43 protein-coding genes, 10 tRNA genes, 3 rRNA genes, 1 pseudogene and 1 riboswitch are annotated in these 57,671 nt (G+C 45.8%); of the genes and pseudogenes, 28 read left to right on the top strand and 29 right to left on the bottom strand.

Going from position 1 to position 57,671, the window contains the following annotated elements; translation table 11 throughout:
* Positions 1–761: 761 nt before the first annotated feature.
* The 5 genes from LDO37_RS00285 to LDO37_RS00265 form a co-directional block, all read right to left on the bottom strand.
* Positions 762–838, bottom strand: a tRNA-Pro gene (locus tag LDO37_RS00285).
* A gap of 52 nt (positions 839–890) precedes the next feature.
* Positions 891–966, bottom strand: a tRNA-His gene (locus LDO37_RS00280).
* Positions 967–1,010: 44 nt separating this feature from the next.
* Positions 1,011–1,087 (bottom strand) — tRNA-Pro (locus tag LDO37_RS00275).
* A gap of 83 nt (positions 1,088–1,170) precedes the next feature.
* A tRNA-His gene (locus tag LDO37_RS00270) sits at positions 1,171–1,246 on the bottom strand.
* Positions 1,247–1,287: 41 nt separating this feature from the next.
* Positions 1,288–1,364 (bottom strand) — tRNA-Arg (locus tag LDO37_RS00265).
* A 365-nt stretch (positions 1,365–1,729) separates the two neighbouring features.
* Between LDO37_RS00265 and LDO37_RS00260 the strand changes: the two genes are divergently transcribed.
* Positions 1,730–2,143, top strand: a complete 414-nt coding sequence (locus LDO37_RS00260) for a c-type cytochrome (protein WP_101114936.1) — start codon at positions 1,730–1,732, stop codon at positions 2,141–2,143.
* Positions 2,144–2,259: 116 nt separating this feature from the next.
* Here the strand turns inward: LDO37_RS00260 and rep are convergent, their stop codons facing one another.
* A complete protein-coding gene (gene rep, locus LDO37_RS00255; RefSeq protein WP_101114938.1) occupies positions 2,260–4,275 on the bottom strand; it encodes a DNA helicase Rep in 2,016 nt (671 codons plus the stop codon).
* 143 nt (positions 4,276–4,418) lie between these two features.
* Between rep and LDO37_RS00250 the strand changes: the two genes are divergently transcribed.
* The 4 genes from LDO37_RS00250 (at position 4,419) to ubiK (ending at position 9,670) form a co-directional block, all read left to right on the top strand.
* Positions 4,419–5,039, top strand: coding sequence for a TetR/AcrR family transcriptional regulator (locus tag LDO37_RS00250; protein WP_126606950.1), 621 nt, complete (start codon positions 4,419–4,421; stop codon positions 5,037–5,039).
* An 18-nt stretch (positions 5,040–5,057) separates the two neighbouring features.
* A complete protein-coding gene (locus tag LDO37_RS00245; RefSeq protein ID WP_126606948.1) occupies positions 5,058–6,164 on the top strand; it encodes an efflux RND transporter periplasmic adaptor subunit in 1,107 nt (368 codons plus the stop codon).
* Between the two features lie 11 nt (positions 6,165–6,175).
* On the top strand, positions 6,176–9,301 hold the full coding sequence (locus LDO37_RS00240) for a multidrug efflux RND transporter permease subunit (RefSeq protein ID WP_101114941.1): 3,126 nt from the start codon (positions 6,176–6,178) through the stop codon (positions 9,299–9,301).
* Between the two features lie 117 nt (positions 9,302–9,418).
* Positions 9,419–9,670 (top strand): ubiquinone biosynthesis accessory factor UbiK, encoded by a 252-nt coding sequence (ubiK, locus tag LDO37_RS00235; RefSeq protein ID WP_126606947.1) that lies wholly within the window; start codon positions 9,419–9,421, stop codon positions 9,668–9,670.
* Positions 9,671–9,898: 228 nt separating this feature from the next.
* Here ubiK and ilvC read toward each other — a convergent pair whose 3' ends face one another.
* Positions 9,899–11,383, bottom strand: a complete 1,485-nt coding sequence (gene ilvC, locus LDO37_RS00230) for a ketol-acid reductoisomerase (RefSeq protein ID WP_101114943.1) — start codon at positions 11,381–11,383, stop codon at positions 9,899–9,901.
* Between the two features lie 161 nt (positions 11,384–11,544).
* On the opposite strand from ilvC, the gene ilvY reads away from it, so the two are divergent.
* Both ilvY and LDO37_RS00220 read left to right on the top strand, forming a co-directional pair.
* Positions 11,545–12,435 carry an HTH-type transcriptional activator IlvY gene (ilvY, locus tag LDO37_RS00225; protein WP_126606945.1) on the top strand — a complete coding sequence of 297 codons (891 nt, stop codon included), beginning with the start codon at positions 11,545–11,547 and terminating at the stop codon, positions 12,433–12,435.
* A gap of 359 nt (positions 12,436–12,794) precedes the next feature.
* Positions 12,795–14,327 carry a phospholipase D family protein gene (locus LDO37_RS00220; RefSeq protein WP_126606944.1) on the top strand — a complete coding sequence of 511 codons (1,533 nt, stop codon included), beginning with the start codon at positions 12,795–12,797 and terminating at the stop codon, positions 14,325–14,327.
* Positions 14,328–14,397: 70 nt separating this feature from the next.
* On the opposite strand, the gene LDO37_RS00215 is transcribed toward LDO37_RS00220, so the two are convergent.
* The 11 genes from LDO37_RS00215 to LDO37_RS00165 all read right to left on the bottom strand — a co-directional run bounded on the left by LDO37_RS00215 (position 14,398) and on the right by LDO37_RS00165 (position 23,270).
* Positions 14,398–14,474, bottom strand: a tRNA-Trp gene (locus tag LDO37_RS00215).
* Positions 14,475–14,542: 68 nt separating this feature from the next.
* Positions 14,543–14,619, bottom strand: a tRNA-Asp gene (locus LDO37_RS00210).
* 94 nt (positions 14,620–14,713) lie between these two features.
* A 5S ribosomal RNA gene (gene rrf, locus LDO37_RS00205) occupies positions 14,714–14,829 on the bottom strand.
* 107 nt (positions 14,830–14,936) lie between these two features.
* Positions 14,937–17,828: ribosomal RNA gene (locus tag LDO37_RS00200) — 23S ribosomal RNA — on the bottom strand.
* A 387-nt stretch (positions 17,829–18,215) separates the two neighbouring features.
* Positions 18,216–18,291 (bottom strand) — tRNA-Val (locus LDO37_RS00195).
* 30 nt (positions 18,292–18,321) lie between these two features.
* Positions 18,322–18,397 (bottom strand) — tRNA-Lys (locus LDO37_RS00190).
* Positions 18,398–18,399: 2 nt separating this feature from the next.
* Positions 18,400–18,475: transfer RNA gene (locus tag LDO37_RS00185), tRNA-Glu, on the bottom strand.
* Between the two features lie 88 nt (positions 18,476–18,563).
* A 16S ribosomal RNA gene (locus tag LDO37_RS00180) occupies positions 18,564–20,104 on the bottom strand.
* Together the 16S, 23S and 5S rRNA genes with 5 tRNA genes alongside form the textbook arrangement of a ribosomal RNA operon.
* Positions 20,105–20,599: 495 nt before the next feature.
* Positions 20,600–21,133, bottom strand: a complete 534-nt coding sequence (gene hemG, locus LDO37_RS00175) for a menaquinone-dependent protoporphyrinogen IX dehydrogenase (protein ID WP_126607708.1) — start codon at positions 21,131–21,133, stop codon at positions 20,600–20,602.
* Positions 21,134–21,155: 22 nt separating this feature from the next.
* Positions 21,156–22,613: a TrkH family potassium uptake protein gene (locus LDO37_RS00170; protein ID WP_104401126.1), complete on the bottom strand. Its 1,458-nt coding sequence runs from the start codon at positions 22,611–22,613 to the stop codon at positions 21,156–21,158.
* 39 nt (positions 22,614–22,652) lie between these two features.
* Positions 22,653–23,270: a YigZ family protein gene (locus tag LDO37_RS00165; RefSeq protein ID WP_101115410.1), complete on the bottom strand. Its 618-nt coding sequence runs from the start codon at positions 23,268–23,270 to the stop codon at positions 22,653–22,655.
* A gap of 218 nt (positions 23,271–23,488) precedes the next feature.
* Here LDO37_RS00165 and fadB point away from each other — a divergent pair, with 218 nt between their 5' ends.
* The 17 genes and pseudogenes from fadB to acuI all read left to right on the top strand — a co-directional run bounded on the left by fadB (position 23,489) and on the right by acuI (position 41,581).
* Entirely contained in the window at positions 23,489–25,660 is a 2,172-nt protein-coding gene (gene fadB, locus LDO37_RS00160; protein WP_126607707.1) for a fatty acid oxidation complex subunit alpha FadB, read from the top strand.
* Positions 25,661–25,685: 25 nt separating this feature from the next.
* On the top strand, positions 25,686–26,855 hold the full coding sequence (fadA, locus tag LDO37_RS00155) for an acetyl-CoA C-acyltransferase FadA (RefSeq protein ID WP_126607706.1): 1,170 nt from the start codon (positions 25,686–25,688) through the stop codon (positions 26,853–26,855).
* Between the two features lie 382 nt (positions 26,856–27,237).
* Positions 27,238–29,769 (top strand): leucine-rich repeat domain-containing protein, encoded by a 2,532-nt coding sequence (locus LDO37_RS00150; RefSeq protein ID WP_126607705.1) that lies wholly within the window; start codon positions 27,238–27,240, stop codon positions 29,767–29,769.
* A 263-nt stretch (positions 29,770–30,032) separates the two neighbouring features.
* Positions 30,033–30,784, top strand: a pseudogene (locus LDO37_RS00145) (phosphonate ABC transporter ATP-binding protein).
* A gap of 15 nt (positions 30,785–30,799) precedes the next feature.
* On the top strand, positions 30,800–31,795 hold the full coding sequence (phnD, locus tag LDO37_RS00140; RefSeq protein WP_126607703.1) for a phosphonate ABC transporter substrate-binding protein: 996 nt from the start codon (positions 30,800–30,802) through the stop codon (positions 31,793–31,795).
* A 64-nt stretch (positions 31,796–31,859) separates the two neighbouring features.
* Entirely contained in the window at positions 31,860–32,660 is an 801-nt protein-coding gene (gene phnE, locus LDO37_RS00135; RefSeq protein ID WP_126607702.1) for a phosphonate ABC transporter, permease protein PhnE, read from the top strand.
* Positions 32,661–32,704: 44 nt separating this feature from the next.
* Positions 32,705–33,400 (top strand): phosphonate metabolism transcriptional regulator PhnF, encoded by a 696-nt coding sequence (gene phnF, locus LDO37_RS00130; protein ID WP_101115417.1) that lies wholly within the window; start codon positions 32,705–32,707, stop codon positions 33,398–33,400.
* A 2-nt stretch (positions 33,401–33,402) separates the two neighbouring features.
* Positions 33,403–33,858 carry a phosphonate C-P lyase system protein PhnG gene (phnG, locus tag LDO37_RS00125; protein ID WP_126607701.1) on the top strand — a complete coding sequence of 152 codons (456 nt, stop codon included), beginning with the start codon at positions 33,403–33,405 and terminating at the stop codon, positions 33,856–33,858.
* The gene (phnH, locus tag LDO37_RS00120) at positions 33,855–34,472 is read left to right on the top strand and encodes a phosphonate C-P lyase system protein PhnH (RefSeq protein WP_126607700.1); all 618 of its coding nucleotides are present in this window, start codon (positions 33,855–33,857) and stop codon (positions 34,470–34,472) included. The genes phnG and phnH overlap by 4 nt, the downstream gene beginning before the upstream one ends.
* Positions 34,457–35,575, top strand: coding sequence for a carbon-phosphorus lyase complex subunit PhnI (locus LDO37_RS00115; protein WP_126607699.1), 1,119 nt, complete (start codon positions 34,457–34,459; stop codon positions 35,573–35,575). Before phnH ends, LDO37_RS00115 begins: the two co-directional genes overlap by 16 nt.
* On the top strand, positions 35,559–36,440 hold the full coding sequence (locus LDO37_RS00110) for an alpha-D-ribose 1-methylphosphonate 5-phosphate C-P-lyase PhnJ (protein ID WP_126607698.1): 882 nt from the start codon (positions 35,559–35,561) through the stop codon (positions 36,438–36,440). The genes LDO37_RS00115 and LDO37_RS00110 overlap by 17 nt, the downstream gene beginning before the upstream one ends.
* On the top strand, positions 36,434–37,258 hold the full coding sequence (gene phnK, locus LDO37_RS00105) for a phosphonate C-P lyase system protein PhnK (protein ID WP_126607697.1): 825 nt from the start codon (positions 36,434–36,436) through the stop codon (positions 37,256–37,258). Before LDO37_RS00110 ends, phnK begins: the two co-directional genes overlap by 7 nt.
* Positions 37,259–37,262: 4 nt before the next feature.
* Positions 37,263–37,979, top strand: a complete 717-nt coding sequence (gene phnL, locus LDO37_RS00100) for a phosphonate C-P lyase system protein PhnL (RefSeq protein WP_126607696.1) — start codon at positions 37,263–37,265, stop codon at positions 37,977–37,979.
* Positions 37,980–37,992: 13 nt separating this feature from the next.
* The gene (gene phnM, locus LDO37_RS00095; RefSeq protein WP_233448321.1) at positions 37,993–39,129 is read left to right on the top strand and encodes an alpha-D-ribose 1-methylphosphonate 5-triphosphate diphosphatase; all 1,137 of its coding nucleotides are present in this window, start codon (positions 37,993–37,995) and stop codon (positions 39,127–39,129) included.
* Positions 39,130–39,166: 37 nt separating this feature from the next.
* Positions 39,167–39,724: a ribose 1,5-bisphosphokinase gene (phnN, locus tag LDO37_RS00090; RefSeq protein ID WP_126607694.1), complete on the top strand. Its 558-nt coding sequence runs from the start codon at positions 39,167–39,169 to the stop codon at positions 39,722–39,724.
* A complete protein-coding gene (gene phnP, locus LDO37_RS00085) occupies positions 39,715–40,470 on the top strand; it encodes a phosphonate metabolism protein PhnP (RefSeq protein ID WP_126607693.1) in 756 nt (251 codons plus the stop codon). Before phnN ends, phnP begins: the two co-directional genes overlap by 10 nt.
* 130 nt (positions 40,471–40,600) lie before the next feature.
* Entirely contained in the window at positions 40,601–41,581 is a 981-nt protein-coding gene (acuI, locus tag LDO37_RS00080; protein WP_126607692.1) for an acrylyl-CoA reductase (NADPH), read from the top strand.
* A 118-nt stretch (positions 41,582–41,699) separates the two neighbouring features.
* On the opposite strand, the gene LDO37_RS00075 is transcribed toward acuI, so the two are convergent.
* Both LDO37_RS00075 and LDO37_RS00070 read right to left on the bottom strand, forming a co-directional pair.
* Positions 41,700–42,644 (bottom strand): LysR family transcriptional regulator, encoded by a 945-nt coding sequence (locus LDO37_RS00075; RefSeq protein WP_126607691.1) that lies wholly within the window; start codon positions 42,642–42,644, stop codon positions 41,700–41,702.
* A gap of 184 nt (positions 42,645–42,828) precedes the next feature.
* A complete protein-coding gene (locus LDO37_RS00070; RefSeq protein ID WP_101115429.1) occupies positions 42,829–43,011 on the bottom strand; it encodes a hypothetical protein in 183 nt (60 codons plus the stop codon).
* Between the two features lie 136 nt (positions 43,012–43,147).
* Here LDO37_RS00070 and tusA point away from each other — a divergent pair, with 136 nt between their 5' ends.
* Positions 43,148–43,396, top strand: a complete 249-nt coding sequence (tusA, locus tag LDO37_RS00065) for a sulfurtransferase TusA (protein WP_101115430.1) — start codon at positions 43,148–43,150, stop codon at positions 43,394–43,396.
* A gap of 372 nt (positions 43,397–43,768) precedes the next feature.
* Here the strand turns inward: tusA and LDO37_RS00060 are convergent, their stop codons facing one another.
* Both LDO37_RS00060 and LDO37_RS00055 read right to left on the bottom strand, forming a co-directional pair.
* Positions 43,769–44,026, bottom strand: coding sequence for a hypothetical protein (locus LDO37_RS00060; protein WP_101115434.1), 258 nt, complete (start codon positions 44,024–44,026; stop codon positions 43,769–43,771).
* An 88-nt stretch (positions 44,027–44,114) separates the two neighbouring features.
* Positions 44,115–44,681: a TMEM165/GDT1 family protein gene (locus LDO37_RS00055; RefSeq protein WP_126609548.1), complete on the bottom strand. Its 567-nt coding sequence runs from the start codon at positions 44,679–44,681 to the stop codon at positions 44,115–44,117.
* Between the two features lie 91 nt (positions 44,682–44,772).
* Positions 44,773–44,904, bottom strand: a riboswitch (yybP-ykoY riboswitch).
* A gap of 220 nt (positions 44,905–45,124) precedes the next feature.
* On the opposite strand from LDO37_RS00055, the gene glyQ reads away from it, so the two are divergent.
* Both glyQ and glyS read left to right on the top strand, forming a co-directional pair.
* On the top strand, positions 45,125–46,042 hold the full coding sequence (glyQ, locus tag LDO37_RS00050; RefSeq protein WP_101115431.1) for a glycine--tRNA ligase subunit alpha: 918 nt from the start codon (positions 45,125–45,127) through the stop codon (positions 46,040–46,042).
* A 2-nt stretch (positions 46,043–46,044) separates the two neighbouring features.
* Positions 46,045–48,111: a glycine--tRNA ligase subunit beta gene (gene glyS / locus LDO37_RS00045; RefSeq protein ID WP_126609530.1), complete on the top strand. Its 2,067-nt coding sequence runs from the start codon at positions 46,045–46,047 to the stop codon at positions 48,109–48,111.
* Positions 48,112–48,175: 64 nt separating this feature from the next.
* Here glyS and LDO37_RS00040 read toward each other — a convergent pair whose 3' ends face one another.
* Positions 48,176–48,541, bottom strand: coding sequence for a hypothetical protein (locus LDO37_RS00040; protein ID WP_126609531.1), 366 nt, complete (start codon positions 48,539–48,541; stop codon positions 48,176–48,178).
* Between the two features lie 121 nt (positions 48,542–48,662).
* Positions 48,663–49,040 carry a hypothetical protein gene (locus LDO37_RS00035; protein ID WP_126609532.1) on the bottom strand — a complete coding sequence of 126 codons (378 nt, stop codon included), beginning with the start codon at positions 49,038–49,040 and terminating at the stop codon, positions 48,663–48,665.
* A 382-nt stretch (positions 49,041–49,422) separates the two neighbouring features.
* Between LDO37_RS00035 and LDO37_RS00030 the strand changes: the two genes are divergently transcribed.
* On the top strand, positions 49,423–50,673 hold the full coding sequence (locus tag LDO37_RS00030; protein WP_126609533.1) for a valine--pyruvate transaminase: 1,251 nt from the start codon (positions 49,423–49,425) through the stop codon (positions 50,671–50,673).
* Positions 50,674–50,745: 72 nt separating this feature from the next.
* Here the strand turns inward: LDO37_RS00030 and LDO37_RS00025 are convergent, their stop codons facing one another.
* The 5 genes from LDO37_RS00025 to dnaA form a co-directional block, all read right to left on the bottom strand.
* A complete protein-coding gene (locus LDO37_RS00025; RefSeq protein WP_101114901.1) occupies positions 50,746–51,180 on the bottom strand; it encodes an Hsp20 family protein in 435 nt (144 codons plus the stop codon).
* A 450-nt stretch (positions 51,181–51,630) separates the two neighbouring features.
* Complete coding sequence (gene gyrB, locus LDO37_RS00020; RefSeq protein ID WP_126609534.1) at positions 51,631–54,048, bottom strand: DNA topoisomerase (ATP-hydrolyzing) subunit B; 2,418 nt, start codon at positions 54,046–54,048, stop codon at positions 51,631–51,633.
* Positions 54,049–54,062: 14 nt separating this feature from the next.
* Entirely contained in the window at positions 54,063–55,142 is a 1,080-nt protein-coding gene (recF, locus tag LDO37_RS00015) for a DNA replication/repair protein RecF (protein WP_101114897.1), read from the bottom strand.
* Between the two features lie 12 nt (positions 55,143–55,154).
* A complete protein-coding gene (gene dnaN, locus LDO37_RS00010) occupies positions 55,155–56,255 on the bottom strand; it encodes a DNA polymerase III subunit beta (RefSeq protein ID WP_126609535.1) in 1,101 nt (366 codons plus the stop codon).
* Between the two features lie 15 nt (positions 56,256–56,270).
* Entirely contained in the window at positions 56,271–57,671 is a 1,401-nt protein-coding gene (gene dnaA / locus LDO37_RS00005) for a chromosomal replication initiator protein DnaA (RefSeq protein ID WP_126609536.1), read from the bottom strand.

Below are 57,671 nucleotides of genomic sequence, written 5' to 3'. Positions count from 1 at the left end.
CTTATTTTCAGCAAATAAAACTAGTTAGAAAGCATTTAAACTCATAATTTAAGTCTGAGAACTCATTTTTCAGTAAGAATCTAGGCTCACTTCGGTAGTGCTTTGATGTTTAATGAAAAATAAGTATGGTCTATTTTATGATGAAGATGACCTCTGCGCCTCATAATGACTGATTAAGACGCTCTGAGGTAAATACAGGTTCTCACAGGTTTACCACCAACCCACTCCCCCATACACCTAAATTTGATTTCGCTGAAATGCAAAAAAGCCCCGTCATTTCTGACGAGGCTTCTTAATAGTGTCGGTGAAGAGGGATTCGATTGGACTGGCATTCCAGCCCACGACCCTATGCTATGAACACCAACCATCAAAATGCAAAAAAGCCTCGTCATTTCTGACGAGGCTTCTTAATAGTGGCCGGTGAAGAGGGATTCGATTGGACTGGCATTCCAGCCCACGACCCTATGCTATGAACACCAACCATCAAAATGCAAAAAAGCCCCGTCATTTCTGACGAGGCTTCTTAATAGTGGTCGGTGAAGAGGGATTCGATTGGACTGGCATTCCAGCCCACGACCCTATGCTATGAACACCAACCATCAAAATGCAAAAAAGCCTCGTCATTTCTGACGAGGCTTCTTAATAGTGGCCGGTGAAGAGGGATTCGATTGGGCTGGCATTCCAGCCCACGACCGTATGCTATGAACACCAACCATCAAAATGCAAAAAGCCTCGTCATTACTGACGAGGCTTCTTAATAGTGGTCGGTGAAGAGGGATTCGAACCCCCGACCCTCTGGTCCCAAACCAGATGCGCTACCAAGCTGCGCTATTCACCGACAAATTTTGTTTTGATTTCAAAACTGGAAACCTTATAGGCTACCAAATCAATGGGGTGGCTAACGAGATTCGAACTCGCGACCACCGGAATCACAATCCAGGGCTCTACCAACTGAGCTATAGCCACCACTAATTTTTTTACATAGCTGTTAACAACAACTATTGAAATAGTGGTCGGTGAAGAGGGATTCGAACCCCCGACCCTCTGGTCCCAAACCAGATGCGCTACCAAGCTGCGCTATTCACCGACGATACTCCAAAGGAGTGTTTTGTTTCGAACTTAATCAAAACTGGAAACCCTATCTATTACTAACTTTGGTTACCGAAATAATGGGGTGGCTAACGAGATTCGAACTCGCGACCACCGGAATCACAATCCAGGGCTCTACCAACTGAGCTATAGCCACCACTATTTTGCCAATATTACCTATTCACATAAGCATCCGGATGGCGCGCCCGAAAGGATTCGAACCTTCGACCTTTGGCTCCGGAGGCCAACGCTCTATCCAGCTGAGCTACGGGCGCATGCCCTATCGGCGGAGTGGAATAATACGTATATCACAAAGTGTCGTCTAGTGTTTTTTGCAGTTTTTTTATTGATTGTTGCCTTTTTCGGCAATTGAGATGTGATTAAACCCATGTCGCGAACAAGTTGTTGTTTATTGCAACAACTTGAGTCGCTATAATCACCTATTATTTATAATGATTTAACAGGTGTTTCACACCTAGATAATCAAAATACTTAAGTTTCGACAGGGAAAGGCATTGTTTACGGTATTTTTTGATGAACCGTGTGTCTGTGAATATTCTCTGACAATAGCTTAGGTGAATAACAAACCAAATAAAGATAAACATCGTATTTATCAATGCCTGGAAATGTATAGCGAGTAATGGATATGTCACGTCGAATTATTGGCCTATTGGCTGCTACAATCACCTTCTCAAGTTTCTCTTTTGCAGCCAAAGTCAGCCAAGAAGAATACGATGCGATTTCAGATCGTATTAAACCTGTTGGTCAGGTATACCTTGCTGGAAGCGAGCCTGTTTCAGCAGAACCTAAAGGTCCTCGAGATGGCGCTTCAGTTTACAATGTATTCTGTACAGCCTGTCACGGTACTGGTGTCAGTGGTGCACCAATTAAAGGAGATGCAGGGCAATGGGCCTCGCGTATCGCCCAAGGTATGGATGTGATGACCGATCATGCCATCAATGGTTTCAACGCAATGCCTGCAAAAGGTGCGTGTATGGATTGCTCCGATGAAGAAATCGTCGCTGCCATTAACCATATGATCGAAGGTTTGTAACGTACCGACAAAACCTCAGTAAAAAGAGCAACGCGCGAAAGGCGGTTGCTCTTTTTTGTTCGGGCTCAATCTTGGTGTACACCCAAGTGACCTCAGGTGTGGAATTCTTAATAGATCTACTTTTTAAACATCGCTTTCAAATTGGCAATATGCGCCTGACCTTTTTCCATTCTTTCTTCTTGTGAGACTTTCTTTTTAGCTTGTTCCCACTCTACATCATCAAAAGGCAGTTCATCGAGAAAGCGGCTGTGTTGAGGTTTGATCAATTCCCCATATTGTCGGCGTTCACGGCACATGGTAAACGTGAGCTCCTTCTGTGCACGCGTTATCCCTACGTACATTAGCCGCCTTTCTTCTTCTACATTCTCTTCATCAATACTGGTTTGGTGCGGCAAAATGCCTTCTTCTGCACCAAGTAAGTAAACATAAGGAAACTCCAACCCTTTAGATGCATGTAACGTCATCAATTGAACTTGGTCGGCATCATCGTCGTCTTCACCTCGCTCCATCATGTCTCGAAGCGTAAGCCGCTGAACCACTTCTTTTAACGTTTTTTCTTCATTGTCGTAGTTGTCTCCTTCGAGATCCGCCACTATCCAGCTGTATAAGTCCGACACATTTTTCATTCGCATTTCAGCGGCTTTCGGGCTTGGTGACGTTTCGTATAACCAGTCTTCATAATGGATATCTCTCACCAGTGAACGCACTGCCTCAACCGTATTGCCTCGCTCTGCATTGTCGGATATCGCGACCACCCATTGCACAAACTTACGCAGGTTTTCCAAACCACGACCAGTGAGGTGCTGCTCCAGCCCAAGTTCAAAGCTGGCTTCAAACAGGCTTTTTCCTCGCATGTTGGCGTAGCTACCCAATTTCTCTAATGTGACCGGACCAATTTCTCGTCTTGGGGTGTTTACGATTCGCAAAAAAGCATTATCGTCATCTGGATTCACGAGAACACGAAGGTAAGCCATGATGTCTTTGATTTCTGAACGAGCAAAAAAGGAAGTACCACCAGAAATCTTATAAGGCACTCGGTTTTGCATCAGCGATTTTTCAATCAACCTAGATTGATGATTGCCGCGGTACAAAATCGCGTAGTCTTTGTAATCGGTTCTGTTCAGGAATTTATGCGCAATCAGTTCACCCGTGATCTTTTCCGCTTCATGCTCTTCATTCTTTGCGGTCAGTACCTTGAGCATTTCGCCATCTGGTATTTCAGAGAACAGCTTTTTTTCATAAACGTGCGGATTATTGGCAATCAAGATGTTCGCACTACGCAGAATTCTGCTGGTTGAACGATAGTTTTGCTCTAGTTTGATTAGGCGAAGGTTGGGGTAATCTTCCCCCAATAACACGAGGTTCTGAGGTTTTGCCCCGCGCCATGAATAGATAGACTGATCATCGTCGCCTACCACGGTCAATCGACCACGCTCACCGACAATTAAACGAACCAGTTCATACTGACTGGTGTTGGTGTCTTGGTATTCATCGACCAGCAAATAGCGAATACGACTTTGCCAGCGTTGACGGACGTCTTCGTTCGATTTCAGCAAAAAAACTGGCAGCGCAATAAGATCGTCAAAGTCCAATGCGTTGTAGGCTTTCATTTGCTTCTGATACATATCAAAGCAGTGCCCAAACAATTGCTCTTGCTCCCCTCTAGCTCGTTCAATAGCTTGAGCAGGTGAAAGCATGTCGTTCTTCCAGTTAGAAATATGGCTCAGCAAGGAACGGAGTAAATCTTTATCGCCATCGATCTGTTTTTCAGTGAGCTCTTTTAATAACGCTAACTGGTCTTGATCGTCAAACAGAGAAAAGCCCGCTTTTAATCCCAACGCTTTGTATTCTCGACGAATGATGTTTAAACCCAGCGTGTGGAACGTTGAAACCATTAACCCTTTTGACTCATGCTTACCCAAAGTTTGACCAACACGCTCTTTCATTTCACGAGCGGCTTTATTGGTAAAGGTTACCGCCGCAATATTCCGCGCCTTGTAGTCACACTGCTGAACCAAGTAAGCAATTTTGTTGGTAATAACTCGAGTTTTACCAGAGCCAGCGCCTGCCAGTACCAAGCAGGGACCTGATACGTATTTCACGGCTTCATCTTGTCTGGGGTTCAGCTTCATTGCGGGGTCTCTTTCGAATTCGATCTCGGGAGCATAGTGTAATTCTCTCCTCATATTTATACCAATAAGAAATTACTCGGCAAAATATTCGTAGGATTACAAATTATTTGTTGCACACATCCGTAGGGTTGGAATTATAATGAATGAACGTTCATTCACATTTGAGTAATGCATATATGCCCGGTGAAAAGCAGATTGGTAACGATAAGCGATTGAAGATATTGCGAGCTGCAGAAAACTTGCTCGCAGAGGAAGGCTTTCATGGCATATCAATGCAAAAGATTGCACAATTAGCAGGTGTTGCCGCTGGAACCATTTATCGCCATTTCGATGATAAAGACCATTTATTGATTGAATTAAGGCTCATGGTTTCTCAGCGTATCGCTGATGTTGTGCAAGCCAACGTAGATAATGACATGCCTCTGAAACAACGTTTTCGCATTATGTGGCTCAACATCTGGCATTTGGCCTGCACGGAAGGGAGCACGCTTTGCAATCGGACTCAATACGAATCTCTTCCTACGCCTGCTCATGTGAATATTAGGGAACTTGAACGAAAAATGTTTGCCAAAGTGGAGCAAATGTTCACGGAAGGTAAACAACAAGGGGTGCTCAAGCCTTTGGATAACCCCATTTTATCTGGTCTTAGTTTGGAAGTAGGCGTCACGCTTGCTCGCAAACATGCCTTAGGGATCTTTCAACTCAATGATGATGCATTAGAAGCGGCGATTGAAGCCAGCTGGGATGCCATTGTTCAACACTAACTTGGAGTTCTGAATAGAATGAAAAAGTGGACTTTCTTTATGTTACTTATCTCAATCCTGCTTTTCGGCAGTGTGATAGGTTTCAATATGTATAAGCAAGACATGATCGCTGAGTATCTGGCAAACAGACCAGAACCAGAGTTCCCTGTTACCGTCACTGAAGTTACGGCTGTTGATTGGGTTCCGACCATTGAAGCAATCGGCTTCATTGAACCAAACCAAGGCGTGACACTTACAACAGAAACCAATGGTGTAATCAATAAGATTCAATTTGAATCTGGCACTACAGTTAAAGATAACCAAGTTCTTCTTACTTTGGATTCTGAAGTTGAGCAAGCCAACCTAAAAAGTGCGAAAGCAAAATTACCTGCAGCTCAAGCAAAATATAAACGTTATGCTGGTTTGTATAAGAAAGGCTCTGTATCGAAAGAAGCTTATGATGATGCACAAGCTGCGTATTTATCTCTTTCTGCAGATATTGAGAGCTTAAAAGCGTCTATCGATCGCCGTGAAATCAAAGCACCGTTTGCAGGTGTTGTCGGCATCCGAAATGTTTACTTAGGTCAATACCTACAACCGGGAACGGATATTGTACGTCTTGAAGACACCAGTGTTATGCGCCTTCGCTTTACCGTTCCACAAACGGATATTTCACGTATTCACATAGGTCAAACTGTTGATATTAAAGTTGACGCCTACCCAGAAAATTCCTTCCAAGGCTCCATCAGTGCTATAGAGCCTGCCGTCAGCGTACAAAGTGGCTTGGTACAAGTTCAGGCGGACATTCCAAATAACGATGGTCAACTTCGTAGTGGTATGTTTGCTCGTGCCGACATCATTTTGCCAAAACTCACCGATCAGGTTTCCTTGCCTCAAACCGCAATCACTTTCACCTTATACGGTGACAATGTGTACATCCTGTCTGACGAAGATGGTGTACAGCGAGTGAAGCAACACGTTGTAAAAGTGGGTGAACGTACCGAGCACATCGCTCATATATTAGAAGGGGTAAAACCTGGAGATGTAGTGGTGACTTCTGGTCAGGTTCGTTTAAGCAACGGCGCTAAAGTTCGTATCGTGGAAAGCGATGCAACGAATCCGCCTGCTGAAACACCAATGCTGTAACTGGAGGAAGCATGCGCTTTACTGATGTTTTTATTAAACGTCCTGTTTTAGCGGTATCCATCAGCTTTTTGATTGCTTTGCTTGGTTTACAAGCCATCTTCAAAATGCAGGTGCGTGAATACCCTGAAATGACGAATACCGTTGTTACAGTATCAACGGGCTATTACGGTGCCAGTGCCGATTTGATTCAGGGCTTTATTACTCAGCCGCTGGAACAAGCTGTCGCACAAGCCGACAATATCGACTTTATGACGTCTCAATCGGTGTTAGGTAAGTCCACCATTACGGTGACAATGAAACTGAATACCGATCCTAATGCGGCATTGGCGGATATTCTCGCCAAAACCAACTCGGTGAGATCTCAACTGCCAAAAGAAGCAGAAGATCCAACGGTAACCATGTCGACAGGCTCAACCACTGCGGTTCTCTACATTGGTTTCACCAGTGACGAGTTGGTGTCGAGCCAGTTAACAGACTATCTTGAGCGAGTGATCAACCCTCAGCTATTTACAGTTAACGGTGTGTCTAAGATCGACCTTTACGGCGGTTTGAAATACGCACTTCGTGTTTGGTTAGACCCAACGAAAATGGGCGCACTTAACCTAACAGCAACCGATGTAATGACGGTTCTGAATGCCAACAACTACCAGTCGGCAACCGGTCAAGCCATTGGCGAATTTGTTCTGTATAACGGCAGTGCCGATACACAAATTTCAAGCGTTGAAGAACTCAGTCGTTTGGTGGTGAAAAATGGTGAAGGGCTCGTCATCCGCTTAGGTGACATCGCCAAAGTATCACTAGAGAAAAGCCACGATGTTTACCGTGCAAGTGCGAATGGGCAAGAAGCGGTTGTTGCTGCAATCAATGCCGCGCCAAGTGCTAACCCAATCAACATTGCGGCAGACGTTCTAGAGTTATTACCAACACTTGAAAAGAACCTTCCAAGTAACATCAAGATGGAAGTCATGTACGACTCCACAATTGCAATCAATGAGTCCATCCAAGAGGTCATCAAGACCATTTTGGAAGCGGCACTGATTGTATTAGTGGTTATCACCATCTTCCTAGGTTCGTTCCGAGCGGTCTTGATCCCTATCGTTACTATTCCATTGTCACTAATTGGTGTGGCTATGGTGATGCAAGCAATGGGTTTCTCTTGGAACCTAATGACACTGCTGGCTATGGTTCTGGCTATCGGCTTGGTGGTTGATGATGCCATTGTTGTTTTGGAAAACGTCGACCGTCATATCAAACTGGGGGAATCGCCATTCCGCGCAGCTATCATTGGTACACGTGAAATTGCGGTGCCTGTTATTGCCATGACGCTGACCTTAGGGGCGGTATACGCACCAATCGCAATGATGGGCGGTATCACCGGTTCTCTGTTTAAGGAGTTCGCCCTTACTCTTGCTGGGGCAGTATTTGTTTCAGGTATCGTGGCGTTAACACTTTCTCCGATGATGTGTTCGAAAATGCTGAAAGCCAACGAACAACCAAGCAAATTCGAGAAAACCGTTCATCAATTCCTAGACAGAATGTCGGATCGCTACGAAGGTATGTTAGTCGCTGTAATGCAGCATCGCCCTGTCATTATTGCTTTCGCTATCATCGTGTTTGCCAGCCTTCCAATGTTGTTCAAGTTCATACCGAGTGAGCTTGCGCCATCTGAGGATAAAGGTGTCGTGATGTTGATGGGTACAGCGCCATCAAACGCGAACCTCGACTACATGCAAAACACCATGAATGATGTGAACAAAATCCTGTCAGACCAGCCAGAAGTGGCGTTTGCTCAGGTGTTCACTGGAGTGCCTAACTCAAACCAAGCTTTCGGTATTGCATCCATGGTGCCGTGGAGCGAGCGTGAAGCAAGCCAAGCGGAAGTCAAAGATCGCGTAAGTAAGTTGGTGCAAGATGTTCCAGGCATGTCGGTAACGGCGTTTGAAATGCCTGAACTACCGGGCGCGGGCTCTGGTCTTCCTATTCAGTTTGTTATGACAACACCGAATAGTTTTGAGAGCTTGTTCCAAGTCGCGACGGACGTATTAACGGAAGTCAATACGAGCCCACTGTTTGTCTACTCTGATCTCGATCTGAACTACGATTCAGCCACCATGAAGATCAATATAGACAAAGATAAAGCCGGTGTTTATGGCGTGACCATGCAAGACATTGGCATCACGCTCAGCACAATGATGGCTGATGGCTATGTGAACCGTATTGACCTAAATGGTCGTTCTTACGAAGTGATTCCTCAAGTAGAGCGTAAGTATCGCTTAAACCCAGAATCCATGAACAACTATTACGTTCGAGCGGCAGATGGTAATTCCATACCACTAGGAAGCCTGATTTCTATTGATGTGGTTGCGGAGCCTCGCTCACTACCACACTTCAATCAGTTAAATTCGGCAACTGTAGGTGCAGTACCAACACCAGGTATTGCTATGGGTGAAGCGATAAACTGGTTTGAAAATATAGCGGAAACCAAACTGCCTGCGGGATACAACCATGATTACATGGGAGCATCACGTCAGTTCGTAACAGAAGGCAGCGCACTGTACGCAACATTTGGCTTAGCTTTGGCCATCATCTTCCTTGTATTGGCTATTCAATTCGAGTCGGTGAAAGATCCACTGGTCATTATGGTTTCTGTGCCGCTCGCCATATGTGGAGCGTTAATCGCGCTGGCGTGGGGCGCCGCATCCATGAATATCTACTCGCAAGTCGGGTTGATTACGCTCGTCGGTCTCATAACCAAGCACGGCATTTTGATTTGTGAAGTTGCCAAAGAAGAACAACTTCATAATAAAAAGAACAAGATGCAGGCAGTAATGGAAGCGGCGAAGGTGCGTCTTCGCCCTATCCTGATGACAACAGCAGCCATGATCGCAGGTTTGATACCTCTGATGTATGCAACTGGTGCAGGTGCTGCTCAACGTTTCAGTATTGGTATTGTTATCGTTGCTGGATTGGCGATAGGGACGCTTTTCACCTTGTTCGTTCTTCCAGTAATTTACAGCTACTTAGCAGAGGATCACAAACCGCTGCCAGTATTTGTTGAAGATAAAGATCTAGAAAAGCTTGCGAGAGTTGATGAGGCAAAAGCCGCTCAACGAGATATTCGAGAAGAGTCCGTGTAATCGCAACAGATACACAAAACGTAAAAAGGCTACTTCGGTAGCCTTTTTTCTTGCTAAAGACTAACGACAACGACCAGCGAATTACATAAAATGAGGTTAAATTGAAAGGAGTTACCCATGTTTGATCCCAAGAAACTCGAACAAATTGCCAAACAAATTCATGAGTCAATGCCTCAGCCTGTCAAAGAGCTCAGTACTGATGTAGAACAAAAGGTTCGCCAAGTTATCCAAGGCCAACTCAATAAGTTGGATGTTGTCAGCAGAGAAGAGTTTGATGTGCAAACTCAAGTATTGTTGCGCACTCGCCAAAAGCTGACGGAGATGGAGCAAAAGCTGGCAGATCTAGAAGAAAAGCTGAGCGAAAAATAGAAGCCACTTTTCCTTCAAGCAAAAAGAAAGGCTTGCTCTAACGACAGAGCAAGCCTTTTATTTATGTGTTGTGTTTACTTTTTGTATTATCGACCCCAGTCTGCTGGAGTTCTTTTGCAATATAAGCGTAGTCGATAACGCAGAAATAACTTCGTCATTTTAGGTGAAGGCGTACTGTTTCAAACATATACCGACCTTCACACTAACTTAGAAGTCTATTTCACGTCATTAACCACCAACGGCGATACGCTTCATGTCAGTCATGTAGCCGCGTAGCTCTTCACCGATGTATTCAACAGGGTGGTTACGAATCGCTTCATTTACTTCAATCAAACGAGCGTTATCAACTTGGTTAGAAGTTTCACCCAAACCTTTACCGATAACATCTGTGTTTACAGAAGGCATGAATTTCTCGCGTAAAAGTGGAGTCGCTACGTTAGCAAATAGGTAGTTACCGTATTCTGCTGTATCTGAAATTACGACGTTCATTTCGTACAGGCGCTTACGTGCGATTGTGTTCGCGATCAATGGAAGCTCGTGAAGTGATTCATAGTAAGCAGATTCATCAATGATGCCAGACGCGGTCATCGCTTCAAATGCTAGCTCAACACCCGCACGCACCATGGCAATCATTAGAATACCGTTGTCAAAGTACTCTTGCTCAGAGATTTCAACGTCAGATTCTGGGTAGTTTTCAAAGGCAGTTTCACCTGTCTCTTCACGCCAGCCAAGAAGGTTCGCATCATCATTTGCCCAGTCAGCCATCATAGTGCTAGAGAAGTGACCTGTGATGATGTCATCCATGTGCTTGTTGTAAAGCGGACGCATCAGATCTTTCAATTCTTCAGACAACTCAAACGCTTTCACTTTCGCAGGGTTAGATAGGCGATCCATCATATGAGTGATGCCACCAAACTTAAGTGCTTCGGTCACCGTTTCCCAACCGTACTGTAGAAGCTTACCTGCGTAACCTGCATCTACACCGTCCGCAATCATCTTCTCATAACATACGATAGAACCAGCTTGCAGCATGCCACATAGAATAGTCTGCTCGCCCATTAGATCGGATTTCACTTCAGCGACGAATGAAGACTCAAGACAACCAGCTCGGTGACCACCTGTTGCTGCAGCCCAAGCTTTAGCGATATCCCAGCCTTCGCCCTTCGGATCGTTTTCAGGGTGAACTGCAATCAGAGTCGGTACACCAAAGCCACGCTTGTATTCTTCACGAACTTCCGTACCAGGACACTTAGGTGCAACCATCACAACGGTCAAATCTTTACGTACCTGCATACCCTCTTCAACAACGTTGAAACCATGAGAGTAACCCAGTGCAGCACCTTCTTTCATTAGAGGCATTACTGTCTCAACAACATTGCTGTGTTGCTTATCTGGAGTCAGGTTAACAACTAAATCTGCCTGTGGGATAAGTGTTTCGTAGCTGCCAACTTCAAAACCATTGTCTTTTGCATTTTTAAACGATTGGCGCTGCTCATCAATTGCTGCTTGGCGAAGCGCATAAGATACGTCCAAACCAGAGTCGCGCATGTTCAGACCTTGGTTAAGGCCTTGTGCGCCACAACCAACGATGACCACTTTTTTACCTTTTAGGTAATCCGCTTCTGTTGCAAATTCGCTGCGATCCATAAAACGGCAACGACCCAACTGGTCTAGCTGCTCACGCAAGTTTAAAGTGTTGAAGTAGTTAGCCATTTTCTGGAACTCCTGTTTAATTTATCCATAAGGTCGACGGTATAGCGTCGAATAACCTTATACTAATTCAGACATTAAGTTGCTCAAAGTGATATATTCACAACCAGTAATTGCAATAAACGCAATAGTGGCTATTTTATATTGCTCAAAGTGACACCATTATGAATATCAAAAGTCTTCAAGCCTTTATTCACCTATGTGAGAGTAAAAGTTTCAGTAAAACAGCAACTGCTATGCATGTGAGTGCATCAGCATTAAGCCGGCAGATCCAAAAGCTCGAACAAGACACGCAGCAAAACCTGTTTCTTCGAGACAATCGTTCAGTAGAACTGACACCTGCTGGTAAGAAGTTGCTGCCCATTGCCGTTAATATCGTCAGTGAATGGCATCAGTTTCAGTCCGATACTCAGCATGGAGAGAACGAACTAAGAGGGAAATTACGTTTGTTCTGCTCAGTGACGGCTAGCTACAGCCACCTACCTGAGTTACTTGCTGAATTTAGGCTGCTATACCCTTATATTGAATTTGAGCTCTCTACGGGTGACCCCGCACAAGCAATCAATAAGGTCATGAACGATGAAACTGATATTGCGATCTCTGCACTGCCCGAGTTATTGCCAGCTAGGCTTGAGTTTGAATCGATCAGCGATATACCGCTCTCCGTCATTGCACCTGCTGGGGTAAGCAGTTTCGGATCGGAATTGATGGAAAGCACACCCGATTGGAACAAAATTCCTTTTATCGTTCCTGAAGCGGGAACAGCACGAGAGAGAGCAAATGCCTGGTTTAAAAAAATGCGCATAAAACCTAACATTTATGCCCAAGTATCGGGGCACGAAGCCATTGTCAGCATGGTCGCTCTCGGATGTGGTGTGGGTATCGCCCCAGAAGTCGTTATCGTAAATAGCCCTGTAAGAGATAAGATTCAGCGTCTCAAGCTGGAATCCATTAAACCCTTTAAATTAGGCGTCGTATGTAAACGCTCAAATTTAGACAATCCTCTACTTTCTGCTTTCTGGAAAGTTGCTGAAAAGGTCTATATCCAACCATAGTGGTAACCTTGAATACTGACATTGTTAAAAGTCTTGATTAGGGTCTGTTGACCTTTCGTGGTTAAATTTTGTTCGAGTTCTATGCCTTTTAATCGCGACGCAAGGTGTGTAGCCTAGTCATTCTAAGTAAATGCCTTGCAACAAAGAGTAAAAGGTATAGAAACGAACCCTTCGGGCAGCATTTGTGGCTTATTTCTACTGTGTTATCGCTCATTGATGTAGAGCGACTACACCGAATGAGCGCTGCCTAGTATAAAGAACCCACAAATTGCTGCAAAAATCATCTCGAAAGGTCAACAGACCCTAGTATATTTGGCAATGTCTCCCCTTGGTTCAATAGAGAAAAAGGCGCTTACCCAATGTCCATATTTAGAAACATCACTTTTGCTTTGCTCTCCGCACCATTGCTTGGCTGTAGTCCAGCACCAGATAGCGTCCCAGTCTCTGAAAAAAATCATTGTCGCTCTCTTGCAGAAAAAACGCCTTTGCCAATCTCACACTTTATAGAACCGTATCGTGCTCAGATGGAAACTAAAACTGGGGTATATGTGCTCGAACAAGGCACTGAAGCCATGATGTCGAGAGCATGGCTAACAGAACGAGCAGAAAAGACGATCGACGTTCAGTACTTTATATTCTCTGTTGATAACGTAGGTTTGATAGCAACGGATTATCTAGTGAGAGCCGCAGAGCGTGGGGTAAAAGTAAGAGTCTTAGTCGATGACATTATGTTGGATGCAAGAGGCGATGAACTATTAATTCTTGCTGCGCATGAAAACTTTGAAATCAAGATTTATAACCCTAATGCCAACATCGGCAAAAACATCGCTCAGAAAATCTCAACCGCCGTCACCGATTTCCACGGTATTAATCAGCGTATGCACAACAAAGTCTTTTTAGTTGATAGCCAGATAGCTATTACTGGTGGGCGGAACATCGCAGATGAGTACTTTGGGTTTGACCACGAATACAACTTCCGCGACAGAGATGTATTTTTAGCGGGTCAAGCAGTCAAACACATTGATGTATCGTTTGAAGAATACTGGAACAACAAGCTCAGCGTACCTGTTGAAGATTTGTTCAGCACACCTTCTCACGATGCCAATCCTGATTTCTCGAGGCTTCACTCATACGCATGTAACCCAGAGCACTTCCATCCTCAAATACGGTCAGATATTGAAAAAGTGCCGACTACATTTCAACGGTTGGCCAAAGAAGGCAAATTTAAGTTCGTTGATAATGTCGAATACATCTCAGACCAGCCAGGAAAAAATGATAGGCACTCTTTTCTTGGCGGTGGGAGTGTAACCCAAGATAGATTAGTTCAACTGGCCGAAAGTGCTCAAAAGTCGATTCTGATTCAGACGCCTTATCTTGTCACGACGAAAAAGGATCGGGCTTTTTTACGTGAATTAGTTGATAAAGGTATAACCATCAAAATCTTAACGAATAGCCTTGCATCTAATGATAATCTTGCAGCATTTAGCGGTTACCAGCGCAACCGCAAGCAACTGCTTGATACAGGGGTAGAGATTTACGAGTTCAAGCCTGACGCCAAGATAAGGCAGCGAGTGATGACCGAACATATGTACAAAAAACTCTCTTCCACCCCGATTTTTGGTCTTCACGCAAAAACCATGGTAGTAGATGAAAGCATCACAGCCATCGGTACTTATAACTTCGACCCACGAAGTGCCAATTTAAACACGGAGAGTTTTGCCATTATTCATTCTCCTGAAATCACTCAACACGTTTCGAAATCAATGCATGTAGAAATGGAACCAGAAAACGCGTGGAGGATTACACCTGACTTTAACCCTGATAGTGAAGTCAGTATTTCCAAACAAATCGGTGTCAAACTGCGTCGATTCATTCCCAAAGATGTACTTTAGAATTCAGGCACTTGCTTTGCAAAAGCAATAGATACAAAAAAGCCTCGTCTTTCGACGAGGCTTTCAAATATGGCAGGGGTGGAGAGATTCGAACTCCCAACACGCGGATTTGGAATCCGCTGCTCTGCCAATTGGAGCTACACCCCTAAATTGTATTGAACCTTTAGCTATCAGATTCAAAAAAACCTCGCGTAAGGCGAGGCTTCTCAAATAAATGGCGGAGTGGACGGGACTCGAACCCGCGACCCCCGGCGTGACAGGCCGGTATTCTAACCAACTGAACTACCACTCCGCAGTGGTATCTCTTACTAAATAAAGTCTTATGGTTAGATTGCTTTATTTAGTTTTGCCTTCAGATTTTTCAAAATCTGAAAACAAGGAAACAAGCCTGGCGATGTCCTACTCTCACATGGGGAAACCCCACACTACCATCGGCGCTATTGCGTTTCACTTCTGAGTTCGGCATGGAGTCAGGTGGGTCCACAACGCTATGGTCGCCAAGCAAATTCTTAATTCGGAAAGCTGCTATCTCTTAAATAAAGAGCAAGTTCTAATTCTACACATTCAATCTGTTCTTGTCTGAGTCCATCAAAACCCCTTGGGTGTTGTATGGTTAAGCCTCACGGGCAATTAGTACAGGTTAGCTCAACGCCTCACAACGCTTACACACCCTGCCTATCAACGTTCTGGTCTCGAACAACCCTTTAGGACACTTAAAGTGTCAGGGAAGACTCATCTCAGGGCTCGCTTCCCGCTTAGATGCTTTCAGCGGTTATCGATTCCGAACTTAGCTACCGGGCAATGCCATTGGCATGACAACCCGAACACCAGAGGTTCGTCCACTCCGGTCCTCTCGTACTAGGAGCAGCCCCCTTCAATCTTCCAACGCCCACGGCAGATAGGGACCGAACTGTCTCACGACGTTCTAAACCCAGCTCGCGTACCACTTTAAATGGCGAACAGCCATACCCTTGGGACCGACTTCAGCCCCAGGATGTGATGAGCCGACATCGAGGTGCCAAACACCGCCGTCGATATGAACTCTTGGGCGGTATCAGCCTGTTATCCCCGGAGTACCTTTTATCCGTTGAGCGATGGCTACCTTCCATTCAGAACCACCGGATCACTATGACCTGCTTTCGCACCTGCTCGAATTGTCATTCTCGCAGTCAAGCGGGCTTATGCCATTGCACTAACCACACGATGTCCAACCGTGTTTAGCCCACCTTCGTGCTCCTCCGTTACTCTTTGGGAGGAGACCGCCCCAGTCAAACTACCCACCAGGCACTGTCCTCACCCCAGATAATGGGTAATAAGTTAGAACATCAAAGCTACAAGGGTGGTATTTCAAGGACGGCTCCACCATATCTAGCGACATGGTTTCAAAGCCTCCCACCTATCCTACACATGTAGGTTCAATGTTCAGTGCCAAGCTGTAGTAAAGGTTCACGGGGTCTTTCCGTCTAGCCGCGGGTACACTGCATCTTCACAGCGATTTCAATTTCACTGAGTCTCGGGTGGAGACAGCGTGGTATCATTACGCCATTCGTGCAGGTCGGAACTTACCCGACAAGGAATTTCGCTACCTTAGGACCGTTATAGTTACGGTACCGCCGTTTACCAGGGCTTCGATCAAGAGCTTCGTCCGAAGACTAACCCCATCAATTAACCTTCCGGCACCGGGCAGGCGTCACACCGTATACGTCATCTTACGATTTTGCACAGTGCTGTGTTTTTAATAAACAGTTGCAGCCACCTGGTATCTGCGACTCCTAATAGCTCCATCCGCGAGGGACTTCACCGTCAAGAGCGTACCTTCTCCCGAAGTTACGGTACCATTTTGCCTAGTTCCTTCACCCGAGTTCTCTCAAGCGCCTTGGTATTCTCTACCCGACCACCTGTGTCGGTTTGGGGTACGATTCCTTACAATCTGAAGCTTAGAGGCTTTTCCTGGAAGCATGGCATCAATGACTTCACTGCCGTAGCAGCTCGACGTCGTGTCTCAGCCTTAATGACGGTCCGGATTTACCTAAACCATCAGCCTACGCACTTGAACCTGGACAACCATCGCCGGTACTTAGCCTTCTCCGTCCCCCCATCGCAATTGTAAGAAGTACGGGAATATTAACCCGTTTCCCATCGACTACGCTTTTCAGCCTCGCCTTAGGGGTCGACTTACCCTGCCCCGATTAACGTTGGACAGGAACCCTTGGTCTTCCGGCGAGGGAGTTTTTCACTCCCTTTATCGTTACTCATGTCAGCATTCGCACTTCTGATACCTCCAGCAGCCCTTACAGACCACCTTCAACGGCTTACAGAACGCTCCCCTACCCCGCAATCAAAAGATTGCAGCCGCAGCTTCGGTTTACTACTTAGCCCCGTTACATCTTCCGCGCAGGCGACTCGACCAGTGAGCTATTACGCTTTCTTTAAATGATGGCTGCTTCTAAGCCAACATCCTGGCTGTCTGAGCCTTCCCACATCGTTTCCCACTTAGTAGTAATTTGGGACCTTAGCTGGCGGTCTGGGTTGTTTCCCTCTCCACGACGGACGTTAGCACCCGCCGTGTGTCTCCCGGATAGTACTTACTGGTATTCGGAGTTTGCAAAGGGTTGGTAAGTCGGGATGACCCCCTAGCCTTAACAGTGCTCTACCCCCAGTAGTATTCGTCCGAGGCGCTACCTAAATAGCTTTCGGGGAGAACCAGCTATCTCCAGGTTTGATTGGTACTTTCACCCCTAGCCACAAGTCATCCGCTAATTTTTCAACATTAGTCGGTTCGGTCCTCCAGTTGATGTTACTCAACCTTCAACCTGCCCATGGCTAGATCACCTGGTTTCGGGTCTATATCCAGAGACTGAACGCCCAGTTAAGACTCGGTTTCCCTACGGCTCCCCTAAACGGTTAACCTTGCCACTGAATATAAGTCGCTGACCCATTATACAAAAGGTACGCAGTCACACCACAAAGGTGCTCCTACTGCTTGTACGTACACGGTTTCAGGTTCTATTTCACTCCCCTCACAGGGGTTCTTTTCGCCTTTCCCTCACGGTACTGGTTCACTATCGGTCAGTCAGTAGTATTTAGCCTTGGAGGATGGTCCCCCCATATTCAGACAGGATATCACGTGTCCCGCCTTACTCGATTTCACTCAATGTGCGTTGTCGGTTACGGGGCTATCACCCTGTATCGCGTCCCTTTCCAGAGACTTCACCTGACGCACAAAAAGCTTAAGGGCTAACCCAATTTCGCTCGCCGCTACTTTCGGGATCTCGGTTGATTTCTCTTCCTCGGGGTACTTAGATGTTTCAGTTCCCCCGGTTTGCCTCCTGCTGCTATGTATTCACAACAGGATACTTACTTATGTAAGTGGGTTTCCCCATTCGGAAATCGTAGACTCAAGTGGCTTTTACTGCCTAATCTACGCTTATCGCAAGTTAATACGTCCTTCGTCGCCTCTGACTGCCAAGGCATCCACCGTGTACGCTTAGTCACTTAACCATACAACCCCAAAAGGTTTCTGTATGGCAAACAACCAAGGTTTATCGTTGTCTCTTTATTATGAGCGAGACAACACTTCGATTTTGCCGGACTCAAATATGTTTTCACTTTCGTGAAAACCCAAGAACACTTGAATGTGTGTTGGTACCTAAATGAACAAGTCATCTAGGATTTGAGAACTTTTAATTTGAATAACAACGCTTATCCGTAGATAAGGGGATTGTTGTTATTCGTCAGCTTTCCAAATTGTTAAAGAGCGATGCCACTTTCTATCGAAAGATATGCATTTTCTAAAGATTTTCAGTGCGCAAATTAGGCGACAAAAATCCGAACCAGCAGCAAGAGTTTGATGTGGTTTGGATTAAAATTCCAAAAATATTTAGAGAATGGTGGGCGATACCGGGCTCGAACCAGTGACCCCCTGCTTGTAAGGCAGGTGCTCTCCCAACTGAGCTAATCGCCCACATATATTTTGATTTCCTGTGGCAGGAAATGGTGGGTCGTGCAGGATTCGAACCTGCGACCAATTGATTAAAAGTCAACTGCTCTACCAACTGAGCTAACGACCCAATGGTATCCCGTAGGGGAGTCGAACCCCTGTTACCGCCGTGAAAGGGCGGTGTCCTAGGCCTCTAGACGAACGGGACACTAGTATGAACGTATGGGAACGTTCATTTCTCTTTTCTACATAAACCGTATCAATCTGTGTGGGTACTCATCGCGACAATCATCGTATAAGGAGGTGATCCAGCCCCAGGTTCCCCTAGGGCTACCTTGTTACGACTTCACCCCAGTCATGAACCACAAAGTGGTAAGCGTCCCCCCGAAGGTTAAACTACCTACTTCTTTTGCAGCCCACTCCCATGGTGTGACGGGCGGTGTGTACAAGGCCCGGGAACGTATTCACCGTGGCATTCTGATCCACGATTACTAGCGATTCCGACTTCATGGAGTCGAGTTGCAGACTCCAATCCGGACTACGACGCACTTTTTGGGATTCGCTCACCATCGCTGGTTGGCCGCCCTCTGTATGCGCCATTGTAGCACGTGTGTAGCCCTACTCGTAAGGGCCATGATGACTTGACGTCGTCCCCACCTTCCTCCGGTTTATCACCGGCAGTCTCCCTGGAGTTCCCACCATTACGTGCTGGCAAACAAGGATAAGGGTTGCGCTCGTTGCGGGACTTAACCCAACATTTCACAACACGAGCTGACGACAGCCATGCAGCACCTGTCTCATAGTTCCCGAAGGCACCAAAGCATCTCTGCTAAGTTCTATGGATGTCAAGAGTAGGTAAGGTTCTTCGCGTTGCATCGAATTAAACCACATGCTCCACCGCTTGTGCGGGCCCCCGTCAATTCATTTGAGTTTTAATCTTGCGACCGTACTCCCCAGGCGGTCTACTTAACGCGTTAGCTCCGAAAGCCACGGCTCAAGGCCACAACCTCCAAGTAGACATCGTTTACGGCGTGGACTACCAGGGTATCTAATCCTGTTTGCTCCCCACGCTTTCGCATCTGAGTGTCAGTATCTGTCCAGGGGGCCGCCTTCGCCACTGGTATTCCTTCAGATCTCTACGCATTTCACCGCTACACCTGAAATTCTACCCCCCTCTACAGTACTCTAGCCTGCCAGTTTCAAATGCGGTTCCGAGGTTGAGCCCCGGGCTTTCACATCTGACTTAACAAACCACCTGCATGCGCTTTACGCCCAGTAATTCCGATTAACGCTCGCACCCTCCGTATTACCGCGGCTGCTGGCACGGAGTTAGCCGGTGCTTCTTCTGCAGCTAACGTCAAGATATGAAGCTATTAACTTCACACCCTTCCTCACTGCTGAAAGTACTTTACAACCCGAAGGCCTTCTTCATACACGCGGCATGGCTGCATCAGGCTTGCGCCCATTGTGCAATATTCCCCACTGCTGCCTCCCGTAGGAGTCTGGACCGTGTCTCAGTTCCAGTGTGGCTGATCATCCTCTCAGACCAGCTAGGGATCGTCGCCTTGGTGAGCCTTTACCTCACCAACTAGCTAATCCCACCTGGGCATATCCTGACGCGAGAGGCCCGAAGGTCCCCCTCTTTGGCCCGAAGGCATTATGCGGTATTAGCCATCGTTTCCAATGGTTATCCCCCACATCAGGGCAATTTCCCAGGCATTACTCACCCGTCCGCCGCTCGACGCCGAATAGCAAGCTATTCTCGTTTCCGCTCGACTTGCATGTGTTAGTACTGCCGCCAGCGTTCAATCTGAGCCATGATCAAACTCTTCAATTTAAGATTTTGTTCGGCTCAATGAATACTGACTTCAAACTACGTATGTAATTTAAAGCTATTATCGTTCCAACAGAACGATAATGAATTGACTGTGCCAAATAACTCGTTTCTATAAAGAAAGTCATTATTCGTATTGGTCACTCAGTTCATTGAAACCTAAATTGATACCGAAGTATCTATTTGGATTATCATCAACGAGTGCCCACACAGATTGATAGGTCTATATTGTTAAAGAGCGTGATTTGAGTCTCACTCAAATCGGACGGCTATTTTAGCGAGATAAACGTTAGTGTCAAACACTTTTTTCAGTTTATTTCGTTAGCTTTTCAGCTACCTAATCTAACCTCTGACTCGATTCGTTTCTTTCGAAGCGTTCCCGTGTCAGCGAGGGGGCATTATAGAGATCGGAGTCTCTTTGACAACCCCTTTTTTCATTTTTTTTAGACTTTTTATCCGTTCGGGCAAAAAGCGCTCAGATACGGTGATTTATGGCGGTTATTTATTCAAATTCTTTATTGAATCTACAAAAAGAGACACCTTTTCCCAGTTGGTATATTCCACTTCTTTCGTTGTATCCGTTTCTCCGCCTGTCATCGACATAATAAAACGGATCATTACTCTGTCGAACCAACGATATCGTGGGTAATACAGCGCGCCAGCAAAAACACCTATTAATTGCGGCTGCCAAGGCGATTTTATAAGAAACTTCCTTATATAAGCGCTGCCTTCAGGTGTATCTTTACCTTCCGCCTCTTTTCTTGCTGTTAAGTTCACACAGAAGAACACTGCATTAGCTTTATTAAGCTGATCTAGGTGCGCTTCGATAAACCGATACAATTTCTTATTAAGGTGGCCGTAACGAATTGACGCACCAATGATGACTTTATCGTAACCAGACAAATCCAGCGCATCGATTAAGTGTACGTCTTTTGTTTCACACTCAACGTTTCCAAGCTTCTCTTCTATATAGTGGAGAATTTTAACGGTTTGCCCTTCTCGGCTGGAGTGAAGTAGAAGTACTTTTTCCATCGAGCTTCCTTAATTAGTGAATTTAGCTGCGCCAGAATGTTGGGGTCAGCAGAATAAGTAGTGTGAATATTTCTAAACGACCAAATAGCATCGATACAACCAATACCCATTTGGCGGTATCGTTAATATCACCAAAATGCAATGCGACATCGCCCAGACCTGGGCCTAAATTATTGAGCGTAGCGGCTACAGCAGAAAACGCGCTCAATTCATCCATCCCTGTCGCGATCAATGCCAGCATACAAACCACAAAAACCAGAGCGTACGCTGAGAAGAACCCCCAAACCGCATCCACCACTCTCTGGGACAACGCTGTGCCCCCAACTTTGATGGTGTATACAGCCCTTGGGTGAACCAAGCGTTTTAATTCACGAGCCCCTTGCAAGGTCAGCAACAAAATACGGATGACTTTCATACCACCACCCGTTGACCCTGCACATCCCCCTATAAAAGAGGAGAAAAGTAACAGCACTGGTAAGAAGAGAGGCCATTCCGAAAAGCCAGTTGTCGTAAAACCAGCAGTCGTCGAAATAGAAACGGTTTGAAAGAGGGCCTGATCAAAAGCATCAAACACTGAGGTATAAGAGTGATGCTTAAGTAATAGCAAGAAGCAGATCAGGAATAAGATACCTTGTATAAAGAAGAAGGCTCGAAATTCAGGATCTTTCCAATAATATTTAGGGTGAACACCGCCAGAAGCAAAAGCAGCAAAGTGCAATGAATAGTTGCACGCAGAAATAAGAAGAAATACCACCGTAATCATATTAATGGCAGAACTGTCGAAGTACCCCATACTGGCATCGTGCGTTGAAAACCCACCAATGGCGATCGTCGAGAAACTGTGGCTGATGGCATCAAACAAACTCATCCCCGCTAACCAAAATGCACTCGCACATGCAATGGTTAGGCTGAGGTAGATGTACCAGAGCGCTTTAGCGGTTTCGGCAATACGTGGGGTCATCTTGCTGTCTTTTACAGGACCTGGAATTTCAGCTCGGTATAACTGCATTCCCCCGATACCTAACACCGGAAGAATGGCGACCGCTAATACAATGATCCCCATACCACCAAACCATTGCAGAAGCTGTCGATAAAACAGTATCGCTTTGGGCAAGTCATCAAGCCCGACGATGACGGTTGCACCTGTGGTGGTCAAGGCTGAGAAAGATTCAAAAAACGCGTCCGTAACCGATATATCAGGGGTATCTGAAATTAGGAAGGGGAGAGCCCCCGCACTGCCGATTACGGTCCAAAATAGAACCACAATCAAAAACCCATCACGAGCTTTTAATTCATGTCGATGATGGCGGTTAGGAAACCAGAAAAAACCGCCAGCGATAAGCAGTACGAAAAATGTGGTGACAAATGGCACACCGGCACCATCTCGGTAGATCAGCGCGACAAAAGCGGGCGCCAGCATAGACACGCTAAACAGAGCGAGTAACAAACCGACGATGCGGATAATTGAACGAAATTGCATGCTTGCTTCAGAAGCGTCGCTTCTTAATATTCCTAAATTCTATTTTAATGGCGTGACCGTTGCTTTAGCGCCACTCTTATTTATGATTGCCTGAGTAAACCCTTCCATTTGGCTTACTTCTATTTCTAAAATCACTTCAACGAATTCGCCATAATCAGCATCAAGCTGATGAGCTTGGTATGTTTCCATTAAAGATTGAGCAATAGGCATGAACGAATAGTCTAACCTTAGCTTAAGGTTTGTGGTTATTTTTTTCTCGATTGTTTGAAGCAGCTTAAGTGCTTGCTGTACACCACCGCCATATGCTTTTACTAATCCCCCGGTTCCCAATTTAATTCCGCCTGAATATCGAGTAACCACGGCGCTAATTTCCCCTACACCCGACCCCGATAGTTGAGCCAGTATTGGCTTACCTGCAGTTCCTGATGGCTCACCGTCATCGCTGAATCCATACAAAAGAGAATCTTCTGGCCTCCCAGCGGCAAAACCCCAACAATTATGCCTTGCAGATGCGTGCTCAACTTTTACCGATTCTATAAATGCTTTGGCTGACTCTATCGACGGAGTATGCGCCAACTGAGTAATGAAAAGGCTCTTTTTGATCTCTTCTTCGAAGATTACCGGCTCTGCAGGAATTAAAAATGGGAGTAAATTCATAGCACATAGGTCAGTTTGACAAGAGAGAGAAGTGTATCACGTCCTTCTGCCTGTCGTGTACTGAACAGGATCAACCTAATAAAAATCAAACACGCGTTTGAAAATGTATTGAAATTAACCACAACTCAGCGCACACTTACAAAGTCGAACAATATGACAACATAACTATAACATTCACTCTCTCAAGCAATCTCGGATTGCATATCGCGGAGTTAGACATGATTTACCAATCAAATACTCTACAAGTAAAGGAAATAAAAAACGGCATTGCCGAGCTTAGCTTTTGCTCTCCAGGCTCAGTTAATAAGCTTGACCTTGCTACGTTAGAATCGCTCGATCAGGCGCTGGATGCACTTATAGATCATTCAGGCTTGAGAGGGCTTATTCTCACCTCGGATAAAGATGCCTTTATCGTAGGTGCCGATATCACTGAATTCCTCGGTTTGTTTGCAAAACCTGAAGATGAACTGGACCAATGGGTTCAGTTTGCCAATAGTATTTTCTGCAAACTAGAAGATTTACCCGTTCCAACACTCTCTGCCATGACAGGACATGCTTTAGGTGGCGGTTGTGAGTGCGTACTCGCGACTGACTTTCGCATTGGTGATGCAACCACCAGCATCGGGCTACCTGAAACCAAGTTGGGTATCATGCCTGGATTTGGCGGATGTGTACGCCTGCCACGCGTGATAGGTGCAGACAGTGCCATGGAAATCATTACGCAAGGGAAAGCTTGCCGAGCAGATGAAGCATTAAAGGTTGGGCTGCTGGATGCAGTCGTTGATACCGCAAGCCTTCGCCAATCGGCGATCCAGACTGTTGAGCAAGCCGCTGACGGTGTGATCGAATGGAAAGCGCGTCGAGAGCAGAAAATCTCCGCCCTTACATTAAGTAAAACAGAAGCCATGATGAGTTTTACCATGGCCAAAGGCTTGGTATTCCAAAAAGCGGGACCACATTATCCTGCTCCAATGGCTGCGGTAACCGCCATTGAAGAAGCGGCTCACAGTGCTCGAAATGATGCATTGGACGTAGAACGCAAGTATTTTGTTAAATTGGCAAAATCGGAAGAAGCCAAGTCCTTGGTAGGACTGTTCTTAAACGATCAATACATCAAAGGGCTAGCGAAGAAATCTGCGAAATCCGCATCGAAAGACACCGCACGTGCAGCTGTACTTGGTGCGGGCATCATGGGTGGAGGCATTGCTTACCAATCCGCGCTTAAGGGCGTTCCAGTTATGATGAAAGACATCGCTCAGCCGTCATTAGATTTGGGTATGACCGAAGCATCCAAACTGTTGAACAAGCGCTTGTCTCGTGGTCGCATTGATGGCTTCAAAATGGCAGGAATTCTTGCTTCAATCACCCCAAGTTTGCATTACGCAGGTATTGAAAACTCAGATGTGATTGTCGAAGCGGTTGTCGAAAATCCAAAAATAAAAGCCGCCGTACTTAGTGAGGTTGAAGAGCACGTTGGAGAAGATACGGTTATCACATCTAACACGTCTACCATTCCAATCAATTTGTTAGCGAAATCTCTTAAACGCCCAGAAAACTTCTGTGGCATGCACTTTTTCAACCCAGTTCATCGCATGCCGTTGGTAGAGATCATCCGAGGCGAACACACATCGGAAGAAACCATTAATCGAGTGGTCGCTTACGCAGCCAAAATGGGCAAGTCCCCTATCGTTGTGAACGACTGCCCAGGGTTCTTTGTGAATCGCGTTTTATTCCCGTATTTCGGCGGCTTCAGCATGTTGCTGCGTGACGGGGCAGACTTCACCAAAGTCGATAAAATAATGGAGCGTAAGTTTGGATGGCCAATGGGGCCGGCTTACCTTCTAGATGTTGTCGGTGTCGATACCGCCCATCACGCACAAGCCGTTATGGCGCAAGGCTTCCCTGAGCGTATGGGTAAAGATGGCAAAGATGTGATTGATGCGCTGTTTGAATCTGATCGCTATGGCCAGAAAAACGGCAGCGGGTTCTATCAATACAGCGTGGACAAGAAAGGTCGACCGAAGAAAGCCTTCAGTGATGACATTCTTTCTGTGATTGCGCCCGTCTGCGCTGAACCGCAAGATTTTGACGAGCAAACCATTATTCAACGCATGATGATTCCGATGATCAACGAAGTTGTCTTGTGCTTGGAAGAAGGCATTATCGCCTCTCCTCAAGAAGCGGATATGGCTCTGGTTTACGGCTTAGGTTTCCCTCCTTTCCGTGGTGGGGTATTCCGCTACCTAGACAGTGTGGGTATTGCCGAGTTTGTCGCGATGGCACAGCAATATGCTGAGCTTGGTGCCATGTATCTACCACCAAAAATGTTGGTTGATATGGCAGAAAAAGGCGACTCTTTTTACGGTGCTCAACGAGCAAGCACGTTATAACCCTCTTTGGAAAAGGAATCTTAAAATGAACAATGTAGTGATCGTTGATTGCCTTAGAACCCCGATGGGGCGCTCCAAAGGCGGCGCATTTCGCAATGTAAGAGCAGAAGATCTATCCGCACATTTGATGAAAGGTATCTTGGAACGTAACCCACAGGTTAACCCTTCCGAAATCGAAGACGTATACTGGGGCTGTGTGCAGCAAACTCTAGAACAAGGCTTCAATGTCGCAAGAAATGCGGCTTTGTTAGCAGGGTTACCGATTGAAGTCGGTGCCGTTACTGTCAACCGACTGTGTGGTTCTTCAATGCAAGCGCTTCATGACGCCTCTCGTGCCATCATGGTTGGCGATGCCGATATCTGCCTTATCGGTGGTGTTGAGCATATGGGGCACGTACCCATGACGCATGGTGTAGATTTTCACCCTGGCTTGTCAAAGAACGTAGCGAAAGCAGCGGGTATGATGGGTTTGACCGCGGAGATGCTAGGCAAAATCCATGGTATCAGCCGTGAACAACAAGATGAATTTGCAGCACGCTCGCACGCTCGGGCTTACGCCGCCTCTCAAGAAGGTAGATTCAAAAATGAAATTCTGCCCACCGAAGGGCACGCTCCTGACGGTTCGCTGATCACCTTAGATTATGACGAAGTCATTCGCCCTGAAACCACCTTGGAAGGGTTATCTCAGCTTCGACCTGTATTCGATCCTGCTAACGGAACGGTGACAGCGGGGACATCGTCAGCTTTATCAGATGGTGCATCCGCCATGCTGGTGATGAGTGAAAACAAAGCCAAAGAGCTTGGGCTGAAAATTCGTGCTCGTGTACGTTCAATGGCAGTGGCTGGCTGCGATCCTTCCATCATGGGATACGGACCGGTTCCTGCCACCAAAAAAGCACTTAAGCGTGCCGGTCTTTCTATCGAAGACATGGATGTGGTAGAGCTAAACGAAGCCTTTGCGGCGCAATCCTTGCCATGTGCAAAAGACTTAGGATTACTGGATGTGGTTGACGAAAAAGTGAACCTTAACGGTGGCGCTATCGCACTTGGTCACCCTCTCGGTTGTTCAGGATCGCGAATTTCCACCACTCTTATCAATTTAATGGAAGCTAACAATGCCAAGTACGGTTTAGCGACCATGTGTATTGGTTTAGGGCAGGGAATTGCAACCGTGTTCGAACGGGTAGACGTTTAAGCCACTTCCCTACAATATTAAAGGTCAGATTTCTGGCCTTTTTTCTTATTTTACAAACAATTAATCCACCAAAAATAAATTAGACGCACTTCACGTATTCATTACCCTTTCCGTTATGCATCTAGTCTCAACTCCACCTAAATATTAGTATGGCTAAAACGAGAATAGCTTTATAAATTCAAACTATTATTACGTAAAGCAATTTCGTTATCCCAAAAGATACCTTTGTCTAATTGGCTTTATCAGGCACTCATAAATAAAAAATTTTCGGTATCTCTTCTGTTGGCATGGCATGGAACGCATCTCTCGCCCACATATTCACAATCTGGGCACGTCATCGTTCCGTATTTAAGAAAGTACGAAAAGTATTCAAAGGCTTTAAATGACGACTCTAAAAAATGCAACACTACTCTTAGCCCCCCTTTTGTTAGCTGCATGTGGTGGCGGTGGAGACAAAGAAACAACCGAACCAACCCCAAAAACCCCCAATGTGGCGCCTGTAATTACAACGGAAGGAGATTTAGTCACTTCCGCCTCACGCACTGTCACGCTCTCGGGGAATATATCGGATTTGGATGGAAGTATTGTTTCACACAAGTGGGAGCAAATCTCTGGTACCCCAGTCACACTCTTGAACCCGACGTCCACACTTGCCTCCTTTGTTGCACCAACCTCTTATCAAGAACAAACCTTGGTATTTCGGTTAACCGCTACCGACAACGAAGGTGCGATCAATAGCCAAACCGTCACAGTTAAAGTCACAGCGGCAACGCCATCCAACCAAGCACCGCAAATTGACGCCATTACGGACCAAACCGTTAGACCAAGCACCGTGGCAAGCATCATCTCCAACGCAACCGATCCAGATGGGCAAATAGCCGAGTACACGTGGCAGCAAAAATCGGGAACAAGCGTCACGTTGATAAATCCAAGTTCTCAGCAAGTGACTTTCAACGTACCCCCTATAACCGAAGACGAGCTGCTGACTTTTGAAGTGACAGTGAAAGACAACCAAGGAGCAACCGCCAACCAGCAAGCTTTCGTGCACGTAAAACCAAATCGAGCGCCTGCATTTCACTTTATTGGTGATGTGACCAAAGATATTAACCAACCCGTGACTATTGCAGCTTCTGCTTATGATCGTGATGGAACAATAGCCTCATACAAATGGGAACAAACGGCCGGTACTCACGTCACGATTGCCGATCCAGACTCGCAGGCGTTGAGCTTTACTTCTCCATCCCTAAACAGAGAAGAAACCCTGACGTTCAAAGTTACAGCGACAGATAATGAAGGGGCGACAGGGTCGAGAACCGTCGATGTAACGGTTCAGAATGCGAGTAATTTGATCGAAAATCTCAACTTCCAATACTCAACAAATAAAAGTTGCATGGATGACTTAGCAAGAACAAACAACTGGAAGTTCATCGATGAAGTCGTGGATTATGGGTGTAGACGAAGTTCTTATGAGCCCGAATTTGAAAAACTCACAGAGTTAACCTCTCTGCGCATTAATTCAAGAGAAGTTAACCTTGGTTCACATCCCAAATTGATATCATTGTCGCTCACTGACGCAAACGGAACTATCACCGCGTCCAATCTTCCAGCACTTCAAAGGGTTACTCTCAGAAACACCCAAGGCACTATAAGAATTACAAATAACCCGCAGCTAACAAGTATATATGCTCGGAGTATAAGCTATAGCGTCGATAGTCTTGATATCTCTAATAACCCTAAACTTCTGACTGCAGATCTTCTCAGAATTAGACAAATAAAAAGTATAAACATCTCAAACAGTGATGCGATAGAAGTACTGAAGTTGAGGATGTCACATGACAGCCCTTATATTAATGTGACTGCTTTAAGGCGCTTAAAAGAATTGTACATACTTGGAACAGCAACATCGTCGCAAGACTTATCCAAAAACCTCTTACTTGAATCCGTTAGTATATTTACTCAAACCATCAATACCATTGCGTTACCAAAAACGAACACACTGACTTCATTACGTGTTCATGGTCAACTTCAGAACATTGATTTAGATGGAGTCACGTCACTTACAAGACTATATTTACCGAATAGCAAACTGACACAAATAGACCTCAGTAAACAAACGAAACTGGAGTCCTTAGGCTTGCAGGACAACGCTCTAATCAGTTTAGATGTTTCTAACAATACGGAGCTGACTTCATTGAATGTTGCATCCAATCCGCTGACCTCAATCGACATAAGTCAAAACAATGCACTTACTGGTCTTAATATAAACAACTCAGGTAATGCAAACATAGACTTTAGCCACCTAAGCGAGCTGACTTCACTGTCCGCAGCATCAAAAAACCTAAGCTCATTCAATGTAAATAATCACATAAAACTGACTTCATTAGACCTGTCAGATAACCCACTTACGTCTATAGATTTGAGTGCCATAATACCGCAATTGAGAGCACTGAAGCTTAACAATACGCCATTGAGCTCTCTGGATGTATCTGGCGCCTCAAACCTATACCAACTACATGCTAGTACCGGTCAACTGAGTTCACTCACCCTCCCAAATGAAAAAAGTGTACTGAGCGACCTGAGAGTCAGCTTTAATACATTATCTGATTTACCAGTAGCACAATATCCAAGACTTTGGAGTATCTATGCTGCAGGCAACCAACTTACGGGGGTAAATATTAGCACTCTTACTCAACTTCGAGCTTTACACCTAGGAGATAACGCAATCAGCGATCTTGATATTAGCAACAATAGTCGGTTGGGTTGTGTGTCCGTTTACGACAACCCTCTCACCCAAAGCACGAAAGACACTTTGGATAAATACGCGTCGGAATCTAGATACTTACGCTCAATAACCTACACCCAAGCCACCAGCGAAGGGCAATGCGGTTACGACCCTTACACGCCTACCCCATAAAGTAACTACCACCTCCTAAGCTGGAGGTGGTATTTTCAAAACCCACTTCACCTCAAGCTTTTCACGCTACTTCATGAACTTTTGATGAAACACCTATCTAGACAACTGCCCACACTTGTCTAGACGTCTCTTATCAAGCCTTTTAACAACAGACTTTTAAGCTAGTTACCAATATTTCGCTGCATTTTTCTGACATTTCACTGCAATAAAACCGTCATTTCACCCGAGCAGGATAGAGCTGAACAAAACAGAAGGTTCACTCTATGGACAGCATCGTTAACGTCGCGGATTTAAACAAAACTTTTGGCGAAAACCGCGCCTTAAACAACATTAATTTGGATCTCACGCACCGTGGTATGACAGCGCTATTAGGTCCGTCTGGATCAGGAAAATCCACCTTACTACGCCACTTAAATGGCTTAATGGCCGGAGACAAAAGCAGTAGCACATCTGGCGAGATCCAAATTATGGGGCAGCCTGTGCAGCTCGGTGGCAAGGTGCACAAAAAAATTCGGTCAACGCGCTCCCAGGCTGGCTTTATCTTCCAGCAATTTAACTTGGTTAACCGCCTATCGGTTCTCACCAACGTTTTGATTGGCGCGCTGAGTGAAACACCTTGGTGGCGCTCCCTCAGCGGGCAATTTACTCAAGCGCAGCAAAAGAAAGCGCTAGAAGCATTGGATAGAGTAGGAATGGCAGCTTTTGCCCACCAGCGCGTTTCAACACTGTCTGGGGGTCAACAACAACGCGTCGCCATTGCCAGAGCACTGATGCAGGACGCCAAAATCATCTTTGCTGATGAACCCATAGCGTCGCTTGACCCCGAATCATCACGCATCGTGATGGGCACATCTTTTATCAGGGCAGCAGCAATGGGCTAACAACAACCCAACTTGAAGCTCTGTATCGCGGAAAAACGGAAGAAGCAGGCGTTATTGTGGAAGGACACTTTCCTAACACTCCAATCTCAGAAGCTTCGATAGAGACCAACCCAACAACAGTCAACATTCAGTAAAAAGGAATCTGAACAATGTTACGTGCAATCCGTAAGATCTCAGTTGCCATTGCAATGGCAGCAACAACGCTCGCCCCAGCATGGGCAGAAGAAGCACCATTAAAAACGCTGAACTTCGGCATTATTTCAACCGAATCGCAACAGAACCTAAAAACGTCATGGACGCCTTTTTTGGATGACATGAGCGAAAAGCTGGGCGTGAAAGTGAAAGCGTATTTTGCACCCGATTACGCAGGCATCATCCAAGGCATGCGTTTTGATAAAGTGGATATCGCTTGGTATGGCAACAAATCGGCAATGGAAGCGGTCGACCGCGCAGGCGGTGAGATTTTTGCTCAAACAGTCGATGTCGAAGGCAACCCGGGGTATTGGAGCTTGCTGATTACGCACAAAGACAACCCTATCAACTCCGTCGAAGATATGTTGAAAGACCGATCAAACCTAGCATTTGGTAACGGCGATCCAAATTCAACATCGGGCTTCTTGGTTCCGTCTTACTATGTGTTTGCGAAAAACAACGTACAGCCGAATGAATTCAAACGCACATTGAATTCGAGCCACGAAGTAAACTTGTTTGCCGTTGCCAATAAACAAGTGGATGTGGCGACCAACAACACAGAAAGCCTTCGTCGTTTCGCCAACAACAACCCTGACAAATTCAAAAACATCAAAATCATTTGGAAGTCCCCGCTGATTCCAGCCGATCCTATCGTATGGCGCAAGAACCTACCTGAAGAAACAAAAACAGCGGTGTACGACTTTTTCATGACGTATGGAAAAACGGGAAATGCAAAAGAAGTCGCCATTTTGAAAGAGCTTGATTGGGCACCATTCAAAGCCTCTTCCGACTTACAGCTACTCCCTATCCGTCAGCTAGCACTGTTTAAGAAACTGAATAAGTTCTCTACCGATAAGAAGCTTGACGAGTCTGAGCTCACAAAGGTCAGCAACGTTCAATCTGAACTTGCCGCATTAAATCGCCAAATGGCAGCCCTTGAGGCAATGGAATAACACGTTCTAGCCTGATTAGGGTGGGGATCCCTCACCCTATTGAAACCATCATATGAGAATTGATATGAACACCAACCTTTCTGTGGACACCCTTCAAAGCAACCTGCATTGGAGCCAAAAACTTAAGCAGCTTGCGATGCTAATTCTGTTCGCAGTGATACTTGCCTGGGCATGGCAAGGTGCAGAAATGAACCCCGTTCAACTGGTGGCGGATTCCGACAACATGGTGGAATTAGCGAGTGATTTCTTCCCGCCTGATTTCACTTATTGGGAACTCTATGTAGAAGAAACCCTAATCACGATTCAAATCACCATTTGGGGCACAGTGCTTTCGGTTCTTGTGTCAATACCACTGGGGCTTATGTGCGCAGACAACATCGTACCAGTGTGGGTCTATCAACCTACTCGCCGCCTAATGGATGCCGCACGTGCCATCAATGAAATGGTGTTTGCCATGCTGTTTGTGGTGGCTGTTGGCTTAGGACCCTTTGCTGGCGTACTGGCACTGTTCATCCACACAACTGGGGTATTGGCGAAACTGTTTTCAGAAGCCGTAGAAGCAATAGACCTAGGCCCCGTCGAAGGCGTTCGCGCGACCGGAGCCAACAAATTGGAAGAGGTGATTTACGGTGTCATCCCCCAAGTGTTGCCACTTTGGATTTCTTTCACACTTTACCGATTTGAATCCAATGTTCGTTCCGCCACCGTGGTGGGCATGGTTGGCGCTGGTGGAATAGGGGTATTGCTGTGGGAAGCCATTCGTGGTTTTCAGTTCCAACAAACTGCCGCCATCATGCTGGTCATCATTGTAACCGTCAGCTTAATAGACTTTGCATCGCAACATATTCGCAAAGCCTACATTTAAAAAATTTGCCTGAACTTGTCTAGACAACTGAATGGAAGAATGTGATGCAACTGTATATGGACATCGCCAAACAACTCGAACAGGAAGTACAAAGCCAGTTCAAAGTTGGGGAATTTTTACCCTCGGAATCTCGACTGGCAGACCGATTTGACGTTAATCGTCACACCGTAAGACGTGCCATCGATGAATTGGTGTTTTGTGGGTTGATAGAGAGACAACAAGGCAGAGGCAATCAGGTCATACGTCAGCCTTATGCGTACCCACTTAATCAAGGCGCACATTTTACGCACAACCTCACCAAGCAAGGCTATATGCCAAGGTGTGAGGTGCTAAGCCGCCAGTTGATTTCCGCCAGTGAGCATCTAGCCAAGGTTCTAAACATCAAGCTGAACGCACAAGTCATCAAGCTCACCACACTCAGAGTCATTGACGGTTTGCCATGCAGTTTGATTGAACATTTTTTGCCAAACACAGAATGGTGGGGACCACTGCAACATTTCGAGAGTGGTTCCCTTCATCAGTATATTCACCAGCAACTCGATACAGATCTGACCCGACAGTCCACCAAGCTGCGTTCACGAATGCCTAACCGGCAAGAACGCAAACAACTGAAGTTATCGGAAAACATTCCGCTCATTATTTTCCGAACGGTAAACGTGGCAAGCCAGACCAACCAGGTCATGGAATATTCTTGCTCCTACACCCGCTCGGACATGATTGAAATCGTATTGGAGCATTAACCATGGTCACAACAACTAAGTCAGAGCGACAGGGCTGGATGTCCGTTCTCGCTCGGACCGACTTCTTACACCTAAAAAACCTGTGGGAGCCGTTAAATTTGTCTCCACATTATCAGGTGATACGCCAACCAGAAAAGGGGCTCATTCAGGTCCAGTCGCGTATGGGCGGCACAGGTAACCCATTCAATATTGGTGATATGACCGTCACGCGCAGTGTCATTAAATTGCCTGAAGGTGAAATGGGCTACAGCTACATAAAAGGACGCAACCAAGATCATGCACTCCTTGCGGCATTGATCGATGCTCTCATGCAAACCTCAACCTATTGCGCCCCTCTAATGCAGCAAGTGATAGAGCCTTTGATGGCAACCATGCAAGAGCAAACACAAGCAAGACGCGAACAGGTCGCCACCAGCAAGGTGGAATTTTTCACTATGGTGAGAGGAGAGGACGAATGAAATTCGTAAAACAAGGTTTTAACGATCCGATTCACGATGCGCAGAATGTATTTCGCTTCATCCTGAACGCCATGTCGATGCCAAGCTCCCTGCAATCGATGCCCTCTGAGTTGTCGTTTGGGCAGGCCAATGCTGCCACCACTCAAATATTGCTGGCTCTGACCGATAGCACGACACCGGTTTGGTTAAGTGAAGCATTTAAAACCGATTCTGAACTCACACAAAATCTACAATTTCACGCCAATACGCCATTAGCCACACGTCAAGACAAAGCGAGCTTTGCGCTTCTGGGTGGTGACCAAAATGCCGACATCAACGAATTCTGCTGGGGGAATGCAGAGTATCCCGAAACCGGCACCACGTTGATTATTCAAGTTAATAGCCTATCGAAAGGGATGGGATTAGAACTCAGCGGTCCGGGTATTGACGGTAAAGCATTGATCAATGTTGACGGCATTCATCAGTCACTACTTAACCAGATAATGCTCATCAGCAAATCTCAACCTTTAGGGATTGATGTCTTGCTCACGTGCGAAAACCAATTAATGGCTCTCCCACGTACCACGCTCATAGCGCTGGCTAACAAGGAGGATTCATCATGTACGTTGCAGTAAAAGGCGGTGAAAAAGCCATTAAAGCAGCCCACCAGCTCCAAGACCAAAAACGCCGCGGCACTGGCAGTGAAATCCATACCAGCCAAATCGCAGACCAGCTCAGCGGCGCGGTAGATAGAGTAATGACAGAAGGTGGGATTTACGACACAGAACTCGCCGCACTGGCCTTTAAGCAAGCCAGTGGTGACATGATTGAAGCTATCTTTCTGCTGCGAGCTTACCGAACCACCCTCTCTCGCTTTGCCACTAGTGAACCGTTAGACACTAGTGCCATGGAGATAGAGCGCCGCATATCCGCGACCTTTAAAGACTTACCCGGCGGTCAGGTACTTGGCCCAACATTGGACTACACCCATCGCTTACTTGACTTTTCATTGTTAGCCGAGGGAAGAGATCCAACAAAGCCTGAACAGCAAGGCAATACAACACGTGATACAGCGGTATTGGAAGCCTGCCCTCAGGTGATGACGATATTGGAAAACCAAGGGCTCGCAACAAAGGAAGTCGATGAGGGTGATACCGCAGAAGATATTACGTTGCATCCACCAACATACCCTGCGACGCGAAGTGCTCGGCTACAGCAGCTCATGCGCAGCGATGAAGGTTTCCTTCTGTCAATGGGGTATTCCACCCAGCGAGGCTACGGTCGTAATCACCCGTTTGCGGCTGAAATTCGCACTGGAAACGTCACTGTTTCTCTCTGCCCTGAAGAGTTGGGGTTTGAGATAGAGATTGGGGATATCGAACTCACCGAATGCCAAATGATCAACGGCTTCTCAGGTTCTAAAACCATCAAGCCTCAATTTACCCGTGGTTATGGTGTTGCCTTTGGCGCGGCTGAGCGAAAAGCCATGTCTATGGCATTAGTCGACAGAGCCCTCCAAGCGGAAGAATTGGATGAACCCGTTCAAGGGCCCGCGCAAGATCAGGAATTTGTGTTATCTCACGGTGATAACGTCGAAGCGGCAGGGTTTGTATCCCACCTAAAACTCCCCCACTACGTCGATTTTCAGTCGGAATTGGAACTGATTCGCAAGCTTCAAAAAGAGCACGAACAACGCCATGCACATGGAGAGGAGCTAGACCATGAACAGCTTAAGTAAGCACATCGACACTCAAGAAAACCAAGCGATTCAGGGATACAACTATGGCTTCTTAGATGAACAAACCAAGCGGATGATCCGCCGAGCGATTCTAAAAGCGGTGGCGATTCCTGGATACCAAGTGCCTTTTGGCGGAAGGGAAATGCCCATGCCTTATGGTTGGGGAACGGGTGGTATTCAAATCACAGCCTCCATTATTGGGCAACAAGACACACTTAAGGTCATTGACCAAGGCGCAGACGACACCACCAATGCGGTCTCCATTCGTCAATTTTTCGAAAAAGTGGCCGACGCAGATACGACAGAAGAAACCGAGCAGGCCAGCATCATTCAAACACGTCATCGTATCCCAGAAACACCGCTGACCGACGGGCAAATTCTGGTATACCAAGTGCCGATTCCCGAACCCTTGCGCTTTCTTGAGCCAAGAGAAACGGAAACTCGAAAAATGCACGCTTTGAGTGAATACGGGATCATGCACGTGAAGTTGTATGAAGACATCGCACGTTATGGGCATATCTCGACCTCTTATGCGTACCCTGTGATGGTGAACCAGCGCTACATTATGGATCCTTCCCCCATACCAAAATTCGACAACCCCAAAATGGACCGCATGCCTGCCCTGCAACTGTTTGGGGCAGGCCGAGAAAAGCGCATTTACGCTATTCCCCCATTCACCGATGTGAAAAGCCTCGATTTTGATGATCACCCATTCGAGGTTCAACGCTGGGAAGAGCCATGCGCCATCTGCGGATCAACACATACCTTTTTGGATGAAGTCGTCACCGACGACAAAGGGGACCGAATGTTCGTCTGTTCAGATACGGATTACTGCGCCAAACAGCTGGAGAAATTGTCATGTTAAACCTTGCGGAAAAAGTGTCGCCAACGCCAGCGCTCGATTCCACTCAAAATGAGTCGCCTCTGCTTTCAGTATCAGAGTTGTCCAAACTGTATTCCTCCAATAAAGGTTGCCAAAACATCAACCTAGAGCTGTATCCGGGCGAAGTGTTGGGCATTGTCGGGGAATCTGGCTCAGGTAAAAGCACCTTGTTACGCGTACTGTCCGGTCGGGAACGCCCAAACAGTGGCACGGTGGATTACAACAATGGGAATCAAACCATTGAACTGTACGAACAACCGGATAGAGAGCGCCGACGCTTGCTTCGAACTGAATGGGGCGTGGTACATCAACATCCAATGGATGGGCTAAGACCCCGTGTTTCTGCGGGTGGCAACATCGGAGAACGATTAATGGCCATTGGCGATAGGCATTACGGTCAAATTCGCTCACAAGCCGAGAAGTGGCTGCAAGATGTCGAAATTCCACTCGATCGCATTGACGACTGTCCCATAACGTTTTCCGGCGGTATGCAGCAACGCCTGCAAATCGCTCGCAACTTAGTAACACACCCAAAACTGGTGTTTATGGACGAACCAACCGGTGGGCTTGATGTGTCGGTTCAAGCTCGCTTGCTTGATTTGATACGTAACCTCGTCACCAACCTCGGGCTATCGGTCATCATTGTCACTCACGATTTAGCAGTTGCTCGCCTACTGGCGGATCGCCTTATTGTGATGAAAGAGAGCCGCATTGTTGAAACGGGGATTACCGATCATGTGCTCGACGATCCCCAACATCCGTACACCCAACTGTTGGTGTCTTCCGTATTGCAAGGATGATCTCATGTTAAGAATTGAAAACATCAGTAAGAGCTTCGTTCTCCATAATCAGCAAGGCATTACGCTCCCTGTCATGGATGCCGTTAGCTTCGAAGTGAACCAAGGTGAATGCTTAGTGCTTCACGGTGAGTCTGGCTCTGGGAAATCGACACTGCTGCGCACTCTATACGCCAATTATAGGGTCAATAGCGGGTCGATTATGGTCTACAACGACAACCATTGGGTCGATATTGCGTCGGCGTCTCCACGAAAAATTTTGCAAGTGCGTCAGAACACCCTTGGCTGGGTCAGTCAGTTTTTACGTGTCATACCACGTATCTCCGCGCTTGAGGTTGTTATGCAGCCTTTGCTCGAGCGAGATATCCCCAAAGCCGTTGCTGAGGAAAAAGCCGCCGCCATGTTGCAGCGCTTGAATGTTCCCGAAACGCTCTGGCACCTTGCCCCCGCGACGTTTTCAGGCGGAGAGCAACAACGCGTGAATATTGCGCGTGGCTTTATTGTCGATGCCCCCATTCTACTTCTCGATGAACCCACAGCGTCCTTGGACGAAAAAAATCGCGATGTGGTCATTAATCTGATTCTCGAAGCCAAAGCGCGAGGCGCAACCATCGTCGGAATATTTCACGACGACTATGTTCGCCAGAAAGTAGCGGACAAATATTTTGATGTTAAGACGGCAACGACTCGCACCGTACCCACCCCAAACTCAACATTGCAATAGAAGGATGATGGCAATGAAAATCACCAACATTAATATGGTTCTGCCTGATTCCATTTTGTACGGAACCATTGAGATCGACAATCACACCATTGTGTCGATTTCTAAAGGCAAAGACAGCGACCCGAATTGCATTGATGGGCAAGGCGATTGGCTCCTGCCTGGCTTGATTGAACTGCATACCGACAATCTTGAAAAATACTTCACCCCTCGACCAAAAGTGAGTTGGCCGCCTTTTTCTGCCATGGCAGCGCACGATGCGCAATTAATCGGTTCGGGCATCACCACGGTACTGGATGCGGTGGCAGTGGGCGATGTGCGTGATGGCGGTACGCGTCAAGACTACCTAGACAAGACGATCGACACGCTGGTTGAATCGGAACGCCGCGGAGTCAATCGCTCACAGCATTTCCTGCATATTCGCTGTGAACTCCCCCATTCTTCTACGTATGGATTAGTCGAGCGCTACCTTGGTTTGCCGCAAGTTAAAATGGTATCCCTAATGGACCACTCCCCCGGTCAGCGCCAATTCGTCAACCTAGAAAAATACTACGAGTATTATCAAGGCAAATACGGATTGAATGATGCGGAAATGCAAGCCTACGAACAAGAGCAACGCACCTTGTCTCAGCAATGGTCTGATCGCAATCGCAAAGCTATTTCACAGCTTTGCCATCAACGTGGTATCCCACTTGCTAGTCATGATGATGCGACTGTCGCTCATGTTGAAGAGTCTCATGAACTTGGGTTGGTACTGGCAGAATTCCCTACCACTGTTGAAGCGGCAAAACGCTCGCACGAGTTGGGTTTGCATGTATTAATGGGCGCACCCAATGTCGTTAGAGGTGGCTCACATTCTGGTAATGTCGCAGCGCATGAGCTCGCAAGCATGGGCGTATTGGATGTGCTGTCTTCTGATTATTTCCCATTAAGCTTGTTAGATGCCGTTTTCAAACTGGCTGAAGATGAAAGCAATACGCTAGATTTACCCAATGCCGTCAAATTGGCGACATCCAACCCAGCGCAAGCGCTTGGGCTTCACGACCGCGGAGAAATCAAAGAGGGCTTACTCGCCGATTTAATCTTGGTTAAGCAAGTCGAGGGGCAAGCCTACATCAAGCGCGCTTGGCGACTCGGGCAATGTGTGTATTAAATTTGATCAGCACTTTTTGGGGCGGAGGGAGGATAATATGGCGAAACTCTTTTATGTGATGGGGGCATCTGGAAGTGGAAAAGACAGCGTGATGCAGGCGATCCGGCAAGACAGCCGCGTCTCTGTTCAATTAGCGCATAGATACATTACGAGACCCGCCGACAGCGGCAATGAAAACCATATCGCACTCAATCATGAAGAGTTTCACCAGCGCATCACCTCTGGGTTATTTTCCATGCATTGGGAAGCCAACGGATTGCGTTATGGCATCGGAAAAGAAATAGAGCTATGGCTAAACCAAGGACAACATGTTCTTTTGAATGGGTCGCGCGCTTACTTCCCTCAAGCGCATGCGCTGTTCAAAGAACAAATATCCCCAGTATGGATTCAAGTGGATGTTGATTGCCTGCAATCGAGATTACTGGCAAGGGGAAGGGAGACACATGAACAGATAGTCGCTCGCATTGAACGAGCCAAGCAATACCAAAGAAACAAACCATCCGATGCTATGGTGATCGACAACAGTGGTAAACTTGAATCGAGTGTGGAGCAATTTATTCTGCAATTAAATCCGGAGGTACAAGCTTGCAACTGACGTTATTAGGAACCGGAAATGCAGGGCATGTTCCAACCTATGGTTGTGACTGTGCGGCATGTGAAAGAGCCATCGAGAACCCAATATTCCGACGAGGTAAAACCTCGGCATACATTGAGCACAATGGGAAAAGCCTCCTGTTGGATGCCAACCACCCTCAACTTCTTGAGCTGTTTCCCTCAGGCGCGATTGATACCATATTACTGACTCACTTTCATATGGATCATGTTCACTCTCTGTTTGACCTGCGCTGGGGGAAAGGCAAATCGATACCTGTTTATACTCCCCCCGACAAAGCTGGCTGCGACGACCTTTACAAACACCCAGGTCTGTTGGATTTCCAACCATTGAGCGCATTTACTTCTTTTGACTGGGAAGGTATCACTATTACGCCTGTGCCTCTTACGCATTCTAAACCTTGCTTCGGCTACATTTTTGAATGGGAAAACAAACGGCTTGCGTACCTGACGGATACAGTTGGTCTTCCTAAAAGCACACGCGAATTCCTTGAAAGTAAATCCATCGATCTCATGCTAATAGATTGCAACCATCCACCCATGCCAGACTCCCCACCACGCAATCACAACGACATCTTGCTGGTTCAATCAATCCAACAACAACTGTCTATCAAAAGGCTGGGCTTAATACACATAAGCCACGATCTAGACACTTGGGCAATGCAAAACCCCGATGTGTTCTCACCCTCTTTTTTTCTCGCTAAAGACCATCAAGTATTCAAACTGTGAGCTATGCAATATATGCATACCTATAATGCTAAAGTGTCATTTTTTTCATACGCCATATCGTTCTACACTAGTGTCGTTGACTAAAGCACACGAGTGATGTGCTTGCAGCCCTCATACTGTGGAGAAGACTATGTTCCAAGCTCTCGTTCTAAATCAAGAAGATAAAAAAACCATCGCATCCATTGAATCACTAGACGATTCACATTTGCCTGAAGGTGATGTGGTTATCGATGTGGATTACACTTCTCTGAATTACAAAGACGGACTCGCCATTACTGGCAAAGGGAAAATCATCCGTCAATTTCCAATGGTGCCAGGGATCGATTTAGCGGGAACGGTTGTGACGTCTTCCGACGAGCGCTACCAAACTGGTGACAAAGTGGTACTAACCGGTTGGGGCGTGGGGGAAAACCACTGGGGTGGTATGGCTCAACGCGCTAGCCTCAAGGCAGATTGGTTAGTTCCATTACCTTCTGGGCTTGGCAGCAAGCAAGCGATGATGGTAGGGACCGCAGGACTAACAGCCATGCTTTGTGTGCAAGCCATTATAGATGGCGATGTAAAACCAGAAGATGGCGAAATTCTCGTAACAGGGGCAAGTGGCGGCGTTGGTTCTGTTGCTGTCACGCTACTGAGCACTCTTGGCTATAACGTAGTAGCCGTAAGCGGTCGAGTAGAAAAGAACGGTCCTTTACTTGAAAAATTAGGGGCGAGCCGAGTCATTGATCGCAGCGAGTTTGAAGAGCCCGCACGCGCACTCGAAAAACAAATCTGGGCAGGTGCCATTGACACTGTTGGTAGCAAAGTATTAGCCAAAGTGCTGGCGCAGATGGATTACAACAGCACCGTCGCGGTATGTGGTTTGGCAGGTGGATTCGATTTGCCGACAACGGTTATGCCATTTATTCTGCGAAACGTCCGTTTGCAAGGGGTCGATTCTGTTTACTGCCCCTACGAGAAGCGCACCGTAGCATGGGAAAAGCTCACTGAACTGCTTCCAGCCAGTTACTTTGAACAAGCCTGCACAGAGATCCCTTTAATTGATGCGCCGAAATACGCGGAAGACATAACGAATGGTCAAGTGACAGGTCGAGTGGTCATTAAGCCTTAACACTTTCTCCCGTTAGCAAACAATGCCAAAGGTTCATTGGCAAAAATAAATCATGGGTCAGACACTGTCTGACCCACAAAAATAATTTAAACCAAGCCCCTTTCTAGTCAGCGTTTTCTTAATTATCTAACCCTAGGTCTTCCACTCGCTTTGCAATTAACCGACTGCACTCTTCTTTTACCATCGTTCTCAACCATTCCTGAGCTGGAGAATGGTCACTTCTAGGATGCCAAATCATCGAGTACTCAAAGGGAGTGAATTCAAAAGGAAGCGGTTTCACCAATAGGTCGTAACGATCTGCGACCAAATAGGCTAAATCTGCAGGGACAGTGATGATCAACGGTAAGGTGTCCACAATCGCTAAAGCCGCTTCTAAATGATAGGCACGGAGAACCATATTTCGAACTGGCTGGTTACTCAGCGCCTGATCGAGCAGTGCTTTCACACCATCGCTTATCGCTATCATAGCGTGTGGGTATTCAAGGTAATCGTGCAGTCGCATGTCGCTATTGGCAATCGGGTGTTGCTTAGAAATTAAGCAAGATACGCCAACACGCCCTAGCCGATCACTGTTCAATGGCTCGACCGAACCCGTAGGACGGCAAATTGCCAAATCTGCACCTTGATGCGTCAACTGCTGTGGAAGCTGATCGTCAATCAATGGAATGAATTCAAATTTTACGTGGGGGGCTTCTTGATATATCCGAGGCAATGCAAACGGAAAAATGGTCTGCATGGCGTAATCTGTCGTCGCTATCGTGAACGTTTGATCGCAAGTTGTTGGGTCAAATCGTTCTGGCGTTAATAACGAGCGTAACGATTCAAGTGGCTCACCCAGTGCTTGATTCAGTTCAATCGCTTTTTCTGTCGGTATTAAGTGCTGACCTTGTCGGACAAATAATGGATCGCCTACCAATTGGCGTAATCGTCCTAGCACACGGCTCATTGCTGACTGGCTCAGGTTCAACCGAGTCGCAGCTCGGCTCACACTGCCTTCTTCTATAATAATTCGCAACGCCACCAGCAAATTTAAATCACGACGATAGATCTCTTCTAATTCCAAAGCACAGACTCGTTTGTGGAAAACGTCATAATAACAAAATTAAGGCGAGAGACATTCAGTAGAGATCAAAGTGGAAGTGACGTAGAAATCGATAGACTTGTAAATAAAAAGTAAAAAAATCCCGCCTTTCAGCGGGGAAGCCCAAGAAAAATGGGATAGTGTCGGAATGTGTAGTAGTGTCGTGTTAATTCTGTTTTTCGCTGTGTTTCTGCCAGCGATGCATCTCTACCCAAATACCAAAAATTGTTGAAAATAAGCCAATTAGTGGTAAAAGAGAGACTTCAGATGAGCTTCTAAGTATCAGCGCGCAAAATGTAATAAAGCACAATACGCTGTAAATCGTAAGTCGGTCTAACTGAGTTAGCATCAACCCCCCCAGCTCAAATGTTATTTAATTGTTAAAAATTAAGTTACATGGATTTTTTGTGTTTGCCAAGACTTTATTGAATATTTTTTCGACATCAGTATGATTTGCCCTCCAAAACCAAATTGAACGCACAACTATGACTTTTGATCCGACTCTTGCGACCAAAATTCTGGAGGCTGAAGGTCTTCGCTGCCCAGAACCGGTCATGATGGTAAGAAAAACCATTCGAAACATGGAAAATGGAGATGTATTGCTTGTGAAGGCGGATGACCCTTCAACAACTCGCGATATCCCGAGCTTTTGTCGTTTTATGGATCATCAGTTAATAGGAAGTCAGATTGATTCTCTGCCTTACCAATATCTCATCAAAAAAGGAATGGACTAAATCGTTCTGCCGCTCCAATCACACTTATACCCAAGTGACCTCAAGATGCAGGGTTCAGAGCCTCATATTCTGTTTCAATTCAAGGAAAAGAACGCAGTGGAATGACGAGTCCTTTCCAAGTTCTTTGACGAGGAAGTGAGGCAGAATATGGGCTCCCAAGGGCGAGTTTAACTGGCTTTCATACTTCGTTATCGATTCTTGATTTAGAACCACTAGATCTTCAAATCGATGCCTTGCCTGAAAGCCAGTTAACTCTCGCTGAAACAAGCATTTTGAGGTTACTTGGGTATAAAGCAGCAAATACTAAAAGCGAAAGCGTTAAAGAATTGCATACAAAAAAGGCGAACCTAAGTTTGCCCTTCATTTAACATTTCATTCTTCTGTTTTGGAACGAAGTTGATGCTGGATGTGTTCCATCTGATGATGCAGCTCTCGCAGTTCTTTTCTAATAGGAATCAAATGTTGTACCCGAATCCAAGATTCAACAGCCAACCCAGTCATGATGATGGCACCTACCACCATTGGCAGCCACATCTCGGTTAACACCATCCCCAGTAGCGTCAATCCTAATCCACAAGTAAACAGATAGCTTTGACTTTGCGGCGTCATGCCCATATAGCGCGTTAACATGGTTTTACCCTCTTGCCCCACACTCTTCATAGGCAAAATACCATTTAGCAAAATCGAAATATGTGTCTGTTTTCACAAATACGATGGATTACTCGGTGCCAAATATAAGCGCGCCTATCGCCAGCAAAACAAAGAGTGCACACGTGGCTTTTCTTATCAAAGCTAGAGGTAATTTATCTCCACTGAATTTGCCAATCATAACAACAGGTACATTGGCGAGCATCATGCCAACGGTCGTACCGATAATCACCATAAGAAGATGTTCTGAAAATTGCGCCCCAAGAATAGACGTCGCTACCTGTGTTTTATCGCCTATTTCCGCGATAAAAAACGCAATAAAGCTGGCAACGAAAGGACCTCGGAATGAAGTATCCCCCTCATTTTCATCCATTTTGTCTGGGATCAGTACCCATATAGCCATCGCTAGAAAGCTGAATACCACAACCCAGCGCAAAACGTCTTGAGTCAAATGATCCGCCACAACAACGCCAAGCCATGCGGCAAGGGCATGGTTCAATAACGTCGCCAAAAAGATAGCAAGCACGATAGGCACCGGCTTTCGATACCGGCTGGCAAGTATAAGAGAGAGTAATTGGGTTTTGTCCCCAATCTCTGCCAGCGTAACACTGGCAATGGATATAGCTAGAACGCTCACGACATGCTCAATGGGGTAGGGCATCTGAATAAAACCAAAGACAAGATCCACGCCCCACCCCTGGTTTGCGTACCTTGTCTATGGTCTCGCTAAACTCAACCTAATGTGATGATTTTTAGGTGGTTGAGTCTCATACGCCATGATGTTTTCATCAATTATGTTGACGTACAATCCCGTCCTGCTTCCAAGAAGGACGGGGAAGCTACTCCCCAAAGACAATCTGATTGTAGAATTTGCTTCTTATAATGGCAAGTTACACATTTCATAGATCGTTCTGTTTGCTCATAAAATGTCAATTTTGCGAGAGTTCTGACGAGTTTGGTATGAAATGACCATTTTGAGCAGGGTTTAAGCGATATTTCCTCTACTCGGCAAGCAAAGAACTGGGTATACTCAATGGTTATTTTCAATAAATCATACATAAGAATCGCGCGAACCTGACTATGCAAAATTACGATATCAAAACCTTCCAGGGAATGATCCTCGCGCTGCAGGATTATTGGGCTCAAAACGGCTGTACGATTGTACAACCTTTGGATATGGAAGTAGGTGCTGGCACCTCTCACCCAATGACATGTCTACGTGCAATTGGCCCTGAGCCAATGTCTACGGCATACGTTCAACCTTCCCGTCGTCCGACTGATGGTCGCTACGGTGAAAACCCGAACCGTCTGCAGCACTACTATCAATTCCAAGTAGCGCTAAAACCTTCTCCAGATAACATTCAGGAGTTGTACCTAGGCTCACTTGAAGTGCTTGGTGTCGATCCACTGGTTCACGATATTCGCTTCGTAGAAGATAACTGGGAAAACCCAACGCTAGGTGCATGGGGCTTAGGTTGGGAAGTATGGCTAAACGGTATGGAAGTCACTCAGTTTACTTACTTCCAGCAAGTTGGCGGTCTTGAGTGTAAGCCTGTGACTGGTGAGATCACTTACGGTATCGAGCGTTTAGCTATGTACATCCAAGAAGTAGACTCTGTTTACGATCTAGTGTGGAACATCGCACCAGACGGCAGCAAAGTGACTTACGGTGACATCTTCCACCAAAATGAGGTTGAGCAATCAACTTACAACTTCGAGCACGCCGACGTCGATTTCCTATTCGGTTTCTTCGATCAGTGTGAAAAAGAGTGTAAAGAACTGCTTGAGCTTGAGAAGCCTCTTCCGCTTCCTGCATACGAGCGCATTCTAAAAGCTGGTCACGCATTCAACATTCTTGATGCGCGTAAAGCTATCTCTGTAACAGAGCGTCAACGTTACATCCTTCGTATCCGCAACCTAACTAAGTCTGTTGCGCAGGCGTACTACGCGTCACGTGAAGCACTTGGCTTCCCTATGTGTAAGAAGGAAGGTAAATAATCATGGCTAAAGAATTTCTAATTGAACTGGGTACGGAAGAGCTCCCACCAACGCAACTTCGTACGCTAGCGGAAGCATTCGCAGCAAACTTCGAAGCAGAACTTAAAGGTGCGAGCCTAACGCACGAAGGCGTGAAATGGTACGCAGCGCCTCGCCGTCTTGCACTTAAAGTGGCAGCACTGGCTGAAGGTCAAGAAGACAAAGTTGTTGAAAAACGCGGTCCTGCAATTGCTGTTGCATTTGATGCTGAAGGCAACGCAACCAAAGCTGCACAAGGTTGGGCTCGTGGTAACGGCATCACAGTTGAACAAGCTGATCGCCTTAAAACAGATAAAGGTGAATGGCTGCTATTCAAACAAGAAGTAAAAGGTCAAGCGACATCTGAAATCGTTGTTGAGTTAGCTGCTAAAGCACTAGCTAACCTGCCTATCGCAAAACCAATGCGCTGGGGCAACAAAACGACTCAGTTCATTCGTCCAGTTAAAACACTAACTATGCTGATGGGCTCTGATCTCATTAAAGGTGAGATCCTAGGCGTAGCGTCAGACCGCACTATCCGTGGTCACCGCTTCATGGGTGAGCAAGAGTTCACTATCGATTCTGCAGAGCAATACCCGGCGATTCTAGAAGAGCGCGGTAAAGTAATGGCAGATTACGAAGCGCGTAAAGCCATCATTTTAGCTGACTCGCAAAAAGCGGCAGCTGCTGTGGGTGGTGTTGCTGACCTAGAAGATGATCTTGTTGAAGAAGTAACGTCTCTGGTTGAATGGCCAGTCGTACTCACAGCGAAGTTTGAAGAAGAGTTTCTAAAAGTCCCTTCTGAAGCGTTGGTTTACACCATGAAAGGTGACCAGAAGTACTTCCCTGTTTACGATGACAACAAGAAGCTACTACCTAACTTCATCTTTGTCTCGAACATCGAATCTAAAGAGCCTCGCTACGTTATCGAAGGTAACGAGAAGGTTGTACGTCCACGTCTTGCCGATGCTGAATTCTTCTTCAACACAGACCGCAAGCGTCCGCTTATCGACCGCCTTCCTGAACTAGACCAGGCCATCTTCCAGAAGCAACTTGGTACTATCAAAGACAAAACAGACCGCATCACAGAACTTGCTGGCTACATTGCTGAGCAAATCGATGCCGACGTTGAGAAATCTAAGCGCGCAGGTCTACTGGCTAAGTGTGACCTAATGACATCGATGGTATTCGAATTCACGGATACGCAAGGTGTAATGGGCATGCACTACGCCACACACGATGGCGAAGACGAGCAAGTTGCATTAGCGCTTTACGAGCAATACATGCCTCGATTCGCTGGTGACGACCTACCAAGTACTGGTATTTCTTCTGCAGTTGCAATGGCAGACAAACTAGACACGATCGTAGGTATCTTCGGTATTGGTCAAGCACCAAAAGGCAGCGATCCATTTGCTCTACGCCGTGCATCACTGGGTGTACTGCGTATCATCGTTGAAAACGGCTACAACCTAGACCTAACCGATCTGATCGGTAAAGCGAAAGCGCTATTAGGCGATAAGCTAACCAACGACAACGTGGAAGCTGACGTTATTGATTTCATGCTAGGTCGTTTCCGCGCATGGTACCAAGATGAAGGTTTCAGTATTGATATCATTCAAGCGGTATTAGCACGTCGTCCAACGAAGCCAGCTGACTTTGACCAACGTGTTAAAGCCGTTTCTCACTTCCGTGAACTGGAAGCAGCAGAAGCACTAGCGGCAGCGAACAAGCGTGTAGGTAACATCCTTGCGAAATTCGATGGGGAACTTGCTTCAGATATCGATCTCGTATTGCTTCAGGAAGATGCCGAGAAAGCACTGGCTGAAAACGTCGAAGTAATGACGGAAGCACTAGAGCCAGCATTCGCAACGGGCAACTACCAAGAAGCCCTCAATAAGCTTGCTGATCTACGTGAGCCAGTGGATGCGTTTTTCGACAACGTAATGGTAATGGCAGATGACGAAGCTCTGAAGAAGAATCGTCTAACGCTACTGAACAACTTACGTAACCTGTTCCTACAAATTGCGGATATTTCTCTTCTGCAGAAATAACTCAGGTTTAAATATCAAAAAGGAAGCCAGATGGCTTCCTTTTTTGTTTATTAACAAGAGGGAATCAATTTGTTTCTTCCGCGTCACAACGTGCTTTGTCGAAGTACTCTTCACGACCACCCTGACCTTTAAAGAACATACGCGTCACAAAGCCTCTTTCCAAAAACTTATACGCATGTTGGCACGACCATTCTTTGCTAATTTTATTGATGGTTGTTGTTTTCCAAAAGTAACCACTTCCACCAGGAAGAGACTTAATATACTCGATATAACCTTCATCAGTTACCGTTAGGTTTGGTATATGTGCCAGTGACTCTTTCGCTATTTCGATGTCTTTTTCAGAAGCGGAAGGTTTGGTAGCCTGATAGTTATTTACACTACATGCAGCTAACAATAATGAAGATATAACAGTTAATGTTCTTAGTTTCATATTCACACTTTAACTTTATAATTTTAAAGTTAAATTATATTTTTAATATGTGAAATTTAATTGTTATATCTCTCAATAATACGTTTAACTCTTCCTCCAAAGTCACAATTCTAAGGGATTGTTAGGCTTTGTCTCTTTGGTTTGTTTCTTCCGCATTGCAACGAGCTAAATCAAAGTGCTCTTCTCGACCACCTTCACCTTTAAAGCCAATTTTCACTACAAAGCCAAGCTCTAAGAAGTCATACAGATTTTCGCATGCTCCTTCTTGGCTCATCTGTTTAATAACCTGTGTGTCCCACATGTAGCCATGAGGTACGGATTCAAAATACGTAATATAACCGTCATCCGTGACCTTCATATTGTCTATACCGCTCAGCTTAACTCTGGCTTCTTTTATGTCTTGAGGTGCTGCAGTTGGTTGGGCCGCTTGGTAGTTGGTTACACTACAAGCAGACAATGCGAGAGCAGCAAGTGATGTGAGTAAAAATTGGTGTTTCATGACAGTCCAAATCTATGATTAGTATGTTGAAAATTATATTTCAGTACACATCAACACTCTTGCAGAACCATTAAATAAAAACCTTGAATTACACATATCCATTAGTTGTTTCGTACTTACTATCCCTTAACAATCACGATTAATTGTGCGTGAATCGATACCTTATAGCGCTAACATATCTGTACTATTTAACCTCACATTTCCTCGTTGAAAAACAAAGCTTCTTCCCCTCTTTTACTTCCTGTTTCGATAATGTATGTTGAGCAGTCTTGCACAACAAATTATCAACATAAGTATCAGCGCTGAATGGCAAGCAATAGCAATTCAGTCGCTACACACGGCATATGACAGAAAATACAAAAAATATTTAGGAAAAGAAGTAATGCAGTTCTCTACATTTGGTGAAAAATTTAATCGATATTCAGGTATTACCCAGCTAATGGATGACTTAAACGATGGCCTCCGTACGCCAGGCGCCATCATGCTCGGAGGTGGTAACCCTGCCGCCATTCCTGCGATGCTCGAATATTTTCACCAAGCCAGCGCCAGCATGCTGGAGAATGGAGAACTGGTTGCCTCAATGGCTAACTATGACGGTCCCCAAGGAAAAAATGCGTTCATTTCAGCATTAGCTTCTATGCTAAAAGAGACTTATGGATGGGACGTTTCAGAAAAAAACATCAGCCTAACCAATGGTAGCCAAAGTGGCTTTTTCTATCTTTTTAACCTATTTGCTGGTCAACATGCCGACGGCTCGCACAAAAAAATATTACTTCCTCTTGCACCCGAGTACATAGGTTACGGTGATGCGGGCATTGACGATGATATTTTCGTGTCTTACCACCCCGAAATCGAAATGTTGGATAACCGCATGTTCAAATATCATGTGGATTTTGAACAGTTAAAAGTAGATGAGTCTATCGCAGCGATTTGCGCATCAAGACCAACAAATCCAACGGGCAATGTGTTAACAGATGAAGAAGTGCGCAAACTGGATAAACTAGCACGGGACAACAATATTCCACTGATTATCGATAACGCTTATGGCACCCCTTTCCCAAACATTATTTTTGAAGACGTGACGCCATTTTGGAATGACAACACCATCCTTTGCATGAGTATGTCTAAGCTCGGATTGCCGGGGCTCCGTTGTGGCATTGTGATTGCGAATGAAGAGGTTACTCAAGCGCTTGCCAACATGAATGGCATAATCAGCTTGGCGCCAGGAAGTTTAGGTCCAGCGCTAGGTAAGCACATGATTGAATCCGGTGATTTACTTGACCTAAGCCAAAACACCATCAAACCTTTCTATCAACAGAAATCTCAGCGCGCCGTCCAGCTTCTTCAAGATACTATCGATGACCCACGTTTTCGTATTCACAAACCAGAAGGCGCGATCTTCTTATGGCTGTGGTTTGATGAGTTACCTATTACCACAATGGAGTTGTATCAACGTCTGAAAGATCGAGGCGTTCTGATTGTTCCAGGTGAGTATTTCTTTATTGGTCAGAAAGACGAATGGGATCATGCTCATCAATGTTTACGCATGAACTACGTGCAAGATGATGAAGCAATGCAAAAAGGTATTGCTGTGATTGCTGAAGAGATAAAAAAAGCCTACGACGGCAAATAATACAGTTTCAATACAAAATGAAAACGCCCGCAGACGCGGGCGTTTTACTATTTAAAGGCTAATACCAATATCTTAGCTTTCGATGATGTTTTTGCCGTTAATAGCAATCTTACGAGGCTTCATCGCTTCAGGGATTTCGCGCTCTAGGTCGACGTGCAGCAAACCATTTTCCATGGTTGCACCAACCACTTTTACATAATCAGCTAACTGGAATTTACGTTCAAAGTCGCGCTCAGCAATGCCTTGATAAACGTAATTTTTCCCTTCTTCGGCTTGACGCTCACCACGTACAATCAGCATGTTTTCTTTCTGAGTGATGTCTAAATGCTCATCAGCAAAACCTGCCACCGCCATAGTAATACGGTAGTTGTTTTCATCTTTTTGCTCGATGTTGTATGGAGGGTAGCCGCCAGAAGAATTCTTGGCATTGTTGGTTTCCATCAGATTTAACAAACGGTCAAAACCAATGGCGTTACGGTATAGGGGAGTGAAATCTACATTACGCATAATACTATCCTTATGATAAGCAATAGCCTTGGCAATTTTAATTTGGTGCCAAGGAGTCAGTCTTACCATTCCACTGGCAATGGTTGCACGGGGACATGGTCGCTAACAAAAGTTAAATTGTGTGCTTTCCGTATTTGTTTGCTCTCTTTAGCCCTCTTGGCGAGACGCAAACTGGACAAGCGTTTTAAGAGACCCTTACGGCGTTCTCTCAAAACTAGATATGTGGATAGTCGTCTAATCTTTCAAGAGAAAAAACAAAAATATTTTTAAATATATTATTTATCATAGGGTTAAAAAAGAAAAAGACCACCTAATAAGGCAGTCTTTAAAGTAGTATCGTGTATTTATCAAAGCTGGATGAGCTTAGTTCGAGGAGAAGGTGCGGAGTTTATAAACATAAATGAGCACCTTCGACATAGAAATAAGTTCATCTAGCGAAGAGAAATAGATCTAAACGTCTAGGTTGGCGACTTTTAATGCATTCTCTTCAATGAAGTTACGACGCGGCTCAACCTGATCACCCATCAATGTGGTAAACAACTGATCCGCACCAACTGCATCTTCGATGGTCACTTGCATCATGCGACGTGTTTCTGGGTCCATCGTGGTCTCCCAAAGCTGATCTGGGTTCATCTCACCTAGACCTTTGTATCGCTGTAGGCTTAAACCACGGCGAGACTCTTTGATTAACCAATTAAGCGCTTCAACGAAGCTCACTACAGGCTGAGTACGTTCACCACGCTTAATGTACGCACCGTCTTCAATAAGCCCTTCTAGCGATTCAGATAGCTCCGCTAACTTGCCGTATTCTTTCGAATTAAACAAATCGACACTTAGCACATGCTCATGAGTAACACCGTGAGTACGCACCACGATCTTTGGTAGACTAATGCCTAACTCTTCGTGTTTTTCGATTTCCAAGCTGTATTGGCTTGCGCCCACTTCTTTTTCGTTAAGCTGTTCTACGAGGCGTTTACCCCAAGCTTCTACAGCTGATGTATCTTGGCATTGCTCTGCACTTAAACGAGGTACATAAATAAATTCATGCACCAATGCATGTGGGTAGCGACGGCTCATGCGATCCACTAATTTGATACCCGCATTGTACTGCTGAACCAGTTTCTCCAATGCTTCACCCGCTAGCGCTGGCGCTTCAGCATTTACGTGAAGTGACGCATTATCTAGAGCCAAAGAAACTTGATACTGGCTCATCGCATCTTCATCTTTAATGTACTGTTCTTGCTTGCCTTTCTTCACTTTGTAAAGTGGTGGCTGAGCAATGTACACGTAGCCGCGCTCAATTAGCTCTGGCATTTGACGGTAGAAGAATGTGAGTAGAAGCGTACGGATGTGAGAACCATCGACATCGGCATCGGTCATGATGATGATGTTGTGGTAACGCAACTTATCTGGGTTGTATTCGTCACGACCAATACCACAGCCGAGAGCAGTAATAAGTGTTGCTACTTCTTGAGAAGACAGCATTTTGTCGAAGCGTGCTTTTTCAACGTTAAGGATTTTACCTTTAAGCGGCAAAATTGCTTGGTTCTTACGGTTACGACCCTGCTTGGCACTACCGCCCGCAGAGTCACCCTCCACTATGTATAGTTCTGAGAGTGCCGGGTCTTTTTCCTGACAATCCGCTAATTTACCAGGCAGACCGGCTAAATCCAATGCACCTTTACGACGAGTCATTTCACGTGCTTTACGCGCTGCATCACGAGCTCGCGCTGCATCAATAATCTTGGTACATACAATCTTCGCTTCACCTGGGTTCTCAACAAGGAACTCAGACAGTTTCTCACCCATTGCAGATTCAACTGCAGACTTCACCTCGGAAGAAACCAGTTTATCTTTGGTTTGGCTAGAGAACTTCGGATCGGGTACTTTTACTGAAACAATAGCCGTTAGACCTTCACGAGCATCATCTCCAGAAGTTGAGGTTTTCGCCTTCTTCGAGAAGCCTTCTTTGTCCATGAAGCTATTTAGCGTACGTGTCAGAGCAGCACGGAATCCGGCTAAGTGAGTACCACCATCACGCTGAGGAATGTTATTGGTGAAACAGTAAATGTTCTCTTGATAACCATCATTCCACTGCATGGCAACTTCGACCGTAATGCCGTCTTCGCGCTCAAAATCAAAGTGGAATATCTTTTGAATAATCGGTGTTTTATTGGTATTTAGATGCTCAACAAACGCTTGGATACCACCTTCAAACATGAAGTGATCCATTTTTTCTTCTTCGCGCTCATCAATCAATTTGATGGATACACCAGAGTTTAGGAACGAAAGTTCACGTAGGCGTTTTGCCAAAATATCGTAATGAAATTCAATATTCGTGAAAGTTTCTTCACTTGGCCAAAAACGGATTTCAGTACCCGTATTCTCTGTCTTACCAATCACAGCTAGTGGCGCTTGAGGCTCACCATGATGGTATGTTTGAGTATGGATTTCACCCCCACGTTGAATGGTGAGCGTTACCTGTTTAGACAGTGCATTTACTACAGAAACACCTACACCATGTAGACCACCCGAGACTTTATACGAGTTGTCATCGAACTTACCACCAGCGTGAAGTACCGTCATGATAACTTCGGCTGCTGATACGTTCTCTTCAGGGTGCATTTCTGTTGGGATACCACGGCCGTCATCACGTACCGAGACTGAGCTGTCCTCATGAATAGTCACAATGATGTCATTACAGTGACCTGCTAACGCTTCATCAATAGAGTTATCCACCACCTCAAAGACCATGTGGTGTAAACCGGTGCCATCGTCAGTGTCGCCGATGTACATACCCGGACGCTTACGAACCGCATCCAGACCCTTCAGTACTTTAATACTCGATGAATCGTAATTTTCTGACATGAGTTACTCTCTTTTTATCCTTGCTCTATTTTGCCATGTTCCACATGAAACATTTTGCCATTATCGTCGAGCATATCAACGACTTGGCTCTCAGTAATAGAGCTTACAAATACTTGTGCCCCCGTCGATTTCAAGCAGTCTGCAAGACGCTGTCGACGTTGGCTATCTAATTCAGAAGCAAAATCATCTATCAGGTAGATACACTGCTTTCCTGTCATTTGAGTCAAATGCTGCCCCTGCGCGACTCTCAGCGCACAGACCATGAGTTTCAATTGACCGCGTGATAAAACGTCTTCAACGGGCGTTCCATTCACTTTGATTTTCAAATCAGCTTTGTTAGGTCCACTGAATGTGTAGCCAAGTGACTGATCACGTTCGAAGTTGTTTTCGAGGATATCCTGATAAGGTGTATCTTTGTCCCACCCTCGATAATACTTCAATTGGATATCAAATTCTGGCAAAAATGTGCGACAGATTTCTTCTGCCACTTTCTTCATGTTTTCAACGTATTCTTGTCGCCATTGACTGATGTTTTCAGCCAGCGTTGCCATTTGCTGATCCCAATAACTGAGCTCTTTATAATGGGTGGCGGTTTTCAGTAACGCATTTCGCTGCTTGTTGAGCCGCTTGAATCTTCCCCATGCATCATAAAAATGAGATTCAGTATGGAAAACCCCCCAGTCGATAAATGCACGACGAAACTTTGGACCGTCCGTCAGCAATTCAAACCCTTCTGGATGGATCAATTGCAAAGGTAAAACCTGAGCTAACTGCGCTAATTTTTGTCCAGACTGACCGCCTATTTTAACCTCTGTTGAGCCGTCGCGCTGCTTATTAATGCCAATTGGCAGCTCAAATTGATCCTGGTTCAAAAAACGACCATGTACGAAGAGTTCATCACAGTCGTTTTGGATAACTCTTCCCGTCAAAGAGCTTTTAAATGAACGCCCATGCCCAAGCAAATAAATCGCTTCGATGATGCTGGTTTTCCCACTGCCATTAGGGCCAATAAGAAAATTAAAGCCTGGTGACAGTTCAACGTCACAGGCTTCAATATTACGAAATGTCTGAACAATCAGTCTGGTGAGTGGCATAAACCCAATCCACTATAAGCGAATTGGCATCACCACATACATGGCGCTGTCATCATCGGCATTCTCAATCAGTGCACTGGCATTCGCATCAGACATTGAGATTCGCACTTTATCGCAGCGAAGGGTATTCAATACATCCAAAACATAGCTGACATTAAACCCGATTTCCAAGTCGTCGCCGTCAAAAGAAACATCAAGCACTTCTTCCGCTTCTTCTTGTTCTGGGTTGTTGGCAGTAATGCGCATTTCATTGCCAATGAAGTTCACACGTACACCACGGAACTTTTCGTTCGACAGAATGGCTGCGCGAGAAAATGCGTGTTTTAACTCATCACATGGCGCTTCTAATGTTTTGTTACTGCTTTGCGGCATAACTCGACGGTAGTCTGGGAATCGACCATCCACCAATTTAGAGGTGAAAGTAAAGTTATTCACAGCCGCACGTAAGTTGGCATTGCCTATTTGCAAAGTCACCTCGGCTTCTGGTGCATCCAACAGCTTAACGAGCTCTTGAACGCCTTTGCGAGGCAAGATAATTTGTTGATTTGGTAATTCTGATGCAAGCTGAGTTTGTGAAACCGCCATACGGTGACCGTCTGTTGCCACAGAACGAAGCGTCGTTCCTTCGATTTCAAATAGCATACCATTCAGATAATAACGAACATCTTGGTTCGCCATTGAAAACTGCGTTTTTTCAATCAAGCTTCGCAGCTCTTGCTGAGAAAGCGTAATGTCCGCTTCGCTTTGCCAATCTTCAATATTCGGGAAGTCACTCGCAGGCAAAGTTGATAGAGAAAAACGGCTTCGACCTGAGCGCACTTGAACACGATCCGCTTCCATCACAACAGTGATGATTGCGTCGTCTGGTAAACCTCGACAGATATCCAGAAATTTACGAGAAGGAACAGTTGTACTGCCCGCTTCAAAATCGCCTTCCAACGCAACATTTGCTACCAACTCGACTTCAAGGTCAGTCGCGGTTAATGACAGCACGTTGTTTTCGACTTTCAGAAGCAAATTACCCAAAATAGGTAACGTGGGGCGTCCACCCAGAGCGCCAGAAACTTGTTGTAACGGTTTGATCAGGTGGCTGCGTTCGATGGTAAATTTCATTGGTATCTCTTTGCCTTATGACGATAAGGTTCTAATTAGGTTTGAATAGTCCTCTTTTATATCATGACTCTCTTCACGAAGCTGCTCTATCTTGCGGCAAGCGTGTAGCACCGTGGTATGGTCACGACCACCAAAGGCATCCCCAATTTCAGGCAAACTATGGTTGGTGAGCTCTTTGGAAAGCGCCATTGCTAATTGACGAGGACGAGCAACGGAGCGTGAGCGGCGCTTAGATAGCAAATCCGCTACTTTAATCTTGTAGTATTCGGCGACAGTTTTCTGGATGTTGTCGATCGTAACCAGCTTTTCTTGCAATGCTAATAAATCGCGCAGCGCTTCACGAACAAAATCGATAGTGATCGGGCGACCTGTAAAATTGGCATTCGCAATAACACGGTTTAGCGCACCTTCCAGCTCACGAACATTAGAACGCAAGCGTTTCGCAATGAAAAACGCGACTTCATCGGCGAGATGAATTTGATGGTCTTCCGCTTTCTTCATTAAAATAGCAACACGGGTTTCTAACTCCGGCGGCTCAATCGCAACGGTTAAACCCCAGCCAAAGCGAGATTTCAACCGATCCTCTACCCCATTAATTTCTTTAGGGTAACGGTCAGAAGTTAGGATGATTTGCTGGTTGCCTTCTAACAATGCGTTGAACGTATGAAAAAACTCTTCTTGAGAACGCTCTTTGTTAGCAAAAAACTGAATGTCATCTATCAACAATGCATCAACGCTACGGTAGTAACGCTTAAATTCTTCAATCGCATTGTTTTGCAGCGCTTTTACCATATCTTGAACGAAACGCTCAGAGTGCATGTACACCACTTTCGCATTGGGCTTGTTATCCACAATGGCATTACCCACAGCATGGAGCAAGTGGGTTTTACCTAAGCCCGTACCGCCGTATAGAAACAGTGGGTTATACGCTGCTCCAGGGTTATCCGCCACCTGACGCGCTGCTGCCAAACCTAACTGGTTCGACTTACCTTCAACGAAGTTATTGAATTTATGCTTAATATTCACATTAGAGCGGTGATTGATGTCCACCACTTCATTTTCATTTTCCCAAGTTTTGTGTACAGGTCTACGCGCTTGAAGCTGCGCTGGTGCAGACGATTCAGCTGCGACATCGGCTTTTGAGCGAGCAGCGGGTGCGGGTGCAGAAACAGGGCGACTGCCGACTTCAAAACGAAGGCTAGGAATATCATTCCCACAAAATTGCAGAAGCAGGCGATTGATGTTGTCGAAGTACTTGTCACGTACCCAATCAAGCACAAAACGGTTAGGGGCGAACAAAGTCAGGGTATTGTCATTGAGCTCCGCCTGAAGCGGTCTGACCCACATGCTAAATTCAGTCGCTGGTAGCTCTTCTTGTAGCTGTTGCAGACACTGCAACCAAAGCGAAGATGACAC

The sequence above is a fragment of the Vibrio penaeicida genome (assembly GCF_019977755.1).
GTDB classification, from domain to species: Bacteria; Pseudomonadota; Gammaproteobacteria; order Enterobacterales; family Vibrionaceae; genus Vibrio; species Vibrio penaeicida.
Note: the sequence above shows the minus strand (reverse complement) of the source record. Positions and strands in the feature narration are given on the sequence as shown.

Excerpts from the sequence above, each read along its gene's own strand:
- LDO37_RS00260 (WP_101114936.1), top strand. The coding sequence starts at position 1,730 with ATGGATATGTCACGTCGAATTATTGGCCTATTGGCTGCTACAATCACC.
- rep (WP_101114938.1), bottom strand. The coding sequence starts at position 4,275 with ATGAAGCTGAACCCCAGACAAGATGAAGCCGTGAAATACGTATCAGGT.
- LDO37_RS00250 (WP_126606950.1), top strand. The coding sequence starts at position 4,419 with ATGAACGTTCATTCACATTTGAGTAATGCATATATGCCCGGTGAAAAG.
- LDO37_RS00245 (WP_126606948.1), top strand. The coding sequence starts at position 5,058 with ATGAAAAAGTGGACTTTCTTTATGTTACTTATCTCAATCCTGCTTTTC.
- LDO37_RS00240 (WP_101114941.1), top strand. The coding sequence starts at position 6,176 with ATGCGCTTTACTGATGTTTTTATTAAACGTCCTGTTTTAGCGGTATCC.
- ubiK (WP_126606947.1), top strand. The coding sequence starts at position 9,419 with ATGTTTGATCCCAAGAAACTCGAACAAATTGCCAAACAAATTCATGAG.
- ilvC (WP_101114943.1), bottom strand. The coding sequence starts at position 11,383 with ATGGCTAACTACTTCAACACTTTAAACTTGCGTGAGCAGCTAGACCAG.
- ilvY (WP_126606945.1), top strand. The coding sequence starts at position 11,545 with ATGAATATCAAAAGTCTTCAAGCCTTTATTCACCTATGTGAGAGTAAA.
- LDO37_RS00220 (WP_126606944.1), top strand. The coding sequence starts at position 12,795 with ATGTCCATATTTAGAAACATCACTTTTGCTTTGCTCTCCGCACCATTG.
- hemG (WP_126607708.1), bottom strand. The coding sequence starts at position 21,133 with ATGGAAAAAGTACTTCTACTTCACTCCAGCCGAGAAGGGCAAACCGTT.
- LDO37_RS00170 (WP_104401126.1), bottom strand. The coding sequence starts at position 22,613 with ATGCAATTTCGTTCAATTATCCGCATCGTCGGTTTGTTACTCGCTCTG.
- LDO37_RS00165 (WP_101115410.1), bottom strand. The coding sequence starts at position 23,270 with ATGAATTTACTCCCATTTTTAATTCCTGCAGAGCCGGTAATCTTCGAA.
- fadB (WP_126607707.1), top strand. The coding sequence starts at position 23,489 with ATGATTTACCAATCAAATACTCTACAAGTAAAGGAAATAAAAAACGGC.
- fadA (WP_126607706.1), top strand. The coding sequence starts at position 25,686 with ATGAACAATGTAGTGATCGTTGATTGCCTTAGAACCCCGATGGGGCGC.
- LDO37_RS00150 (WP_126607705.1), top strand. The coding sequence starts at position 27,238 with ATGACGACTCTAAAAAATGCAACACTACTCTTAGCCCCCCTTTTGTTA.
- phnD (WP_126607703.1), top strand. The coding sequence starts at position 30,800 with ATGTTACGTGCAATCCGTAAGATCTCAGTTGCCATTGCAATGGCAGCA.
- phnE (WP_126607702.1), top strand. The coding sequence starts at position 31,860 with ATGAACACCAACCTTTCTGTGGACACCCTTCAAAGCAACCTGCATTGG.
- phnF (WP_101115417.1), top strand. The coding sequence starts at position 32,705 with ATGCAACTGTATATGGACATCGCCAAACAACTCGAACAGGAAGTACAA.
- phnG (WP_126607701.1), top strand. The coding sequence starts at position 33,403 with ATGGTCACAACAACTAAGTCAGAGCGACAGGGCTGGATGTCCGTTCTC.
- phnH (WP_126607700.1), top strand. The coding sequence starts at position 33,855 with ATGAAATTCGTAAAACAAGGTTTTAACGATCCGATTCACGATGCGCAG.
- LDO37_RS00115 (WP_126607699.1), top strand. The coding sequence starts at position 34,457 with ATGTACGTTGCAGTAAAAGGCGGTGAAAAAGCCATTAAAGCAGCCCAC.
- LDO37_RS00110 (WP_126607698.1), top strand. The coding sequence starts at position 35,559 with ATGAACAGCTTAAGTAAGCACATCGACACTCAAGAAAACCAAGCGATT.
- phnK (WP_126607697.1), top strand. The coding sequence starts at position 36,434 with ATGTTAAACCTTGCGGAAAAAGTGTCGCCAACGCCAGCGCTCGATTCC.
- phnL (WP_126607696.1), top strand. The coding sequence starts at position 37,263 with ATGTTAAGAATTGAAAACATCAGTAAGAGCTTCGTTCTCCATAATCAG.
- phnM (WP_233448321.1), top strand. The coding sequence starts at position 37,993 with ATGAAAATCACCAACATTAATATGGTTCTGCCTGATTCCATTTTGTAC.
- phnN (WP_126607694.1), top strand. The coding sequence starts at position 39,167 with ATGGCGAAACTCTTTTATGTGATGGGGGCATCTGGAAGTGGAAAAGAC.
- acuI (WP_126607692.1), top strand. The coding sequence starts at position 40,601 with ATGTTCCAAGCTCTCGTTCTAAATCAAGAAGATAAAAAAACCATCGCA.
- LDO37_RS00070 (WP_101115429.1), bottom strand. The coding sequence starts at position 43,011 with ATGCTAACTCAGTTAGACCGACTTACGATTTACAGCGTATTGTGCTTT.
- tusA (WP_101115430.1), top strand. The coding sequence starts at position 43,148 with ATGACTTTTGATCCGACTCTTGCGACCAAAATTCTGGAGGCTGAAGGT.
- LDO37_RS00060 (WP_101115434.1), bottom strand. The coding sequence starts at position 44,026 with ATGTTAACGCGCTATATGGGCATGACGCCGCAAAGTCAAAGCTATCTG.
- glyQ (WP_101115431.1), top strand. The coding sequence starts at position 45,125 with ATGCAAAATTACGATATCAAAACCTTCCAGGGAATGATCCTCGCGCTG.
- glyS (WP_126609530.1), top strand. The coding sequence starts at position 46,045 with ATGGCTAAAGAATTTCTAATTGAACTGGGTACGGAAGAGCTCCCACCA.
- LDO37_RS00040 (WP_126609531.1), bottom strand. The coding sequence starts at position 48,541 with ATGAAACTAAGAACATTAACTGTTATATCTTCATTATTGTTAGCTGCA.
- LDO37_RS00035 (WP_126609532.1), bottom strand. The coding sequence starts at position 49,040 with ATGAAACACCAATTTTTACTCACATCACTTGCTGCTCTCGCATTGTCT.
- LDO37_RS00030 (WP_126609533.1), top strand. The coding sequence starts at position 49,423 with ATGCAGTTCTCTACATTTGGTGAAAAATTTAATCGATATTCAGGTATT.
- LDO37_RS00025 (WP_101114901.1), bottom strand. The coding sequence starts at position 51,180 with ATGCGTAATGTAGATTTCACTCCCCTATACCGTAACGCCATTGGTTTT.
- gyrB (WP_126609534.1), bottom strand. The coding sequence starts at position 54,048 with ATGTCAGAAAATTACGATTCATCGAGTATTAAAGTACTGAAGGGTCTG.
- recF (WP_101114897.1), bottom strand. The coding sequence starts at position 55,142 with ATGCCACTCACCAGACTGATTGTTCAGACATTTCGTAATATTGAAGCC.
- dnaN (WP_126609535.1), bottom strand. The coding sequence starts at position 56,255 with ATGAAATTTACCATCGAACGCAGCCACCTGATCAAACCGTTACAACAA.